The sequence below is a fragment of the Ruegeria sp. BHSA123 genome (assembly GCF_059613425.1).
Window position 1 is genome coordinate 112,200 of the sequence record NZ_JBXWSL010000007.1, and the last position, 42,685, is coordinate 154,884.

Below are 42,685 nucleotides of genomic sequence, written 5' to 3' on the forward strand. Positions count from 1 at the left end.
TCCGGCCCTATAACATGGCCACCAGAGCGGCCCCGTTCGACAGTTTGCAGATAGCCGATATTGGGGATCTGGCGATCAACACCTTCTCGCTGGCAGACAGCCTCAGGATCATCAAGGAAAGCTATGACGCCATATTGGCGAAAGGCGTGATCCCGGTGGCCATGGGGGGCGATCATTCGATCACCCTGCCGATCCTGCGAGCCATCAAGGCAAAACACGGACCCGTGGCGCTGGTGCATGTGGACGCCCATGCCGATGTGAATGACAAGATGTTCGGTGAGCGTGAAACCCACGGTACCGTCTTCCGCCGCGCCTATGAAGAGGGGTTGATTGTTCCCGACAAGACGTTCCAGATCGGCATTCGGGGCTCGGGCTATGCCGCCTCGGACTTCACCGAAGCCAAGGACTGGGGCTTCCGCCAGTTCCCGGCCTGGGAGCTGTGGCAGCAGAACCTGACCCAAATCGGATCGCAGGTTCGCAAGATCATCGGGGACCACCCGGTTTACATCTCGTATGACATCGACAGCCTTGATCCCGCGTTTGCTCCGGGCACCGGCACGCCGGAAATCGCAGGTCTGACGACACCGCAAGCGCTGCAACTGATCCATGCCCTGCATGGGGTAAACGTGGTGGGATGTGATCTGGTTGAGGTTTCACCCCCTTATGATCCATCGGGCAACACTGCACTGACAGCGGCCAACCTGATCTACGAGATGTTGTGTATCCTGCCGGGTGTGACGTCGCGGTAAGACGCGGTGGAATGTCTTGCCGCCGGTTTTGTTCCGCTTAGGGTTCACCAAAAAGGATAGAGCGGGATGAAAAAGGTGGCTTTGGGGGCAGTGATTGCGCTTGTGGTTGGGGCGGGCGGCTATGTCCGCCTGGCACCGTCCGACCCTACGCGGTGGCACGTCGCTTTTGTTGCAACCGAAAATCAGGATTTGCCCGGTGGTGTGGTGCGCGTTGTCGAAACCGGCTCCGACGGGTTGCAGCGTCTTGACGAGATTGCCCAAGCCACGTCGCGCACCACGGTTTTGGCAGGTTCGGTCAGTGAGGGTATGATCACCTATATCACCCGCACGAAATGGATCGGCTTTCCCGACTACACCACGGTTCAGCAGGATGGTGACACCCTGCGCATTCATGGGCGCCTGCGATTTGGCCGCAAGGATTTCGGGGTTAACAGGGCGCGAGTCGATGGGTGGTTGGCGCAGTTCTAGTCGTTGCTCAAACGGTCAGGACGCGCCGTCCAGATCCAAGGGGTCGACAGGCTCACTCTGTAAATTGGACGACAAACACCCCTCCTGAACCTCACGCCACATGGGAACGTTCAGGGACATCTGGCATTGCGCCGTGAACATGCGTCCGTCGACCTGAAGGCAGATCATCTCACCCAGTTCGATGCGAGACCCGGATGTGTCAGTGCAATAGCAATCCCGCGTCTTGCCATCAGGGCCGATGTAATCCGCGAATGCAGGCGTCGTTGTCAGCAGCAGAGTAATTAAAACCCGTTTCATGGCCCCAAGCTTAGCATGACGTTGCCCTTGACCAAAGCCCCCGGATGAGAGACACCGCCGGGATGATCCCCGAAGAACGTCTTGAACAGATCACCCAGCGTTTCCAGTACCTCGAGGCAGCCATGGCCGATGGCGCGTCGGGTGGTGACATAGCGGCGCTGGCCAAAGAATATTCCGACCTCAAGCCTGTCGTCGATCAGATCATGGCCTGGCGACAGCTGGTGGGAGATCTGGCCGAGGCGCAGGCGATGCTGACTGACCCGGACATGAAAGAGCTTGCCGAGGAGGAGATCCCCGAGTTGCAGGCCCGCATCCCCAAGGCGGAAAACGCGCTCCAACTGGCATTGTTGCCAAAGGACGCGGCGGATGCCCGTCCGGCGATGCTGGAAATCCGCCCCGGCACCGGCGGGGACGAGGCCGCTTTGTTCGCAAGCGACCTGTTGCGCATGTATCAGCGTTACGCCGAGGCGCGTGGCTGGAAATTCGAGATTATCGAAGAACAGGCCTCGGATCTGGGCGGCATCAAGGAAGTGGTCGCCCATATCAAAGGCGACAATGTCTTTGCGCGCCTGAAATACGAATCCGGCGTCCATCGGGTGCAACGCGTGCCCGAAACCGAAAGCGGCGGGCGCATTCACACTTCGGCGGCGACTGTGGCGGTTCTGCCCGAGGCCGAGGATGTAGACATCCAGATCGACGCCAATGATATCCGAATCGATACGATGCGAAGCTCGGGCGCGGGCGGACAGCACGTGAACACGACCGACTCGGCAGTGCGGATCACGCATCTTCCGACGGGATTGGTGGTGACGAGTTCCGAGAAGTCCCAGCATCGCAACCGCGAGATCGCCATGCAGGTTCTGAAGACGCGCTTATATGATCTGGAACGGCAGCGGATTGACAGCGAACGCTCGGCAGATCGCGCCAGTCAGGTGGGCTCGGGGGATCGCTCGGAACGCATTCGTACTTATAACTTCCCGCAGGGGCGCATGACCGACCATCGGATCAACCTGACGCTATATAAGCTGGATCAGGTGATGCAGGGCGATCTGGACGAGGTGATTGATGCGCTGACGGCAGACGATCAGGCCCGGCTGATGGCCGAGATGGCACAATGACGGGTCTGCAAACAGCGGCACAGGCCATGGTAGCAGCGACAGCGCGCCTGCGTGCGGCCGGTGTGGACGATCCGGCGCGCGACGCGCGTCTGTTGCTGGCCCACGCTGCACGGATTGAAGCCAGCCGGGTGACACTGATTGCCCCGGAAGAATTGCAGCCCGAAATCGCCGAGCGTTATGACCAGCTGATCTCCTTGCGTGCCGTTCGGGTTCCGGTGTCGCATCTGTTAGGTGAGCGGGAGTTTTATGGCCGCAGGTTTCGCGTCAGCCGGGATGTCCTTGATCCGCGCCCGGAAACAGAAACCCTTATCGAAGCGGCGTTGAGCGAACCATTTGATCATGTCCTCGACCTGGGGCTGGGCTCGGGGTGTATCCTGATAACCCTTCTGGCCGAACGCAGCAGTTCCACGGGCGTGGGTGTCGATCTGAGCGAAGCCGCCTGCCTGCAAGCCAGTGCCAATGCGGTTCAGCATCAGGTAGAGGCGCGGATTGAGATTCTTCGATCAAACTGGTTTGAAGACATTAATGGTCAATTCGACCTGATTGTTTCCAACCCTCCATATATCTCAGTGTCTGAGATGGAAGAGCTGTCGCCCGAAGTGCGCGAGCATGAGCCGCGCATGGCTCTGACGGATGAGGGGGATGGGTTGGGAGCGTATCGTCGGATCGCGGCTGCGACCCCGGATTTTCTGTTGCCGGGCGGGCGAATTCTTGTCGAAATCGGTCAGACGCAGGCGGCAAAAGTATCAGCCCTGTTCGACGCTGCCGGGTTGGTGGATGTTCGGATCATCCCTGATCTGGACGGTCGCGACCGCGTTGTTGGCGCAAGAATGCCGGATTGAGTGGCGGGTTTGCGGCAAAAAACGCCAACCCGAACAAAAAAGCTTGTGAAAACCCGAGATTCCTCTTGTCTGCGCCGTCAGGACATGTTTACTCAGGATTAGTCGGCGAGGTTGACGCTGTTGCAGCGCACCCCTGACGCCAAGCCCAAAAAGTCGACTTCCCGTCACGGCAAACGCCTTAGAGCAGTGCAAAACACGGGTTGAGCGACAGCGCATTGATAAGGCTGACGTAAAGTAAGATGAGATCTTCCAAACCCCGTTCGCGGGCCAAGAATAACCGCAATCGTCCTTCTGGCGGCAACGTCGTAAACCGGGTTTTTGACAGCTCGGGTCCCGAAGGCAAGGTTCGTGGCACGCCGCAGCAGATTATTGACAAGTACAACCAGTTGGCACGTGACGCTCAGCTGTCGAATGACCGCGTGGCAGCAGAAAACTTCCAGCAACACGCAGAACATTATCTGCGGATGCTGAGCGAAGCGCAGCGCGAAATGGATGCGCGCCGTGAAGAGCAGGAGCGCCAGAACCGCGAACGCCAGGCTGAGCGCGATCGTGAACGTGCCGAACGTCAGGAACGCGAAGCGACCCGTCAGGCTGATCCGGCCGAAGCACCGCAGCCTGATTTGATGGACTTGTCTCAGCAAGTTTCAGAGCCCGATAGCGGCTTGGTAGAAACACCGGAAAACAAAGAAACCCCGGTAGCTGAGGCACCGGAAGAGGCACCGCTCAAAGAAAAACCCGCGCGTAAACCGCGCACGCGGAAGCCCAAAGCTGCACCCGAGGCAAAAGAGGAAGCACCCGCCAACACCGGGGATGCTCCAGAGGCGGCTGAGTAAAGCTGACGGCCAATGAACCAAGCCCCGAGGTCAAACTCGGGGCTTTTTTGTTTGATCAGGTTTTCTTAACTTCGCGCGCCAAAGCGCAGAACGCTTCAAGCGGGATTTGTTCGGCACGGTCCGTGGGCTTGATACCAGCAGCCAGCAAACGGTCTTCGATATCCGGGGCAATGCCTTTGAGTGAGGCGCGCAGCATCTTGCGACGTTGGTTGAAGGCGGCGGCCACGATACGTGACAGGGTGGCGGCATCGGCAGGAAAGCGTGGTTCGGGCAGGGCGGTCAGGTGGACCACGGCGCTTGAAACCTTGGGCGGCGGGGTGAAGGCCCCGGGGGGAAGCGACATGGCGATACGAGCCTCTGCCCGCCATTGAGCGAGGATGGCAAGGCGTCCATAGGCCTTGCTGCCGGGTTGGGCGACGATACGCTCGGCCACTTCGCGTTGGAACATCAGCGTCAGGCTCTGCCAGAATGGGGGCCATTCGGGCGGTGTCAGCCAACGCACCAGCAGCTCGGTGCCGACATTGTAGGGCAGGTTGGCTGCGACGCGGATTGGCGGTGACAGGTATTCAAGCGGGTTTATTTCCAGGGCGTCGCCGTTGATCACCTCAAGCCGCCCCGGATACGCAGCCGCGATGTCGTTCAGGGCGGCAATGCACCGGGTGTCTTTTTCAACGGCCACGACCTTGCGCGCGCCTTCGGACAGCAGGCCCCGCGTCAACCCACCGGGACCGGGGCCGATTTCAAGCACATCGCATTCTGACAAATCGCCAGCCTGTCGGGCGATCTTAGCGGTCAGGTTCAGATCCAGCAGAAAGTTCTGCCCCAGCGATTTGCGCGCTGAAAGCTGGTGGGTTGCGATGACCTCGCGCAGAGGGGGAAGCGTGTCTATAGCGCTCATGATCGGAATACCTTGGCGCCTGTGAAAGGGGCTGCGCCCGAGATTTTTGTGCCTCCGGCGGGGATATTTTCAGCCAGGTGAAGGATCAAGAGCTTTTTACCATGCGCCGGGCAAGTTTCAGGGCTTCGATCAGGCTGGAGGGGGTGGCGATGCCTTTCCCCGCGATGTCCAGTGCTGTTCCGTGGTCGGGTGAGGTGCGGATGAAAGGCAAGCCAAGGGTGACATTCACGCCCCGGTCGAAATCCAGCGTCTTGATCGGGATCAGAGCCTGATCATGATACATGGCGATGGCGGCGTCATAGCGGGTGCGGGCAGCGGCGTGAAACAGAGTATCCGCAGGATGGGGGCCGGTGATGGTTGCGCCCTCTGGGTTCAGATCAGCCAGCATCGGAGCAATCCAGTCGAGTTCCTCTGTGCCCATCTTGCCGCCTTCACCTGCATGTGGGTTCAGACCTGCAACTGCGATGCGGGGATGTGTGAGCCCGAACTGATCACGCAAACCGCGTACAGTGATTTCAATCGTCTCGCGCAGAAGATCAGGGGTAAGTGCCGCGGGAACCTGTGACAATGGAATGTGAATTGTCGCGGGAACGACGCGCAACCTCTCGCTGGCCAGCATCATGACAACCCGACGGGTTCCGGAAAGGGCTGCCAGAAACTCGGTATGGCCAGGAAAGGTGAAGCCTGCGCCGTCGATCAGGGCTTTCTTGTTGATCGGTGCAGTGCAAAGCGCTGCGGCCTCACCGGTCTGTACCAGTTCGGCGCCGGTTTCGATGGCATCAACCACCGACGGCGCGTTGGCCGGGTTTGGCTGGCCGAATACGTTAGGGGCGGGAAAGTCCATCTGAAGAACGGGCAGGGCCCGATCACAGATTTCAGCGACCTGACTGGGATGTTCGATTTTGGCAACCGGAGTGCCTGCGGGCAGGTGGCTGGCGTCCCCGATATAGAAAAACGGGCAGGCATCGCGCAGTTCAGCCCACGCCTTGGCCGCGATTTCCGGGCCGATACCGGCCGGTTCGCCGCAGCTGAGCGCGACGGTGCGTGTCATTCCTGAGTAATGACAGCGTCAGCCCGCAGCTGTTCCACCAGACTGGCCGCAAAGGCCTGAAGACGTTGCTGCGCCAGCGCATTGGCGACATCGCCCCGAGAGGTGTCTTCGCCCAGATCCCGCGTGCGGTTGCACAGCATCAGGAACACAAGCGTCTGACCATTGTTGCGAGTCAGATTCGCCGATGCTTCGTTCCGGTCCAGCTTGGCCAATTCTACGGCAATATCACCGGGCACCTCGGAAGGCGCGGCTTCGACCCGGTCCAGAACTTCGGCGGGCTGATCCTTGGCAATGCCATAGAGATCATCACAAGTGTCGATTTCTTCTTTCAGCTTCGCGGCCCGCGAAAGGGTTTCGGCGCTGCGCCCGCCTGGCAGGTAATAGGCGGCATAATCCAACTTTGAAATGCGCGGAGCGCCGGTTGCGACTTCGCGCAAGCCACGCATCTGAAACAGGGCAACAGCGTTCGGCAAGGTGATCGGGTCGGTAATCTCACCGGTCTGAAGCCCCAGGATGACAGGTTGAAGCGCCGGGGGCAGGTTCGAGATATTCAACCAGTCCAGACGTCCACCCTGACCCCGTGTTGCGGCTGCGGAATACTGAGCCGCGGCGGCAGAAAAAGCGTCTTGCCCTTCCAGCCGCGAGATTTCTTCGGCCAACAGCTCGGTCTGGGCAACCGTTTGCGGGTTTACCGGGATGATGATTTCGGACAGCAGGACCTGCAATCCGCCACCGCCCGTCTGGCCCAGAGCGCGATCGATCTCATCCTCGGTCGGGCGGGCCTGCGACAGATAGCGCGAACTGATATAGTCGCGCCATGCCAGTTGATCGGCGACATAATCCCGGACCGTTTCCGGGTCGACGCCCGCGTCGCCGAGAAGTTTTAGGAATTGTTCGGATGACAATTGTCCGCGCGAGGCGAATTCGTCGATGCCCAGTTGAACGGCCTCGGGCGTCGCTTGCACGCCGGCGTCACGCATGACCTGCCTGCGCAGTTTTTCATCAATCAAGGCATCCCTGACGTCAGCTTCGCTACCACCGGGCAGGCCCAGAACATTCAGGAATTGCAAGCGCTGTTCAAGCTCATACCAGGTGACAATGTCCTGATTGACGCGGATCGCGGGTGAGAACAGGCTTTGCGCGCCGCCCTGAAGAGGCGCGATTGCAAAAACTGCGGCAACTAGTGCCGGTGTGACCGGCTTAAGCCAACCGGAACCGAGAAACCTGGAGAAACCTAATATCAACTGCATGTTCTCTTGTATGTCTTGCCACCGCCTTCAAGGGCGTACCCTGTCAGAGAAAGGGTAAAGCCGAATTCTGTCGAAGGCTCAATAGTGGATGTTGAAGTAAAGCGCCGACTTACGGACATGTTAACCTGAACACATTCGTTCTGGTAGGTCACGCCCAGACCCAGCCGGATCGGTTCCGACTCGGCCAGATCGTAGCGCGCCAGGGCATTTGTCAGCCAGTTCTGATCGACCTGGTAACGCCCGAGCAGCAGAATTTCCGAGATTTCTTCGGTGATGTTTTCCGCCGGGTCCGGTTCCTGCCAGATATAGCTGCCAGACAGGCCGGCATATTTGGATGCCCATGCGCCGCGCAGCTCGGCTTTGACAAAGCTGAAATCACCGTCGATCAAACCGCGCCCGGCAAGTGACCAGCCATTGGCCGTGCTGATCTGCCCGGCCACCAGCAAATCCGACGATGTGCCCTGCAACCCCGATGTCAGCGTGAAATTCGGATCGGCGTCAGCACGAAACACCTGACCCACGGTCGCCTGGGCCTGCCAGCCACCCGCGCTATACCGAGCCCAGTTCAGGCCAACCACGCCGGTGGCGCTGTTCTCGCGCTGATCTTCAGCCGGGAAACGCGACAGGGACAGAAGGTTGCCCTGATCGAATTCCTGAAAGGTACTTTCATCATTCGGTACATCGGTGTCCGACACATGTGTCCATCCAAACTGTGCGATCGGTTCGAGGAACTGAACTGCCCCCGACTCCTCGCGCCGTGTTATTGGATAACGGAGTGTCAAAGCCGCACGCGGTGTAGATCGGGTCACGTTGTCTGGATAGTTGCTGTCGTGGCGGACGTTGAAAGTGTCAACCGACGCCCCTAGCGTCGTATCGACCCGCAGCCCCGACGCGAACGTCCAGCTGCGCAACCATTCGGCGTCGAAGGTGGCCCGTGCAATATCCCGGCCAACAACATCTGTGTTGCTGGTTCGTTCGTGCGCGTGGCCGATGAAAGCCAGCCGAACCTCGCCACCCAGTGTGTTGGGAAAATAGCGTTTTTCATAGTTGAGATCGAAGACGCGGGACGGGATCTCGTCCTGATTTTCGCTGTCCCGCAGTGTTTTGTAATAGATCAGGCTGGTTTTGAACGCGCTGTCGCGCTTGATCCTCTCCAGCGCGATTTCACTGCGCAAACGGTCCAGATCCGGCAAGCCATAGTCGGCCAGGTAGGCATCGTCGGATGTGGTTTCCAGATTGAAGGTCAGACGAAAATCGTTCTTCAGATTGAACCAGCCGGTGGCAAAAAGGTAGCCGCGATCCTGATCGGGTTGCACATCATCCCGTGTATAAGCGCCTTCCACCTGAATGCGTCCGTTCACGAAAGCCTGACGATAGCGGTATCCCAGCGTTGTCGTCTTGGCTGAGACGTAAGGAGTAAGTGTCAGGTCCTTGTGATCGCCAAGTTTAAAGAAATAAGGGACCTGAACTCCAGTGCCCAATTGCGACGTGCTGCGGATCGAAGGAACCAGAAATCCGGTTGCCCTCTCTAGCGTTGGGTCGGGCAAGCGCAGATAGGGAAAGTAGAATACCGGATAATCCAGCACCCGAAGCTGAGCGCCTTCGAAATATAGTTGCCGTTCCAGTTGATCATGCGTGACTTTGCGCGCCCTGATCTGCCACAGAGGCGGCCTGCCGTCGGTGCAGACATGACAAGATGTGGCCGAAACCTTGCTGAATTGCGTATAGCGACCTGCGGTCCGTTTCGCCTGAACCGAGGCGATTTGTACCTGCTGTTCGAACACCATGCGTGCGCCGATCAGCAGTCCGTTCTGAATTCCGCTGTCCAGTTGCCCTGAATCCGCCAGTAGCGTGGTCTGGCCACCCTGATCGATACGAATGGGGCCTTCCAGTATCAGCTCGCCGGTCTCGCGGTCATAAGTGATGCGATGAGCGGACAATTTGGTGTCGCCCTGAAAGGCTTCGACATTGCCTTCTGCCACAAGTTTACGTTCAGGCGTGATGAAAACCTTGTCGGCCACCAGCAAGGCGGGCTCTTGCTGCGCTTGTGTGCCCTGTGGCTGTGGTTGACCTTGAGAGGTCTGTGCTGCAAGTCCCGCCGGGACGGACAAAGCGAGCGCACTGGTAAGCAACACGTGAATAATATGCCGCATCAGCCGTCCTCCGCATGCAGAAGCAGACCAAGAGACAACAGAATTGCGGCAAAGGGCGGTGCCCAGGCAGCGATATAGATGGGCAATTGTCCGTTTTCCCCGAGGATTTGCGCAAAATTGCGCACGAAATAGATGGCAAATCCAAGCAGGACGGCTGTCAGGACGGCGATCCCTGTGCCGCCGAACCGAACGTGGCGCATGGTGAACGCGGCCCCGATCAGAACCATCGAGATCAGAAACAAAGGCCGGGCAAGCTGAACTTGCAGCCAGACCTCATATTGTTTGGTCGAAAATCCCGCCTCGCGCAGGTCGCTGATCAACTGGGGCAGGTCATAAACCGAAACCGAATCCTGTTGTCCCAAAGTGTCCATGATCCGCTGTCGGGTCAGCGAGGTCGGCAGCTCCAGACGCTCGTGTACAACTGAATTGGATTCGGGGTTTTGCCCATCCTGCAAGGCCCAGGTTTTTGCCTGATACAGAACCCAGTTCCTATCTTCCAACTCGGCCCGGTTTGCAACGATCTGCTGGGTCGGTTTGCCATCCCGCCCAAAGGTGATGACGGTTACACCGTCCAGCCGCAGCTTGTCTTGGTTCGACGTTGACCGGGCGTGGATAACGGCCTGTCCGTTTTCGGCGGACTGGCGCAGCCACAGGCCCTCGCTGCTGATCGAAAGGGCCGAACTGCCGTTGTTTCGGTATGAATCCGACAGGCGGCGGAACTCTTCGGATGTGGCCGCTGCGATGGGGTTCAACAATGCAACGGCCAGCGCGCCGATGATCAGCGACAACAAGACAGGTGCGACCAAAGCGCGGATGCCCGAGCGGCCAGTTGCACGGGTCACCACAAGTTCTGATGTGCGTGCCAGCCCGACGAACAAGGCGATGGTGGACAGGATAACCAGCAGAGGCAGCATTTCGCTGATGGCGGCTGGTGTATTCAGGAGCGTAAGGTGCAGCAACTGGGCAAATGACAGGTCGAAATCGTCAAAGCGGCGAATCTGTTCGATCAGATCGATGAGAATCATCAAGGTCAGGAAAATACCTCCGATGACCATGAAGCTTTGCAGGAACCGGCGAGCGAAATAACGGTCCAGGATCATAGGCACGACCCCGCAGTGCCTGTAGTGCGAGGCTTCGGGCCGATATCGCGCCTGCGCAATGCTGTGCGCGATGGCGTATGCCTGCCCTCTCGTACCACGTCTTTCTCCCCCGAGCCTGCCGGTCATTTTTTCGGGACCTTAATGCAATTGAAAGGCGGGGAAAACTGCTATCTGGTCAACGCGTGCCCTGCGGGCTAGGTCTTGGGGAACAGAATTCGAGGAGTGTACAATGAGCAGTCTGATACCGATCCGTTTTCAGGAGTTTGACCTGGAGGCTATGGCGCAGGCCGGAGGGCGCGTCGCCATCATCATTCCGGATGACGGTAAGATGGGCCCGGCAGCCCGCAAGGCGAACCGTCTGACAAAGGGCGGGTTGGCGCGGCTTGTTGAAAGCGAGAGTTTCAGAAAGTCCAAGACAGGTGATGTCATCTCGATGGCATGGCCCGCCGGAATGGCGGCTGAGGCGCTGGATGTTCTGGTTCTGCCACGTCGCCCCGAGGCCGCCGAAGCCCGCAAGGCAGGTGCGGCGCTGGCTAAGCTGGCAGGCGGCAAGGACATGCTGGTGATGGTGGGCAATCAGGCGCGGGCCGAGGATCTGGCACTGGGGATTGTTCTGCGCAGCTATGAATTCGAAGCGCATAAAACCAAGGAAAGCCAGAAGGCCGGTACAGTGACAATCAGCCACGCAAAGCCTGCAGAGATCGAGGCAGATTTTGCACCTCTCTATGCAATTGCTGATGGCGTTCGGATGACGCGCGATCTGACCAATGAACCGGCAAATGTTTTGACCACTACCGAATTCGCGGACCGTCTGGTTGAGATGCAGGAGCTGGGTCTTGAGGTCGAAGTGCTGGACGAAGACAAGCTGGCCGAGTTGGGAATGCGCACATTGCTAAGCGTCGGGCAGGGCTCGGACAGCCCTTCGAAAGTGGTGGTGATGCAGTGGAATGGCGGGGCCAAGGACGACGCGCCCCTGGCTTTGGTCGGAAAAGGCGTAGTGTTCGACACGGGTGGTATCTCGCTCAAACCAGCTGCTGGCATGGAAGAGATGACCATGGACATGGGCGGAGCCGGAGTTGTTGCGGGCACCATGCGCGCGCTGGCCAAGCGCAAGGCAAAAGCCAATGTCGTGGGGCTGGTTGGTCTGGTCGAGAATATGCCCTCGGGTAACGCCACCCGTCCGGGTGATGTGGTCAGGTCTATGAAAGGTGATACGGTCGAGATTATCAACACCGACGCCGAGGGCCGCCTGGTTCTGTGTGACGTGATGTGGTACGCGCAGGAACGGTTCAAGCCGGTCGGCATGATCGATCTGGCAACTTTGACCGGTGCGATCATTATCGGGTTGGGCCATGAGAATGCTGGTGTCTTTTCGAACAATGACACATTCTGCGATGCCTTCCTGAAATCAGCCAAGGCCGAGGATGAAGGCGCCTGGCGGATGCCATTGGGCGATGCCTATGACAAGTTGCTGAAATCGCGCATTGCCGACATGAAAAACGTGGGCGGTCGTCCCGCGGGTTCAGTCACCGCCGCGCAATTCCTGCAGCGTTTCGTGAAAGAGGAAACGCCGTGGATTCACCTGGATATTGCGGGCGTCGCCTCGGTGGCCGACGAGACATCTTACGCGCCCAAAGGCGCCACCGGCTGGGGTGTGCGCGCACTGAGCCGGTTTGTGCAGGACAATTTCGAGTAGGCATATGGGCGCTGTCTATTTCTACCACCTGACCCGCCAGCCGCTGGAGCACACCTTGCCTGCGCTGCTTGACAAGGCGCGGCAAGCCGGGTGGCGGATAGCCGTGCGGGGTACTGACACTGCACGGATGGACTGGCTGGATGAAAAACTGTGGCTGGGACCCGAGGACAGGTTCCTGCCCCATGGACGCGCAGGCGGTCCGTATGACGCGGACCAGCCGATCCTGCTGACCACCAGCGCCGTGGCGGGAAATGGCGCGACCTGTATCATGGCTGTGGATGGCGCGGTGGTCGAGGCGGAAGAAGTCGCCGCGCTGGAACGGGTTTGTATCCTGTTCGATGGCAATGACGACATGGCTGTACAACACGCGCGCGGGCAGTGGAAAGCGCTGACGGATGCCGGATGTTCCGCACAATACTGGTCGGAGGAGTCCGGGCGGTGGGAAAAAAAGGCCGAAGCCTGACCGGCCCGCAATTTTCAGGAGATACGACGATGCAGAAGAAGCCTTTGGGCCGTACCGGAATTATGGTGAGTGATCTGTGCCTTGGCACGATGACATTTGGCTCTCAAACATCTGAAAGGGATGCGCACCGGCAGATGGATATGGCGCTGGACGCGGGGATCAACTTTGTCGACGCGGCCGAAATGTACCCGGTGAACCCTGTCGCGAAGGAAACGATCGGGCGCACCGAAGAGATTTTGGGAAACTGGAATGCCGCCAATCCTACCCGCCGGGGTGATTATGTTCTGGCGACCAAGCATTCCGGCGCGGGGCTGTCCTTTGTCCGTGATGGTGCGCCGATCACCGCCCGCACCATACCCGAAGCGATTGAGGGGTCTTTGCGACGATTGCAGACCGGGTACATCGACCTCTATCAGTTCCACTGGCCCAATCGGGGCAGCTATATGTTTCGGCAGAATTGGGATTATGCGCCGTCTGGCGAAAACACAGACGAAGTGCTGAGCAACATGCAGGAATGCCTTGAGGCACTGCAGGCTCAGGTGGACAAGGGCAATATCCGTGCCTTTGGCCTGTCGAATGAAAGCGCTTGGGGAACCGCGCAATGGCTGCTGCTGGCCGAACAGATGGGGGCGCCGCGTGTGGCATCTGTGCAGAACGAATATTCATTGCTATGCCGCCATTTCGACACCGACCTGGGTGAGTTGAGTGTGCATGAAAATGTTGGGCTGATGGCGTTTTCCCCTTTGGCAGCAGGATTTTTAACCGGAAAGTACCAAAACGACTGCGTGCCCGACGGATCGCGTATGTCATTTGTGCCAGAGATGGGCGGCCGGAAATCCGGTCGTGTTTTCGAGGCGGTTGCAGCTTATCTGGACATCGCCGCGCGGCATGGTCTGGATCCGGTGCATATGGCGCTGGCGTGGTGCCGGACGCGCCCTTTCATGATGTCGGCTATCTTCGGGGCCACGACCGTCGCGCAGCTGGATCATATTCTGGCGGGCGTGGATCTTGAGTTACCCAAGGACGTGTTGGCCGAGATCGGCAGGGCGCATCGGGCGCACCCGATGCCGTTTTAGGGGCTCTGCCCCCGTCGCCTTTGGCGACGCCCCCGGGATATTTTTGGCCAGATGAAGGGGGATCCGGTCAGTGATGGGTGGGATGCGCGCGTTCGTGTCTCAGGTCGCGGGCCGATTGACCGTGGGCGGTGCGGAAAGCGCGGGCAAAGCTGGATTGTGAGGCGAAGCCGGTGGCGAGTGCCACATCCATCAATGGCATGTCGGTGTCGGTGACCAGACGGCGGGCCTCGGCCAGGCGCAGTTGCAGATAGTGGTCCTGCGGCGTGGTGTTCAGGCGGAGGCGGAACTGTTGTTGCAGCGTCCGTGGGCTGGTGCCCAGGCGGTCTGCGATAAAGGCCAGCGGCAGGGGATCATCCAGTGACGCCTGCATCATCGAGTTGGCCTTGGCCGTCAGCGCTGTGTGGCGATGTGGCGCGCCTGTGCGGCTTTGCGGTTTTCCGGGGTCCGGAGCGCCATCGTAAAGGAACAGGCCTGCAACGCGCGCGGCGAAACTTGCGCCGTGACGGGCGGCGATGATGTGCAGCATCATTTCTACAGCCGGAATTGCGCCACCCGAAGTCAGGCGGTTGCCGGAAACGGTGAAGCGATCAGTGCGCACATCAACTTCGGGAAACCGGGTGGCAAAATTTTCGAGGTCTTCCCAATGGGTTGTTGCCAGATGGCCATCCAGTAGCCCGGCCTCGGCCAGGAGCCACGGGCCGCCATCAATGCCTGCCATCGTTGCGCCTGTGCCCGCGATGCGCCGCAGACCAGCCAGCAGGCTGGGGGTGGCGTGGCGGGCCAGTTGGAAACCGGCGACCACGATCATCAGGTCGCAGGATTGCAACCGGGCCAGTGGGATACCGGGCACTTGCAACGCACTGGTAAGCACCGCGGGTTCTGGCGTCGCGGTCACATAGTCCCAGTCAAAGGCCGGGCGGTCCGCCAGACGGTTCGCGGCCCGCATCGGGTCCACCGCAGAGGCAAAGCTGAGCGTGTTGCATTCGTCCAGTACAAGCACCGCAGTTTTTAGGGCGCGGTGTTCCGGTTGCAGTATGTTTTTTGCGGATTTCATCAAGTTTGATTCGCATATTGCCAAGTGGGTTTCCCAAAGCTGCGCCAGAGTCGGGTCAGAACGCAAATCGGAATCCGGGGAAAAGCCTGGGGAAAACCCAAGGCAGAACCGGGTATAACTTGGGGAAAACACCATGCCTCTGGAAATGAACCGCGAAGTCTTCATTACCTGTGCCGTAACCGGCTCGGGCGGAACGCAGGACCGCAGTCCGCATGTGCCGCGGTCACCGCGGCAGATCGCCGACAGCGCGATTGCCGCCGCCAAGGCCGGGGCGGCAGTGGTTCACTGCCACGTGCGTGACCCTGAGACCGGCGTGCCAAGCCGCCGGCTGGATCTGTATCGCGAGGTAACGGACCGCATCCGCGACGCTGATGTGGACGTCGTATTGAATCTGACGGCCGGGATGGGCGGCGATATCGTGTTCGGCGGTGTTGAAAACCCGTTTCCAGTGGCCGCGGGCACGGACATGGTCGGAGCATCGGAACGCGTGGCGCATATTGCAGAATGTTTGCCCGAAATTTGCACCCTGGACTGCGGCACAATGAACTTTGCCGAGGCAGATTATGTTATGACGAATACGCCCGGGGCATTGCGCGCCATGGGCAAGATGATGACCGATCTGGGTGTCAAGCCCGAGATCGAAGCCTTTGACACTGGCCACCTGTGGTTTGCAAAGCAACTGGTGAAGGAAGGGATTCTGGCACCCAACGCTCTGGTCCAGCTGTGCATGGGGGTACCGTGGGGCGCGCCGGATGATCTGAATACCTTTATGGCGATGGTGAACAACGTGCCGGATGACTGGACCTTCAGCGCGTTTTCGCTGGGACGGAACGAGATGCCGTTTGTCGCGGCTTCGGTTCTGGCGGGCGGCAATGTGCGCGTTGGGCTTGAGGACAACCTGTGGCTGGATAAGGGCGTAATGGCCGAGAACTGGCAACTGGTGGAACGTGCAGGATCCATCATCGAGAATATGGGCGCGCGCGTGATCGGCCCCGACGAAGTCCGTGCGAAGCTGGGGCTGACCAAGCAGGCACCTGTTGCAAAATAATGGACACGCAGGTTTTTGGGGGCCAGCCCCCAAGCCCCCGGAGTATTTCTAAAAAGATGAAACATGAGCAGCCAGTAGGTGGGGAATCATGAAAACGGCGGCAATTATTGGGGGCGGAGTTATCGGCGGCGGATGGGCTGCGCGGTTCCTGCTCAATGGCTGGGATGTGCGGGTGTTTGACCCTGATCCCGAGGCGGAACGCAAGATTGGCGAGGTGTTGGACAACGCAAGACGGTCCTTGCCGGGGCTGAGTGACGTTCCGTTGCCAGCCGAGGGTGCGCTGAGCTTTCACAGCGACATGGCCGAAGCGGTTAAGGGTGCGCGTTGGATACAGGAGAGCGTGCCGGAGCGTCTGGATCTGAAACTGAAGGTTTACAAAGGCTTGCAGGAGGCTTGCGATCCGGGCGCGATCATTGGATCCTCGACAAGCGGGTTCAAGCCGTCCGAACTTCAGGACGGAGCGCTGCGCCCCGAGCAGATCGTGGTGACGCACCCCTTCAACCCGGTTTACCTGCTACCTTTGATCGAGCTTGTACCAACGGACAAGAACCCGCCCGAGATGATCAAACAGGCCCAGGACCTGTTGAAATCGCTTGGGTTCTTCCCGTTGCATGTCCGAAAAGAGATCGATGCGCATATCGCCGACCGGTTCCTGGAAGCTGTCTGGCGCGAGGCGCTTTGGCTGGTCAAGGATGGCATCGCGACAACCGAAGAAATTGACGAGGCCATCCGTATGGGTTTCGGCATCCGCTGGGCGCAGATGGGTCTGTTCGAAACCTACCGCGTGGCCGGGGGCGAGGCGGGGATGCGGCATTTCATGGCGCAGTTCGGGCCTGCCTTGAAATGGCCTTGGACCAAGTTGATGGATGTTCCCGAGTTCACTGACGAACTGGTCGATTTGATCGCCAATCAATCTGACGCACAATCCGGGATGCATTCGATCCGAGAGCTGGAGCGCATTCGCGATAACAACCTTGTCGGTATGATGCGGGCCCTCAAGGCGCAGAATTACGGCGCGGGTGCGGTGCTGAACCAACATGATGCACGGTTGAAACCCGGAGCGCTGCCGACGCTGGATCAAGCGGACCTGAGCCAGCCTATCCTGACCCTGTCGCGGGCTGTTCCTCTGGACTGGACGGATTACAACGGCCACATGAACGAAGCGAAATATCTGGAAGCCTTTGCCGCCGCCACCGATCGGTTCATGGAAATCATTGGATGCGATGCGGATTACATCGCCTCGGGTGGCAGCTATTTCACGGCGGAGAACCATATCCGTTATGTGGATGAAGCTCATGCTGGTGCCAAAATCGACGTGCGCACGCAGATGCTGTTGGGGCAGGGGAAGAAGCTGCACGTGTTCCACAGCATGTACGAGGGCGACAAGCTGCTGGCCACGGGCGAAAGTTTTCTGCTGCATGTCAGTCTGGAAACCCGTCGCCCCAGCCCGCCATCTGCTGAAATTGAGGTAGCTATGACGCGGGTTGCCGAGGCTCAGGCCGGGTTGCCTTACCCCGAAGGCGCAGGCGCGGCGATCAGGAAGCCTTCATGACGCGCCGGGTTCTGGTGACGGCTGGCGCGTCAGGCGTCGGCCGGGCCATGGCCGAGGCGTTTGACGCTGTTGGCTATGACGTCCGGGTCACGGATATCGATCAGGCGGCGTTGGATTCTTTGCCCGAACATTGGACCAGGCACCGAGCGGATGTTGCGGACGAGGCTGACATGCGCGCGGTATTTAACGCCATCAGGTCGACGGGCGGGTTGGATGTGCTCTGCGCCAATGCCGGTATTGCCGGCCCGACAAATGCTATTGAGGAAATTGATCTGGACGCGTGGCGTGCTTGTGTCGCGGTCAATCTGGACGGTGCTTTTCTGGCGGCAAAATATGCAGCGCCGCTGATGAAATCGGCGCGGGCGGGCAGTATAATTCTGACCTCGTCGACAGCCGGGCAGTATGGCTACCCGTTCCGTGCGCCCTATGCGTCGGCAAAATGGGCCGTCATTGGGTTGATGAAGACGCTGGCCATGGAGTTGGGGCCCTATGGCATTCGTGCCAATGCCATTTGTCCGGGCGCAGTTGAAGGCCCTCGGATGGAAGGCGTCCTGACCCGTGAAGCCGCAGCCAAGGGCATGACCCGTGACGAGGTCTATCTGGGCTATGCCTCTGGCACCTCAATGGGGCGCTTCGTCGAAGCGCAGGATGTCGCCAATATGGCAGTATTCCTTGCCTCGGATGCGGCACGTCTGGTTTCAGGTCAGGTGATCGCGGTGGATGGTCACACGGTCAACCCGGACCCGAAACTGTAACTCAGCCTTGGTTTGGACCACGGATCTGGCGGATGGTCCGACGGACCGCTTGCCAGTCCTGGGCCTCTTGCCGATTCCCGGCAGCTTCGCAGTCGCGCATTTTTTTCGCGGCTTCGGCCTCGGCTTGGTCTCCATGGGCGGCAAAAAGTGCACGTGCGTATTGAGCGGTTTGAATTGCGTCCATTCCTGTGCTCCTCCGTCTGTGTTCGGAATGCCTTATGGTTCGCGCCATAGTAAAATAGCACAGGTTGAGCGCTGCTGCATCACCCGTCGCGGGAAACCGCCGTTCTGAGGCAACGCAGGTGGTTTGGAAAATCCCGGGCGACCACTTCGGCCTCACGTACCAGCGTGTCGAAATGGCGTGAGAATGTCTCGATCCGATCCCGGTCGCGGAAGGCCATATAGTGACTTCCCGCGTAGAATACACAGAGTAGCGGGCCGAAAATCGTTACCGGTGCCGAATAAAGCCGTTTTGCGTCAAACAGATAGATGCGCATCCGCGGATAGAGCTGTTCGCACAGCGCCAACAGGTGATCGATCTGTTCCAGCCGAACCTCTGGGCTGAGATCTTGATAATACCCGGTGCCGTTTGCAAAGCTTTCGATTTCGAATAACGGCATGGCGATCTCATAGTCCGACTGGGCGCTGCGCATCCAAGTCAGACGATCCGCCGACGCGCCGATGGCTTGATCAGCGGTCCGGCCCAGATGCGGGGCGTATTCCCATTCCAGTATCGCACGCGTCTTGAGCATGTCGGGCAAGGTGGCCGGGACATAGCGGATTTTGTACCCGGCGGCCTCCTGATGCCACTCGAAGATACGTTCATCGACAAGGGCGCGGGGGGCCTCGGTAAAGGTCAGCGAGCTTGCCAGAAGCTCAGCCGCGCTTTCCGGCCTGTCGGAAAGGCTCAGCAACCAGTCGGCCGATACACCAAGCGCCGCTGCGCATCCGCCAACAACATGTGCGTTGGGCAACCGAGCACCATTATCTGTCAGCAATTGGGAAACGGTCGAGCGGTCAACGCCAATATAGCGCGCAAGGGCACTTTGGCTGACATGGCGCTCTTCCATCGCGCGGGCTAGGCGGAGACGAAACTGGGAGGCGCGATCGCGCTTGTCGATATTTCCCTGCATGTCATGATTTTTATCACTGTTGTTGAATTTTGTTAATCATATTCAGAATTTCCAATACTGGGGTCCGGATGTAACGCTTTTGAGTAAGAAAAAGGAACGGGGTTCGGAATGGAAACGCGGCGAAGATCAGTCGTGAAAGCAATCGTTTGGAATGCGATGGGGTTGGCGATCATGACAATGGTGGGCTTGTTGGCAACAGGCTCGGCCGCTGTAGGAGGGGCGCTGGCGTTGGTGAACACGGCCATCGGCCTGACGATGTACGTGATTTACGAAAGAATCTGGGCGAACATTTCGTGGGGACGAAATGGCTGATCCCACTGCACCCAAATCACCCGAATGGGGCACGTTATTCCTGATTGTCTTGTGTTATGCGGCATGGCTTGCCGGTTTGTTTTGGTTGGCGCTTGCATCCTTGTGGTTGGCAGTCCCGGCTCTGGGTGTCGTTGCGGCTCTGCATTCGTCACTGACGCATGAAGCCCTGCATGGGCACCCCTTTCGTGCCAAATGGCTGAACGAGACGTTGATGGCACTGCCGTTGACATTGGCCATTCCGTATAGCCGCTTTCGGGACCTGCATCTGGCGCATCATCAGGATGCCACCCTGACGGACCCTTATGACGACCCGGAATCGAATTATCTGGACCCGCATATCTGGTCGGGATTGCCGCGGCTGGCGCAGATGATCTTGAGCTTGAACAACACGCTGTTGGGGCGGATGGTGTTGGGTCCTGCTCTTGGTCAGGTTCTGTTTATGCGGGACGAATGGCGTGGATTTATGCGCGGGGACAAGGCGATCCTGCTAGGATGGGCTTTGCATTTGCCCGGTGCGGCGGCGGTGCTGTGGGTGGTTGCGCAATCGGCCATGCCGGCCTGGGCCTATCTGATCGCAGCCTATCTGGGGTTGTCGCTTTTGAAGATCCGCACGTTTCTTGAACATCGTGCACATGAAAAATCCCGCGCCCGCACGGTAATCATCGAAGATCGCGGACCTTTGGCTTTTCTTTTTCTGAACAATAACCTGCACGTCGTTCATCATATGAATCCGGCCGCTCCTTGGTATCGCCTACCTGCATTGTACCGGGACGGAAAGGACAGGTACTTGGCTTGCAATGAGGCTTATGTTTACCGGTCCTATACACAGATCTTCCGGCAGTATTTCGTTCGCGCAAAAGACCCTGTGCCACATCCTCTCTGGCCAAAGCCTTGATTTATCGACACAACGGGTGGCATGAGTCTCTGGATTCCTGTCACCATAGCCGCCGCCAGTTTTCAGACTGTGCGTTTCATGCTGCAAAAGTCCCTGGCCAGCGTGAAGCTGTCTGCTGCAGGTGCAACTTTTGCGCGGTTTGCCTATTCTATGCCATTGGCCGTTATCGGGCTATGTGTTGCGTTGCAGTTAACTGGGGCGAGTATGCCCCAGCTCAGCAGTTTGTTCTGGCTTTACGCGGTTATCGGCGGGACAGCGCAAATCCTTGCTACCATCTGCGTGGTGGCGCTGTTCAAACAACGCAATTTTGCCGTTGGAATTACCTTCAAGAAAACCGAAGTGATCCAGACCGCGATTGTTGGCTTTTTGGTCTTGGGGGACAGTGTATCGCGCGGCGCATTGATCGCGATCCTGTTGGGGTTGATGGCTGTGCTTTTGTTGTCAAAAACACCCGGAGGGGACGGACCCTGGTGGCGCCATCTGACCAATCGGGCTTCGCAATTGGGGCTTGGATCAGGTGTTTTGTTTGCGTTTTCCGCCGTCAGCTATCGTGGGGCTTCACTGCAACTGGGCGATATCGATGCGTGGTTCCGGGCGCTGGTAACACTGGCAGTGGTGGTGACATTCCAGTTTACCAGCATGGGGATATGGCTGCTGTGGCGCGACCGCGCAGAACTGCACGCAGTCTGGCAGACGCGGAATACCGGAGTGTTCGTCGGCCTGACCAGCCTCGGTGGCTCGTTTTGCTGGTTCTGGGCCTTCACCTTGCAGAATGCGGCTTACGTCAAAGCTCTGGGGCAGGTAGAGCTGATCTTTAGCCTCATGGCTTCGATCCTATTCTTCCGAGAAACGATCACCCGGCGCGAGATCGCCGGGATGATGTTGCTTGGGTTCTCGATTTTAGCGCTTGTGCTGGCAATCTAGCTGGCGCGACGCTCGTCAAAGCTAAGCGCGATGAAGCTGGGCAGGTGATCTCCCATGCCCACGACGGTCTGGCCGGTGCCTTCCTTGCGCCCACGACTGTGCCCCTTCGGCTCGCGATATTTTTTACCTTCTTTCATGCTTTCGGGGGCCTTAGCCTTTTTCTCGGGCTTCGGCTGTTCGGGCTTGGGCTCTTCCTGAACCGGGTTGTCTATGCGCGGGATGTCTTTCTGGATCAGCTTTTCGATCGCAACCAGTGCTTTTTCGTCGCGTCCCGAGCAGATTGTGATGGCCTTGCCTTCGCGCCCGGCGCGACCGGTGCGGCCAATGCGGTGCACATAATCCTCGGGGTGGCTGGGGACGTCGAAGTTGAACACATGGCTGACAGCCGGAACATCCAGACCGCGTGCCGCCACGTCTGAGGCGACCAGCAGGCGCAAGGACCCGTCACGGAATCCATCCAATGTTTTCATCCGCTGCGACTGGTCCAGATCGCCATGGATGGCGGCGGCGTCGTAACCGTATTTCTTCAGCGACTTGGCGCAGATGTCGACATCTGTCTTGCGGTTGCAGAAGATGATCGCGTTGGTGCATTTGTCACCTTCGGCATCGATCAGCGCGCGCAGAAGGCCGCGCTTGTTGCTGGCCTCGCGGTCACGGCGCCCACCTTTGAACATGACGACGCTCTGTTCAATGGTTTCGGATGCGGTGGCCTGCCGGGCCACTTCGATCCGGGCAGGGGCCGACAGGAACGTATCGGTGATCCGCTCGATCTCGGATGCCATTGTCGCCGAGAAGAACAGGGTCTGCCGGGTGAATGGTGTCAGTGAGAAGATGCGCTCGATATCGGGGATGAACCCCATATCCAGCATCCGGTCCGCCTCATCCACCACCATGATCTGAACACCGGTCAGCAACAGTTTGCCGCGCTCGAAATGATCCAGAAGACGGCCCGGCGTGGCGATCAGAACGTCGACGCCCCGGTCGATCAGGGCATCCTGTTCCTTGAAGCTGACGCCGCCGATCAACAGTGCTTTGGTCAGTTTCAGGTGCTTGGTGTAGGTGTCGAAGTTCTCCGCTACCTGCGCTGCCAGCTCACGCGTGGGGCATAAGACCAACGAACGTGGCATGCGTGCACGTGCGCGACCGCGGGCCAACAGTGTGATCATCGGCAGAACAAAGCTGGCGGTTTTGCCAGTACCAGTCTGGGCAATGCCCAAAACATCGCGCCCTTCCAATGCGGGTGGAATCGCACCTGCCTGGATCGGAGTTGGGGTTTCGTATCCGGCTTCCTCAATGGCTTTGAGGACCTTCGGGTTCAGGTTCAGTTCGTTAAATTTTGTCATGTAAGTCCGGTTTAATGCGGACACTTGACCTGGCCCGCGCGTATAAGATGTGCCGGGCCCGGATGGCCATGCCCGTGATGCGGCATATCGGCTTGGACGCGGACATAACAAATACGTGGGTCGGGGTCAAATGAAGACCGCAGAATCTTGGTTTGATTGAAACAGGTTCGAGTTTTGCGCAACAATTCAGCAGCTTCCGGGAAAGTGTTTCGCCAGTTTCCCGTCCAGATTCAATGCGCGGTGGCGGATCAGCCCATTCTGCTCCAGCCGGGCGCGGACTTCTGGGTCAGCGCCGCTCATCTCGTTGAAGAACGCGCGCAGCCCATCCTCGCCGTGTTCGCTTTCAATCCAGCTGAGCAATTCATTCTTGTTCAGCCCGCCCATCTCGCGAGGGGCATTCGGAGCCATACCAGCCTGATACGAGCCGCGATCCATGCGGAACGGATAGTGTGCGATCCAGTGATCCCAGTCCGGCGCGTGGCGGTGGCATAGATCGACCTGTGCAAGCTCGTAATTGCACGGCCGCAATTTCCCGTTCTGAAACAGGTTGTGGATACGAAAACTCAGACGTTTCAATCCCGTGCGCACAAACAACTTGCCCTGTACATGGCTGAGGAACCCGCCAAGGACGAAAGCCCCATAGTTGGGATAAAGCATCTCAATCAACTCTGTACGGGCCGGGCTTTGTGGCACATGAGCCTTGTACAGGTCTTCACCGCCTGCCAGCGCCTCGATTGGGCGGACACGGGCGGCGTGAACCTTGGCCGGGATATCGCGCAACACATCCGAGATTGGGGTCGGCGACCACAGAAACTCGTCAACATCGATATGGACCAGCCAATCCAGGTGCGTGTCGCGATAGGTGTATGTCGCGTTGACCGATTGGCGAACTTGGTGCTTTTCCGGTCGCGTGCGTTTTAGCTTTTGCCAATAGGCGTCATCGCAAACCTTTACGCAAACACCGGGATGTGCCTTCAGCGCCTCGAACGTGCGCTGGTTCGGCTCATCCAGATAGATATAGATGGTCTCGGCGCCCAGATCGAGGTGATGGGCCACGAACCGAAGGACATCTTCGGTCGGGCCCCTGACCATCGACACGACACCCCATGTGGTCATGTGCGCTGCGCGCGCACTTCGCGCATGCGTTTCAGGCGCCGAAAGATACCGCCGGGATCTCTGTTGAGCTCGGTCATCAAGTGATCGACCAGCGGCGCGATGGTGGTATCGCTTAGGGCCTTGGTCCAGACCGGAGCAATCAGATTGACATCCAGTCCGCCACTTCCAAGGGAAAACCCTTTCATCTGAAAGGGCAGCGGGACACTTCTCAAATTCTGGTGTTGAAACGGTGTTTCCGGGGTCAGCCCCGAAAAGCGCCTTTCGAACTCATATAGCTTCATCATGCCGAACAACATGCGCAAAGCGTGACCAACCTCGCGCTGAGTTGCAGTTTGACCGTGGTCCGCAAAGGTCTGAACCGACGAGACCAGCCATCGCAAATCAAGCGTGGACAGAAGGTGGTCCGACTGTTCGTCCCAAAGGCGACAAAACAGAAGCGGGGCGTGACGCGGGAAGGACCGCTTTCGCAAGTTCGAGATCAGCTGGGCATTCAGGAAGGCAAGTTCCGAGTTTCCGACAAATTCCCGCGCAATCTGAGCACGCTTGCGATCCCAACTTGTACTGGGCTTCGGCGGGGGCACAGTCGCACTTTCGGGCAATGTTCGACCGGCCAGTTCAATAAGGTCAATGTCAAGGTCAGGCAAAGAGGTGGTGCCGAACTGAAACGGGCTGCGCCGGTTTTCATACCTGTCCAGCATGTCTGGAAGACCGCCGGGGAAAGTCAGTTCATCCTTGTTCATGCGCGCAGAATTGCACAGGCTGACTCGGCTGTGCAATCAGTCAGTTGGATCACACCATCATCTCTTTGGTGGCGGTCAGATTCAGGGCGGGATAGTCCCGAACCACCCGGTCGATGTCCCATTGCAGCCGGGTCAGATAGACAATGTCGCCGTCATGGTCGTGCGCGATGTGCTGCTTGTTTGCATTCACAAACTTTTCGACCTCGGCCTTGTCACCGCTGACCCAGCGGGCCGAGGTGAACTGAGACGCCTCGAAACGCACAGGCAAGCCGTATTCCATCTCGATCCGGCTGGCGAGCACCTCGAATTGCAGCGCGCCGACGACACCCACGATAAAGCCTGACCCAATTGAAGGTTTGAACACCTTTGCCGCGCCTTCTTCGGCAAACTGCATCAGGGCCTTTTCCAGATGCTTGGCCTTCATCGGGTCACCCGCACGGACGCCTTGCAGCAGTTCCGGTGCGAAAGAGGGGATGCCGGTGACGCGCAGCGCCTCACCCTCGGTCAGCGTGTCACCGATGCGCAGCTGGCCGTGGTTGGGAATGCCGATGATATCCCCGGCCCAGGCCTCTTCAGCCAGTTCCCGGTCAGATGCCAGAAACAGCACCGGGTTTGAAATCGCCATCGGTTTCTTCGACCGCACATGGGTCAGTTTCATGCCGCGTTTGAAATGGCCTGATGCCATGCGGACAAATGCCACCCGGTCGCGATGCTTGGGGTCCATATTGGCCTGCACCTTGAAAACAAAGCCCGCGACCTTCTTTTCATTCGGAGAAATCTGGCGGGGTTCGGCTGATTGCACCTGCGGCTGTGGTCCATAAGCGCCGATGCCTTCCATCAGTTCCTTGACGCCGAACGAGTTGATGGCCGAGCCGAACCAGATCGGGGTCATATGCCCTTCAAGCACCGCCTGCGGGTTCAGCGCGGGCAGCAACTCGCGCGCCATCTCAACCTCTTCCAGCAGCTTTTCCAGCAGATGCGCAGGAACATGTTCCGACAGTTTCGGGTCATCAAGCCCGTTAATTTCAATGCTCTCAGCCACCTTGTTACGGTCAGCGCGGTCCATCAGCTCCAGCCGGTCACGCAGCATGTCGTAACAGCCGATAAAATCGCGACCCACGCCAATCGGCCACGCGGCGGGGGAGACGTCGATGGCCAGCATCTCTTGAATTTCGTCGATGATCTCGAACGTATCGCGGCTTTCTCGGTCCATCTTGTTACAAAATGTCAGGATCGGCAGATCGCGCAGGCGGCAGACCTCGAACAGCTTTTGCGTCTGGCTTTCGACACCCTTCGCGCCGTCGATCACCATCACGGCCGCATCCACGGCCGTCAGCGTGCGGTAGGTATCTTCCGAGAAATCGCTGTGGCCGGGCGTGTCCACCAGATTGAACCGGAAATTCCCGTAATCGAAGGACATTGCCGAGGCCGAGACCGAGATGCCGCGATCCTTCTCCATCTGCATGAAGTCCGAGCGTGTCCGCCGTGCCTCGCCCTTGGCGCGCACCTGACCAGCCATCTGAATGGCTCCCCCGTAAAGCAGGAACTTTTCCGTCAGCGTCGTCTTGCCCGCATCCGGGTGCGAGATGATGGCGAATGTCCGGCGACGGGCAATCTCGGGCGGCAGGGTAGGTTGGTTCGAGGTATCAAGCATGACCGCGCGTATAGGCGGGGAATCCTGCCAAAGCAAGACAAAGGGGCTGGTTCGAATCATAGGCTTGTGGCAATAAGAACATATAGTGAACAAATTGTGGAGAAGACCAATGGATTTGAAAGAGATTGCCAACGAGTTGGTGGCCGGCTGCCGCGAGGACCGCGCCAAGGAAAATCTTGAGAAATTGTATGCGTCAGACGCAGTTTCTGTTGAAGCGGTCGATTACTCAGGCATGGGGCGCGAAATACAGGGGCGTGATGCGATCCGAGGCAAGCATGAATGGTGGGAAGGCGCCCACGAGGTTTCGGGCGCTTCGGTCAGCGATCCGTTTGTACACGGCGAAGACCGTTTTGCGGTGATTTTTGAAGTGCAGGGCAAGGTAAAGGAAACCGGCGAATCCTTCGATATGCGTGAAGTGGGTGTCTATCACGTCGCAGATGGCAAGATCGTGCGGGAAGAGTTCTTCTACTGATCCCAAGCCATTTCTGGTCTTCCCTGTCTGGCCGATGCTAGACATGCGGCAATGACTGACAGGGAGGATCCGATGGATCTTGGTATAAAAGGAAAGCGCGCGCTGGTCTGTGCCAGTAGCAAAGGGCTGGGTTTGGGCTGTGCCGAGGCTTTGGCTGAGGCTGGCGTAAATCTTGTGATGAATGCGCGTGGTTCGGACGCTTTGGAGAGCGAGGCGGCACGCCTCAGGTCAGAGCATGGCGTCGAGGTACAAACAGTCGCTTGTGACGTGACGACTGCGGAAGGGCAGGCGAAGGTGATCGAAGCGGCGCAGGGCGTTGATATTCTTGTGACAAATGCCGGTGGACCGCTGCCGGGGTTATGGGCGGATTGGGAGCGTGATGATTTCATCAAGGCGCTGGATGCCAATATGTTGACCCCCATTGCGTTCATGAAAGCGCTGCTTCCCGGAATGATGGACAAAGGTTGGGGGCGGGTGGTGAACGTCACCTCACAATCCGTGCGCGCGCCAATTGCGGTGCTGGGGCTTTCGAATGCAGCCCGCACGGGTTTGACCGGATATGTCGCAGGAACTTCACGCCAGGTTGCACCGCATGGTGTGACCATCAACAACCTGCTGCCCGGCATTCACGCAACGGATCGTGCGGATGCGCTGGACAGCGGCGTGGCTTCCCAGCAAGGCATCTCGATCGAAGACGCACGCGCAAACCGTTCGGCAACCATTCCCGCGCGACGCTATGGAACGCGGCAGGAATTCGGGTCTGCCTGCGCGTTCCTGTGCTCTCAACATGCGGGGTTCATCGTTGGTCAGAACATTCTACTGGATGGTGGCGCAACCAATTTGACGATGTGACCATGGCACAAGGGTTTTCGTTGAAAGATCAGATGTTCAACGCTGAGAAAGTAAATTATCTCAGCGGTTTGTTTTCCAATTCTCATGCAGAATTTGATGCCCCGGCATTCCGATCTGCGGTCATGTCGCGATTGCTGGAGTTAGAGCTGAAGGATCGGATCATCTGGATCGCCACATGCCTGCAACAGGCGGTACCCGGTGATTTGCCTGCTGTTGCCCCGACGATCCTGCGTGCCTTGCCTGCACCTTTGGACCCAACGAAGAATGATGACGACTTTGGCGATTTCATCTTTGCGCCGGTCGGTGAGTGGGTGGCGACCATAGGACTTGAGCATACCGATCTGGCATTGGACATGATGGAGGAACTGACACAGAGGTTTTCCATGGAATGGGCAATCCGACCGTTCCTAAACCACGACCCGGACCGGGTATTGCGGCGGATGCAGGACTGGTGCTCTCATGACAGTTACCATGTGCGCAGGTTGGTCAGCGAAGGCACGCGCCCCCGATTGCCATGGGGGCAGGCGGTTGCATTGGGTTTGCAGGACCCGCTGCCGTTGCTGGACAATTTGCACATGGATGCGACGCGATATGTCACCCGGTCCGTATCCAATCACCTGAATGACATCACCAAGAAAGACCCGGATCTGGTATTGGATCGTCTGAAGGCGTGGCGCAACCAGGGTCATCAGACTCAGGACGAACTGGACTGGATGACGTCACACACCCTGCGCGGGCTTGTGAAAGCGGGGCATCCCGAAGCAATGAAGATGTTAGGCTATGACCCGGACGCGGACATCGAGGTCGCGGTCAACCTTAAATCGGAAGCTCGGATTGGTGACGCTCTGGCCTTTTCCGTCGCTTTGAAAGGGGTCGGAGAGCTGCCAGTTCTGGTTGACTATATCATTCATTTTCAAAGACCTGGCGGGAAAATCTCAGCCAAGGTGCACAAGTTGAAGCAGGCGGCTTTGAAGAACGGGAAACTGACGCTGGAAAAACGCCACAAGTTGAAGGGTGATGCCACAACGTTCAAGTTGGTTCCCGGCGCACACCTGCTGGAGGTTCAGGTAAATGGCAAAATTCGCGCAGGCGTGGACTTCGACCTGCTTGGGTAAAACCGCGCGGGACCGCTCACGCTTTCGTCAAAAACGCCTTCCCCGGATTGCGAACCCCCGGCGGCTGCATTAGCTCGGACATGACCATTTGCGAGGGAAAAGCGCGATGAAACATGAATCGGTGCAGAACTATTATGGTGAAGTCCTGCAAAGCAGTGCTGACTTGCAGACCAATGCGTGCTGCACGCCTGACGACATGCCCGACCATGTCAAAAAGATCCTTTCAAAGATTCATGACGACGTTCTGACTCGCTACTATGGCTGCGGTCTGATTGCCCCACTTGATCTTGAAGGCATGTCGATCCTTGATCTGGGGTGTGGGGCCGGGCGGGATGTATATGCCTTGTCCGCCATGGTCGGTGAGACGGGCCGGGTCGTGGGTGTCGACATGACGCCCGAACAACTGGACGTCGCCCGCGCGCATCAGGATTATCACGCCGAGGCGTTTGGATATGCCCGCAGCAATGTGGAATTCCATCATGGCTATATCGAAAAACTGGATGAGCTTGATCTGGAACCCGGATCGTTCGATATCATCGTCTCGAACTGTGTCATCAACCTGGCCACGGATAAGAATGCGGTTCTGCGCGACGCACACAGGTTGTTGAAAGAGGGCGGCGAGATGTATTTCTCGGATGTCTATGCCGACCGCCGTATTCCGCAGGCGATGGCCGAAGACGAAGTTCTTTATGGCGAGTGCCTGTCCGGCGCGCTTTATTGGAATGATTTCCTGTCAATGGTTCGAACGGCCGGTTTCGGCGACCCGCGCCGCGTGACACATCGTCCGCTGACGATCGAAAATCCCGTACTGGAAGAGCGTGTTGCGCCGTTGAAGTTCCTGTCCGCGACATACCGTCTGTTCAAACTACCTGCATTGGAACCGGCTTGTGAAGATTATGGGCAAGCCGTGATCTATAAGGGAACCGTGCCAAACGCACCGCATGAATTTGGTCTGGATGACCACCACGTTATAGAAGCCGGCAAGGTGTTTCCGGTTTGCGGCAATACCTGGATGATGCTGAAAGATACGCGATTTGCCCGTCATTTTGACTTTATCGGCGATTTTTCGACCCATTATGGTATTTTCGAAGGCTGTGGTGGCGAAAGCCCGTTTGAAGCCATGGGTGCATCTGTCGCTTCTGGCGGGTGTTGCTGATCCCTTGCACCTGAGGGGCGGGGTTGCTATCCCCGCTCAAGCCCGATGGATTTGATCGGGAAAGGTAACGGGGTCCATCGGTGACAGGTAACGCAATTCCACCGCGTCTGGAAATTCGCAACATTATCCGTCGGTTTGAAGGCCGGGTTGTTGTGGATGATGTTTCACTGACCGTTCAGGCAGGCAAGGTGACCTGTCTGCTGGGGCCGTCGGGCTGCGGGAAATCCACCACGTTGCGCATGATCGCCGGGGTCGAAATGCAGGACTCGGGTGAGATTTATGTTGATGGCAAGCTGATCTGCGACACCGTCTTCCGGGTGCCTCCGGAACGGCGCGAGATCGGTCTGATGTTTCAAGACTTTGCGCTGTTCCCGCATCTGAGTGTGGCTAAAAATGTGGCCTTTGGTCTGAAGGGCAGCAAGGACGAAAAACGCGCCCGGGTCGAGGAGTTGTTGCAGAAGGTCGACCTGATGCGATTCATCGATGGTTTTCCGCATCAACTATCGGGTGGCGAGCAACAACGCGTGGCGTTGGCGCGTGCCCTGGCGCCGCGCCCGCGCATCATGCTGATGGACGAGCCCTTTTCGGGCCTCGATAACCGTTTACGTGATGGTATCCGTGACGAAACGCTGGCCATTCTCAAGGAAGAAGATGCCGCTGTACTGCTGGTCACGCACGAGCCGGAAGAAGCGATGCGCATGGCCGACGAGATCGCCCTGATGCGGCGTGGCAAGATCGTGCAACAGGGCGCGCCCTATAACGTCTATACGCGTCCCGCGGATAAGGCGGCGGTGGCATTTTTCAGTGATGTCAACGTTTTGCGGGCGCAAGTGAATGGCGCATTGGCGGATACGCCCTTTGGTCAGTTCCTGGCACCGGGCATTCCGAATAGTACGGATGTCGAGATCGTCTTTCGCCCTCAGCACATCAAGCTGGACTTTGACCGCAACGGCAGGGGGCCATTGCCGACACCAACAGACGGTGTTGCGGCCCGTGGTGTCGTCGAACGCGCGCGATTTCTGGGAAATGAAAGCCTGGTAGAGTTTCGCATGGACTATGATGGCTCGATCCTCAGGGCTACGGTTCCAAACGTGTTTGTGCCCAGTCCGGGCCGGGTGATGTGGCTGACCATCCGCCGCGACAAGTGCTTCGTTTTCCCCGAAACAAGGCGCTGATCCATCGATTTCCACCCGAGTGGTGCGCGAAAACCTCAGATTGCGGGGCCGCGTCGCTTGCCGCAACGCAGGCCCGGGTCTATCAAGAGCCAAACGCGGGGGTAAATCGGGCACATGCGAATTCTTCTGACCAATGACGACGGGATCAATGCCCCGGGCTTGATCACGCTTGAGGCGATTGCAGCTGAACTGGCCGGACCGGATGGAGAGGTCTGGGTGGTCGCACCCGCGTTTGAACAGTCCGGGGTCGGACATTGCATCAGCTATACCCACCCGATGATGGTCGCCAAGCTGGGCGAGCGGCGCTTTGCAGCCGAAGGTTCACCTGCGGATTGTGTTTTGGCAGGGCTTCACGACGTTATGTTGGATACCCCTCCCGATCTGGTTCTATCGGGCGTGAACAGGGGCAATAACTCGGCTGAAAACACGTTGTATTCCGGTACGATCGGCGGCGCGATGGAAGCGGCATTGCAGGGCGTCCCAGCGATTGCCCTGTCGCAATATTTTGGCCCCCGCAACCTGGGCCTCGACGACCCGTTTGAGGCAGCCGCCCGGTATGGTGCAGATCTGGTGCGCCGGATTCTGGACGCAACTCCGGCAGAACAAGATGATTACCGGCTGTTCTACAACGTGAATTTCCCACCGGTTCCGGCAGACGATGTTCTGGGCACGCGGATTGCGGCGCAGGGGTTTCGGCGCGACACGCGTTTTTCGGTCGAACCGCACAGTTCGCCTTCGGGGCGACGGTTCCTGTGGATCAAGGGTGGCTATCAACACAATCCGACCGCACCCGGAACGGATGCGGCCGTCAATCTGGAAGGCTATATCTCGGTCACGCCGATGCGCGCTGACCTGACTGCGCATGACATGCTGGAGGCATTGAAGGCGGTCGAATGAGCGGACTGGACCCTGAAACCGTAATGCAATTCCTGTTTGCCCTGCGCAAACGGGGGGTCACGGATGCGCGCGTGCTGGCTGCGATGGAGCAGGTGGACCGCGGTCGCTTTGTCACCGGCCTGTTCGCAGGGCGCGCTTACGAGGACATGCCGTTGCCGATTTCCTGCGGTCAGACGATCAGTCAACCGTCGGTCGTAGGTCTGATGACGCAGGCCCTGAACGTTGGACCACGGGACACGGTGCTCGAGATTGGGACAGGTTCAGGTTATCAAGCGGCGATCCTGTCCAAACTGGCCCGCCGGGTCTATACAGTGGAACGCCACAGGCGGTTGGTGAGCGAAACAAGCAAGCTGTTTGCCGATCTGGGCCTGACGAATATCACTTCTATGTTGTCTGACGGGTCATTTGGCCTGCCGGAACAAGCCCCTTTTGACCGGATCATTGTCACAGCCGCAGCCGAGGATCCTCCGGGCCCGCTCTTGGCGCAGCTGAAAATCGGGGGTATTATGGTTCTACCCGTGGGCCAGTCGGACGCGGTGCAGCAGTTGATCAAAGTGACGCGCACCGAAAATGGTCTGGATTATGACGAATTAACGTCGGTCCGTTTCGTTCCCCTTCTGGAGGGGCTTGGAAAGGATGAGGCGTAATAGGCTTAAAGAATTGGTCGCCGGAACTCCGGGCAACAGGGGCAGGCGTTGAGGACAGAATTATGAAAGCAGTATCCAAATCAGCAATGCGCCGCTGTGCGACCGGGGTGGCCGCTCTGGCCATTTTGGCCGGGTGCGAGGGACCTCTGGATTATGACCTTCGTGGGCAGATCGGTGGATTTTCGACCACCAATGCAGCGCAATCCGCGACGGCATCCCGCCCGACACCGGACAGCCGGGGCGTCATTACCTATCCGAATTACCAGGTGGTCGTGGCGCGCCGCGGCGATACGGTGCGGGACGTGGCCGCGCGGGTTGGCCTGCCCGAGGGCGAGCTTTCGCGCTTCAACGGCCTTCAGACAACGGACACGCTGAGAGAGGGTGAGGTTCTTGCCCTGCCACGCACTGTCGGTGCTGGAAGCAGCGTGGACATCGCGTCGGTCGCCGGGTCTGCAATTGACCAAGTGCCGGCGTCGGGTTCGGTTCAGACCACAACCCTGGAGCCCGCGAAACCGGCATCAACGCCTGCGCCGATTTCAACTGGGCCGGAGCCGGTCAGGCACAAGGTCAAGCGGGGTGAGACGGCCTATACAATCTCGCGCCTCTACCAGGTGCCGGTTGAATCTCTGGCGGAATGGAACGGGTTGGGATCAGATTTTACCGTGCGTGAAGGTCAATACTTGTTGATTCCGGTCAAGAACCAGCCCGTGCCCCGGCAAAATGCGGCTAGTGCCGCGCCCGTTCCCGCCACGGAGGTGACGGAACCGGGACAGGGATCACCGACGCCGACGCCACCCAGCGCCACGCAGCCCTTGCCGGACGAGAAAGTTGAGCCGTTGGCCGAGGCCCCCGACGTGACCGCCGAAGCGCCAACCAATACGCGCACATCCGCGCTGTCCCTGCCGGTTGGCGGCACTATCATTCGCGGTTATGACAAGGGCAAGAATGAGGGCATCGACATCGCTGCCGCTCCGGGTACGTCGGTCACAGCTGCCGAAGCCGGTACGGTCGCGGCGATCACCGCGGACGCGGATCAGGTGCCGATCATTGTGGTCAAGCACAACAACGATCTTCTGACTGTCTACGCAAATGTCGACAAGATCACTGTCAAGAAAGGCGATAAGGTACGCCGTGGCCAGAAGCTGGCGCAACTGCGGGGCGGCGACGATGCCTATGTGCATTTCGAAGTCCGCAAAGGGTTCGAGTCCGTGGACCCGGAACCCTATCTGAAGTGAGGCTGGATGGCCCGTACCGGGCCTGCCTTCGGCGAGAGTATTTCTGAAAAGATGAAGCCTGTCAGGCGTACGGGTCATAGTCGCTCAGGCGTTTTCCGGGTTCGTCGGCGAAGATTTCCGGAAGGGGTGAAACTGCTTCGATCAGGTCGATGCGAAAGACACGAAATCCATTGCGCAGCTCGCACCAGGCGGTAAGGGTCCAGACCCGCCCCCAGTATTCCATTTGGAGCGGGCGGATGGTGCGTTCGGTCAAAACGCCGTCAATGCGGCGATAGGACAGGTGAAGTTTCTGACGTGATTTGATGGCTGCACGGATCGGGGCCATATGGGCAAGGCCCCTTGCGGCATCGGCAAATGGGTAGACCGCGAATTTCCAGCTATCCGCCTCGGCCACGACCTGCGTTGGTAAAACAGCGTCGATCTTGTCGGCAAGCGATTGTGCGGCAGCCTTCAGGTCAGTATCCGCGGCCTCGGCCACGATGGCCATGCCAAGATTCAGCGCCTCAAGCTCGGCTGTAGTCAGGTTCAACGGGGGCAGGGTGATCTGCTCGCGCACCATGTAGCCGACACCGCGCTCGCCCTCGACCGGAACGCCCGAGGCAACAAGCGTATCCATGTCGCGATAGATGGTGCGAACCGACACCTCAAGCCGGTCCGCAATGTCCTGCGCGCGGTGCAGTTTTCCGTCGCGCAGGATCTGGATGATATCGAACAGGCGGTCAGTGCGGCGCATGACACGCCGTTCTGACTGCGTTTAGGCAGTCATGTTCCATAGTACTTTCTCGTGTCGCATCTGGATGCTATCCGGATTGATGACCGCCATCATGCCTGCTGCACATTCCTGTTGAGGAAACTGTGCGGCTGCGTCCTGTGCCGCCTTCAAATCGGTCCAGACAACATAATCGGTCCAGCGACCATCTTCGCCCTGGCTAAGCTGCCGATGGGCAAATCCCGGCGCGCTGCGCACAAAGGCCTCAGAGGCCTGACTGAGTTTCACGAACTCTTCCGGCGTGGTGCCATTGGCCAGGGTGAAGGTGACGATTTCAGCAACGTGGGTCATTTAATTCTCCATTGACCTTGTTTCGATGCCAAATCCCTAACGGATAGCAACTGACATAAACCTGTCAGTTGAGAATTGCGACCCCTTAGATTTCACGCGATTGATACAATTTTCGCCGGCAAATCGGAGCAGATCCCTTTTGAGACCAGCGATCGAGGCGTAAAGACTGAGTCAGATCATGTTCCCGGCGCGCAAACGTGCCGACGAAAAAGGAGAAAAGACATGCTCAACAATATCGGCCTTCCTGGCCTGCTGCTTATCGCCGTTGTGGTTCTGGTTCTGTTCGGGCGCGGCAAGATCAGTTCGCTAATGGGCGAAGTTGGCAAAGGCATCACCGCGTTCAAGAAGGGCGTAAAGGACGGTTCGGAAGAGCTGGAAAAGGACGCTTCTGAGCTGGCCAAGGACGTCACACCTGAAACCGAGAAAGACAAGGCGTAAGCGCGGATGTTTGATCTGGGCTGGACCGAGCTTCTGGTCATCGGCATCGTTGCCCTGATCGTTGTGGGGCCAAAGGACCTGCCGGTGCTGTTCCGCAATGTCGGACGTTTTGTCGGCAAGGCGCGCGGAATGGCGCGCGAGTTCAGCAGCGCCATGAACGAGGCCGCCGATCAGGCTGGGGTGAACGAGATCAAGAAAGGTCTCAACGCTGCCGTGAACCCTGTGGGATCGGCCATGGACGGTGTCAAGCAAGCCGCGCAGGAGATGGCGAAAAGCATCGATCCCACAAAGTTCGACCCTGAAAGCGAAACGGGTAAACTGGCGGCCGAGCGGGCCGAGCAGGCCAAAAAGGTTCAGGCGTCAGCCGCCCGTGCCACCGCCGAGCGCAAAGCCAAGGATGCAGCCGATGCGCTGGCCAAGGCAGAAGAGGCCGAAGCCGCGCTGAATACTGAAAGCAAGACATGAGCAAAACCGACGAGATTGACGATTCTTCGGCCCCGTTGATCGAACATCTGGCCGAACTGCGCACACGGCTGATCCACAGCGTTGTGGCGTTTCTGATCGGTATGATCATCTGTTTTTCGGTGGCGACGCCGATCTTCAATTTCCTGACCAATCCCCTGTGTGACGTTCTGGCCGAGCGCGGGCAGGATTGTGGCCTGATCTTCATCTCGCCACAGGAAGGGTTTTTTGTTGCAATCAAGGTTTCCCTCTTGGGTGGGTTCATTCTGGCATTTCCCTATATCGGGATGCAGATGTGGCGCTTTGTGGCACCGGGCCTCTACAAGTCCGAGAAAAACGCGTTCCTGCCATTCATGCTTGCTTCGCCCTTTATGTTCCTTCTGGGCGCAAGCTTTGCCTTCTACGTTGTCACGCCTCTGGCCTATGACTTTTTCCTCGGGTTCCAGCAATTCGGGGCTGAGGGTGAAGCCGTGGCCGATGGGGTCAGCGCGGCACCGCTGAGTGTGGTGTTTCAAGGCTCAGCCCAGGAATATCTGAACCTGACGATCAAATTCATCGTTGCCTTTGGATTATGTTTCCAGTTGCCGGTTCTCCTGACCCTTATGGGGAAGGCAGGACTGGTCAGTGCCGAGGGGCTGGGCGCTGTTCGGAAATATGCGGTGGTCGGCATTCTGGTTCTGGCCGCAGTCGTCACACCACCGGATGTCATTACGCAGATCATTCTGTTTGTGGTGGTGTACGGTCTGTACGAGATTTCGATCTTCCTGGTCGCGCGAGTTGAAAAGAAACGCGAGGACCAGTTGCGCGCTGACGGTTACTACGATGATGAAGCGGAAGCGGATGATGACCTGATGCAGGAGTTCGAAGACGACAAGTAAGTCTGCCGACGAAACCAAAAGGGCGCGCCATCCAATGGCGCGCCTTTTTCATTGGAAACTCTTGTTGTGCCAATTGGAACGTGCTTTGAACCCCTCAAGACAAAACCGGAGGCCCACATGGACGACCAAGCCCTGAACCGTATCGCCGAGGCGTTGGAACGCATGGCACCGGCTCCTTTGGTGGCGCCTGATTTTGCTGTTGCTCAAGCATTTGTGTGGCATGTCGAACCGGAACGACTGGAACCTGTTACGCATGTCAACCGGGTCGATCTGGATCTTCTAGTCGGCATCAATCGCTCTCGCGACACGTTGATGGACAATACGCGCCGGTTTGCAGCAGGGTACAAGGCAAATAACGCGCTGCTCTGGGGCGCGCGGGGGATGGGCAAGTCGAGCCTTGTAAAGGCCGTGCACGGCTCACTGAGCGCTGATTACGCCGACCTTAAACTGGTCGAATTGCAGCGCGAGGATATGGGAACGGTGGCGCGGTTGCTGAACCATCTGCGCGCAGCGCCCTACAGGTTCATATTGTTTTGCGATGACCTGTCGTTCAGCCACGATGACCAGCATTATAAATCTCTCAAGGCTGTTCTGGATGGTGGTATTGAAGGCAGGCCAGAGAATGTGGTCTTCTATGCCACTTCAAACCGTCGCCATCTGATGCCGCGGGATATGATCGAAAACGAACGCTCCAGCGCCATCAATCCTTCCGAGGCGGTCGAAGAAAAAGTCTCGCTGTCGGATCGCTTCGGCCTGTGGCTTGGGTTCCATCCCTGTGATCAGGACGAGTATCTTGCGATGATCGACCGCTATTGCGCCGCCTATGGCGTTTCAGTTGATGCACAGACCCTGCGCGCCGAGGCAATTGAGTGGCAAGCCACGCGCGGTTCGCGCTCTGGCCGTGTCGCTTGGCAATTCTTCGTCGATCTGGCCGGGCGCAACGACGTGCATATCGTCTGATCCCGGCTTCACCTGGCTGCAAATATCCCCGCCAGAGGCATGGCCCGTCAGGGCCATTTCCTAAAGAAGTGCCAGAATCCGTGCAGCTTCATCCTTGGTGCTGTTCAGAACGCTCCGGTCTTCCCCGGGATGAAACCGCGCGCGGACGGCCGTAGGCATCGGCGCGGGTTCGACAACCGAAACCCGCGGACCGGTGCGTTCGGTCTCGACGGCCCAGCTGCGGGCCAGAGCCATCTGCGCGGCCTTGGTGGCACCGTAGATGCCATAAAACTTCTCGCCAGCCTTCGGATCGTCAAAAAACACCGCATGGCCATTCTCGCCCAGAAGGGGTGAGACATAGGGAATCAGAACCGAGGTCGCGTTTGCATTTGTGTTGATCGCCTTGGCCCATTCCTTGGGGTCAACAAAATGCACCGGCGTCAGTGCTGATGTGTGGATGGCTGTGTGCATCCACAGGTCGACCTTACCCCAACGGTCATGGATGCCACGACACAGGGTCGCCATGGCGTTTGGATCGGTGATGTCCATGGGGGCCAGAGTGGCTGACCCGCCCTTCGCCTTGATACGGTCGTCCAGCTCTTCCAGCCCGCCGGTGGTCCGGGCGACGGCGACGATATGGTATTCAGGTGCCAACGCTTCGGCCAGCGCAGCGCCCAACCCGCGAGAGGCCCCGGTGATAAGGGCGATTTTTGTCTGATCGGTCATGGCTGCGGTTTGAACCCCTGCGCGAGGGGCGTCAAGTCGCGATTAGCTGCCGGGAATGGCGATCCGCTTGGTCTGGCCGCTTTGTCGCAGCATGATTCCCTGTTCATCAATTGCAACTACCATGCCCGAGGCGACACGGCTTCCGGGTTCAACCTCTTTCACGCGGCCCGATGACAGGCGTACCAAGGCGTGCAGATCGGTTTTGGGCCCGAACACTCCCAGGACAGAAACGGAGTTCTTGTTTAACGCGCCCTGCTGCGTGGCCGCGCTTTTGACATTGGTGTTTGACATGGTCCGTGGCCCGGCGTGAGTTCCGAACCCCTTATTTGTGTGAGTGGTTGCCGCCCGATAACAAAACGATCAGGTAAGCAAAAGACCCTCACAGACACAACGCTTCACGACGTAGCGACCCTTTTGTTAGCCCTTGTGATCGTGCAAGATTCACCGCCGGGTTGTGGCAGATTTCCACTCATCGGCGGAACAGTTTAGATGCGAGCCATACTTAACAGGGCTGTCCTATCTGTATGTCGAACGGTTTGATTCGTTGTTTGAACAGAATCCAGGCGTGCCATAAATTGGTGGGGTCTTTCAGCCTGAGGCGAGTTTGGCCGCATTCCAGGACCCGCCCTGAACCTGCATATCCGCGCGTTTCTGGCTGACACGGCTGCTGTTTTCCAGACTGTCCAGGTAATCCGCGCTGACGCTGCCGGTAATGTAATTGCCGTCAAAGCAGGAGCAATCAAATCCTTGGATGTCCGGGTTGCCTTCCTGGGCGGCCCAGATCAGGTCCTCCAAATGCTGATAGAACAGCGCATCGGCGCCCAGCTCTTCACGGATCTCTTCGATCTCTTTGCCATTTGCGATCAGCTCGGCCTTGGTCGGCATGTCGATGCCATACACATTGGGGTATTTGACAGGCGGCGAGGCGCTGGCCACATAAACCTTCTTTGCCCCAGCGTCGCGGCACATCTGAACGATCTTTTTGATGGTGTTGCCCCGCACGATGGAATCGTCGATCAACAGAACGCTGTGACCTTCGAATTCCAGCGGAACGGCATTCAGCTTGCGGCGCACGGATTTCTGTCGCTCGGCCTGACCCGGCATGATGAAGGTACGCCCGACATAGCGGTTCTTCACCAACCCCTCGCGATAGGGGATGCCGGTGATTTTAGCCGCTTCCAGTGCCACGGGGCGGGCGCTGTCGGGTACGGGAATGATCCGGTCGATTTCCAGGCCCGAGTCCTGAATTTGTTTCGCCAGCGTCTGTCCCATGCGCATCTGGGTTTTATAAACCGAGACTCCGTCCAGCAGTGAATCCGGACGTGCCAGATACACATACTCGAAGATACAGGGCGTCAGCTTGCCTTCGACCGCCTGAAACTCGTGCATGTTGCCTTTCAGGTCGATCAGGATGGCCTCGCCCGGGCGCAGATCGCGCAGCTTCTCAAAACTGTTGATGCCAAAGGCCACGTCTTCCGAAGCAAAGGCATAATCGTCCCCCTGACCGTCGACATTGCGCTTTGCGACCGACAGGGGCCGAATGCCATATGGGTCGCGGAACGCCAGCATGCCAACACCAGCCACCAGACAGATTACCGAGTAGGCACCTTGAACCCGCTCCATCGTCATCTTCACACCGGCAAAGATGTTTCGGATCGGATCCGAATTGCCGTTCACCTTGATGGCGTCAGCCACTTTGTCGGCCAGCACGTTCAGCAGGATTTCCGAATCCGATGTGGTGCGCAGGTGGCGACTATATTTCCCGGTCACTTTCTCGCGCTGTTCCGCTGTGTTGGTGATGTTGCCGTTGTGAACAAGATAGATACCGTAGGGTGCGTTCACGAAGAAAGGTTGCGCTTCGGCCGCGCTGAGTGATCCGGCCGTGGGATAACGAACATGACCCATGCCGATATGACCCAGAAGGGTTTCGGCATCCTGGGCGTTGAACACGTCCTTGACCAAACCATTGGCTTTCTTTTCCCGGAAGAATTCGCCGTTGTAGGTCACGATCCCGGAGGCATCCTGACCCCGGTGCTGCAACATCAGCAACCCGTCATAGATCTCAGCAAAGACATCATGTGTCCGGCTTGCGATTCCTAAAATCCCACACATTCAAGGGGCTCCAACTTCTATGACGATTTCATTCGAGGATTGACCGCAGTTCGGCACCGGACTTTCTGCATCTTCAGCGCGGAAATGTTCGCTACGCAGGAACAAGACGCCGTTAGGGCGACCATCACTGCGATCAGCGCGCATTCATACAGAAAGTACAAGATCGGTGGCTCCGATTCCGTGGCGGGTTGGCCCCCACATAATGCCTATTGGCGTGGCTGTCATCAAAGGATCACATTAGCCAAATGCCGCAGGCCAAGTTTGCGCATGTCGACTTAGAAAAACGAAGATGGTGACATGCGCAAACATATGTGCTGTCATGCATTTGATTGCATACATAACTGCTAAATCTCAGCACCTCGGGGGGACCTGAATGTGGCAACATAAACCTCCTCACAAGAACCAGGAACGGATCAGGCAGCGGTGCCATCGGTGCAGGGGATTGGGGCGCGCGTCGTGCCAGATCTGTAACGGAGCAGGCGAGGTCGCCAAAAGCAGAGATATCTTTGGAAAACCGGTTTTCAGTCGATGTGACGGATGCTTTGGCTTGAAAACAATCCGCTGCACCGTGTGCGGTGGAGAGGGGTTTGTCTGATCTGCAACAAAAAAGCCCGGCAGCGCCGGGCTTTCATGAATTGGTGAACTGCCTATCAGCCGTTGGAAGGCGCAGTTGTTGCCGGTTCAGCGTTTCCTGCCGTGCAACTGGCGACCAGCTGTTCATACTGAGTCGTAACCCAGCCCAAAGCCGCCTCGGGGTTTTGTTCCTCAATCTGGCCGCTGAACTGTTCAAACACCTTGGCCGACCGGCTTTCATCAACAATTGTGTAAGACTGGCCGGTCATGACGGTGTCGTAAACGAAGAATGCAATCGCAACCAGAAGGATGCCACGAGCGATGCCGAAGAACAGCCCCAAAGCCTGATCCAGGCCGCCAAGGGCCGAACGCTGAACCAGCGATGAAAACAGCGGTGTGAAGATACTGACCACGATCAGCGCCACCGCAAAGACCGCTGCAAACCCGGTGATCACAGACAATTCACAACTGTCACGCAAGAAATCTCCGACGACCGGGATTTCCTTGACCAGAGGTACAGCCTGCGGGGCGAAGATGAACGCCAGAACGGCCGCCGCAACCCAACCCGCGATGGCCAGAACTTCGCGCATGAAACCACGCGAGTAGGCCAGCAAGCCTGACAGCACGATGATCAGGGCAACTACCCCGTCGATTATTGTAAAACCTTCCATGGCCCTCGCCTGTTCTTTTTCTGCCCCTCAAGGCGCGACTTTAACCTGCTCCGAAGGTTTCGCCAACAAACCCCACCAAATCAGAGGGTCGGGTGAGTGTCAGACCTGCCACAGTACCGGTTTTGCCACCTGCCGGAGCTATTGCCGCTGTGAAACCAAGTTTTTGTGCTTCTTTCAACCTGTTTTCTGTCTGCGGAGCCGGTCTAAGTGCCCCTGACAGCGAGATTTCCCCGAAAACGACGGTGTCTGCGGGCAGGGCTGTGTCTTCGCGTGCGCTCAGCAATGCAGCAGCCACGGCCAGATCGGCGGCGGGTTCACTGACTTTCAACCCACCGGCCACGTTCAGATAGACGTCGAGACCCGCAAAAGGAATGCCGCAACGCGCTTCAAGAACGGCAAGGATCATCGCCAACCGCCCGCTGTCCCATCCCACCACTGTCCGGCGCGGCTGTGAATGGGGGGACGGGGCGACAAGGGCCTGCAATTCGACCAGAACGGGCCGTGTGCCCTCAATCCCGGCAAAGACGGCAGAGCCTGGGCTGGGCGTACCGCGTTCCGACAGGAACAAGGCCGAGGGGTTGGTGACCTGCGCGAGCCCTTTGCCCGTCATCTCGAACACGCCAATTTCGTCGGCGGGACCAAAGCGGTTCTTGACCGCCCGCAAAATACGAAACTGATGGCCGCGCTCGCCCTCGAAATACAGAACCGTATCGACCATGTGTTCGACAACACGGGGGCCCGCAATCTGGCCATCCTT

At 58.2% G+C, this 42,685-nt stretch carries 46 protein-coding genes (1 of these 46 running past the window's edge); 26 read left to right on the top strand and 20 right to left on the bottom strand.

The annotated features are described in order from the left end of the window. Positions 1-749 carry the 3' portion of an agmatinase gene (gene speB / locus AC2FNC_RS05985; RefSeq protein ID WP_480624485.1) on the top strand. It extends 199 nt beyond the left edge of the window, so 749 of the gene's 948 nt are visible here — the last part of the coding sequence; the start codon falls outside the window, past its left edge; its stop codon occupies positions 747-749. A 66-nt stretch (positions 750-815) separates the two neighbouring features. Next, positions 816-1,217, top strand: a complete 402-nt coding sequence (locus AC2FNC_RS05990) for a DUF1499 domain-containing protein (protein ID WP_480517331.1) — start codon at positions 816-818, stop codon at positions 1,215-1,217. Between the two features lie 15 nt (positions 1,218-1,232). Here the strand turns inward: AC2FNC_RS05990 and AC2FNC_RS05995 are convergent, their stop codons facing one another. Beyond that, the gene (locus AC2FNC_RS05995) at positions 1,233-1,514 is read right to left on the bottom strand and encodes a hypothetical protein (protein ID WP_480517329.1); all 282 of its coding nucleotides are present in this window, start codon (positions 1,512-1,514) and stop codon (positions 1,233-1,235) included. Positions 1,515-1,576: 62 nt separating this feature from the next. On the opposite strand from AC2FNC_RS05995, the gene prfA reads away from it, so the two are divergent. From prfA to AC2FNC_RS06010, 3 genes are all read left to right on the top strand, one after another. Continuing rightward, positions 1,577-2,632, top strand: a complete 1,056-nt coding sequence (prfA, locus tag AC2FNC_RS06000) for a peptide chain release factor 1 (RefSeq protein ID WP_480476765.1) — start codon at positions 1,577-1,579, stop codon at positions 2,630-2,632. Beyond that, positions 2,629-3,474, top strand: coding sequence for a peptide chain release factor N(5)-glutamine methyltransferase (prmC, locus tag AC2FNC_RS06005; protein ID WP_496714809.1), 846 nt, complete (start codon positions 2,629-2,631; stop codon positions 3,472-3,474). Before prfA ends, prmC begins: the two co-directional genes overlap by 4 nt. Before the next feature lie 239 nt (positions 3,475-3,713). Then, entirely contained in the window at positions 3,714-4,307 is a 594-nt protein-coding gene (locus tag AC2FNC_RS06010) for a DUF4167 domain-containing protein (RefSeq protein ID WP_480473192.1), read from the top strand. A gap of 55 nt (positions 4,308-4,362) precedes the next feature. Here the strand turns inward: AC2FNC_RS06010 and rsmA are convergent, their stop codons facing one another. The 5 genes from rsmA to lptG form a co-directional block, all read right to left on the bottom strand. Further along, a complete protein-coding gene (gene rsmA, locus AC2FNC_RS06015) occupies positions 4,363-5,205 on the bottom strand; it encodes a 16S rRNA (adenine(1518)-N(6)/adenine(1519)-N(6))-dimethyltransferase RsmA (protein ID WP_480473190.1) in 843 nt (280 codons plus the stop codon). Positions 5,206-5,290: 85 nt separating this feature from the next. Beyond that, entirely contained in the window at positions 5,291-6,256 is a 966-nt protein-coding gene (gene pdxA / locus AC2FNC_RS06020; RefSeq protein WP_480624482.1) for a 4-hydroxythreonine-4-phosphate dehydrogenase PdxA, read from the bottom strand. Further along, positions 6,253-7,506, bottom strand: coding sequence for a peptidylprolyl isomerase (locus AC2FNC_RS06025; RefSeq protein ID WP_480553718.1), 1,254 nt, complete (start codon positions 7,504-7,506; stop codon positions 6,253-6,255). The genes pdxA and AC2FNC_RS06025 overlap by 4 nt, the downstream gene beginning before the upstream one ends. Continuing rightward, entirely contained in the window at positions 7,497-9,659 is a 2,163-nt protein-coding gene (locus AC2FNC_RS06030; protein ID WP_496714810.1) for an LPS-assembly protein LptD, read from the bottom strand. The genes AC2FNC_RS06025 and AC2FNC_RS06030 overlap by 10 nt, the downstream gene beginning before the upstream one ends. Next, complete coding sequence (gene lptG / locus AC2FNC_RS06035) at positions 9,659-10,759, bottom strand: LPS export ABC transporter permease LptG (protein ID WP_480621905.1); 1,101 nt, start codon at positions 10,757-10,759, stop codon at positions 9,659-9,661. The genes AC2FNC_RS06030 and lptG overlap by 1 nt, the downstream gene beginning before the upstream one ends. 229 nt (positions 10,760-10,988) lie before the next feature. On the opposite strand from lptG, the gene AC2FNC_RS06040 reads away from it, so the two are divergent. Genes AC2FNC_RS06040 through AC2FNC_RS06050 form a run of 3 tightly spaced genes read left to right on the top strand, consistent with a single transcriptional unit; the run spans position 10,989 to position 13,994 of the window. Continuing rightward, a complete protein-coding gene (locus AC2FNC_RS06040; RefSeq protein WP_496714811.1) occupies positions 10,989-12,455 on the top strand; it encodes a leucyl aminopeptidase in 1,467 nt (488 codons plus the stop codon). A 4-nt stretch (positions 12,456-12,459) separates the two neighbouring features. Beyond that, on the top strand, positions 12,460-12,918 hold the full coding sequence (locus AC2FNC_RS06045) for a DNA polymerase III subunit chi (RefSeq protein ID WP_480621903.1): 459 nt from the start codon (positions 12,460-12,462) through the stop codon (positions 12,916-12,918). A 29-nt stretch (positions 12,919-12,947) separates the two neighbouring features. Beyond that, a complete protein-coding gene (locus AC2FNC_RS06050) occupies positions 12,948-13,994 on the top strand; it encodes an aldo/keto reductase (RefSeq protein WP_496714812.1) in 1,047 nt (348 codons plus the stop codon). Between the two features lie 67 nt (positions 13,995-14,061). Here the strand turns inward: AC2FNC_RS06050 and AC2FNC_RS06055 are convergent, their stop codons facing one another. Next, on the bottom strand, positions 14,062-15,048 hold the full coding sequence (locus AC2FNC_RS06055) for a GlxA family transcriptional regulator (protein ID WP_480517314.1): 987 nt from the start codon (positions 15,046-15,048) through the stop codon (positions 14,062-14,064). A gap of 133 nt (positions 15,049-15,181) precedes the next feature. Here AC2FNC_RS06055 and bcoG point away from each other — a divergent pair, with 133 nt between their 5' ends. From bcoG to AC2FNC_RS06070, 3 genes are all read left to right on the top strand, one after another. Continuing rightward, positions 15,182-16,096 (top strand): 3-dehydrocarnitine:acetyl-CoA trimethylamine transferase BcoG, encoded by a 915-nt coding sequence (gene bcoG / locus AC2FNC_RS06060; RefSeq protein WP_480517312.1) that lies wholly within the window; start codon positions 15,182-15,184, stop codon positions 16,094-16,096. An 85-nt stretch (positions 16,097-16,181) separates the two neighbouring features. Further along, positions 16,182-17,648 (top strand): carnitine 3-dehydrogenase, encoded by a 1,467-nt coding sequence (locus tag AC2FNC_RS06065; RefSeq protein WP_480553888.1) that lies wholly within the window; start codon positions 16,182-16,184, stop codon positions 17,646-17,648. After that, positions 17,645-18,403: an SDR family oxidoreductase gene (locus tag AC2FNC_RS06070; RefSeq protein WP_496714813.1), complete on the top strand. Its 759-nt coding sequence runs from the start codon at positions 17,645-17,647 to the stop codon at positions 18,401-18,403. The genes AC2FNC_RS06065 and AC2FNC_RS06070 overlap by 4 nt, the downstream gene beginning before the upstream one ends. 1 nt (position 18,404) lies before the next feature. Here AC2FNC_RS06070 and AC2FNC_RS06075 read toward each other — a convergent pair whose 3' ends face one another. Continuing rightward, entirely contained in the window at positions 18,405-18,587 is a 183-nt protein-coding gene (locus tag AC2FNC_RS06075) for a hypothetical protein (protein ID WP_480493037.1), read from the bottom strand. 79 nt (positions 18,588-18,666) lie between these two features. Further along, positions 18,667-19,536, bottom strand: a complete 870-nt coding sequence (locus AC2FNC_RS06080) for a helix-turn-helix domain-containing protein (RefSeq protein WP_496714814.1) — start codon at positions 19,534-19,536, stop codon at positions 18,667-18,669. 108 nt (positions 19,537-19,644) lie between these two features. Between AC2FNC_RS06080 and AC2FNC_RS06085 the strand changes: the two genes are divergently transcribed. Genes AC2FNC_RS06085 through AC2FNC_RS06095 form a run of 3 tightly spaced genes read left to right on the top strand, consistent with a single transcriptional unit; the run spans position 19,645 to position 21,667 of the window. Next, positions 19,645-19,848: a DUF2061 domain-containing protein gene (locus AC2FNC_RS06085; RefSeq protein WP_267366130.1), complete on the top strand. Its 204-nt coding sequence runs from the start codon at positions 19,645-19,647 to the stop codon at positions 19,846-19,848. Continuing rightward, entirely contained in the window at positions 19,841-20,743 is a 903-nt protein-coding gene (locus AC2FNC_RS06090; RefSeq protein ID WP_480553713.1) for a fatty acid desaturase, read from the top strand. The genes AC2FNC_RS06085 and AC2FNC_RS06090 overlap by 8 nt, the downstream gene beginning before the upstream one ends. Before the next feature lie 21 nt (positions 20,744-20,764). Then, the gene (locus tag AC2FNC_RS06095) at positions 20,765-21,667 is read left to right on the top strand and encodes an EamA family transporter (RefSeq protein ID WP_480553712.1); all 903 of its coding nucleotides are present in this window, start codon (positions 20,765-20,767) and stop codon (positions 21,665-21,667) included. Here AC2FNC_RS06095 and AC2FNC_RS06100 read toward each other — a convergent pair. From AC2FNC_RS06100 to AC2FNC_RS06115, 4 genes are all read right to left on the bottom strand, one after another. Beyond that, positions 21,664-23,010 carry a DEAD/DEAH box helicase gene (locus tag AC2FNC_RS06100; protein WP_480553711.1) on the bottom strand — a complete coding sequence of 449 codons (1,347 nt, stop codon included), beginning with the start codon at positions 23,008-23,010 and terminating at the stop codon, positions 21,664-21,666. The genes AC2FNC_RS06095 and AC2FNC_RS06100 overlap by 4 nt on opposite strands. A gap of 186 nt (positions 23,011-23,196) precedes the next feature. After that, positions 23,197-24,126: a glycosyltransferase family 2 protein gene (locus AC2FNC_RS06105; protein WP_496714815.1), complete on the bottom strand. Its 930-nt coding sequence runs from the start codon at positions 24,124-24,126 to the stop codon at positions 23,197-23,199. After that, a complete protein-coding gene (locus AC2FNC_RS06110) occupies positions 24,123-24,866 on the bottom strand; it encodes a hypothetical protein (protein ID WP_480603398.1) in 744 nt (247 codons plus the stop codon). Before AC2FNC_RS06110 ends, AC2FNC_RS06105 begins: the two co-directional genes overlap by 4 nt. A 49-nt stretch (positions 24,867-24,915) precedes the next feature. Then, the gene (locus AC2FNC_RS06115; RefSeq protein ID WP_496714816.1) at positions 24,916-26,520 is read right to left on the bottom strand and encodes a peptide chain release factor 3; all 1,605 of its coding nucleotides are present in this window, start codon (positions 26,518-26,520) and stop codon (positions 24,916-24,918) included. 109 nt (positions 26,521-26,629) lie between these two features. Between AC2FNC_RS06115 and AC2FNC_RS06120 the strand changes: the two genes are divergently transcribed. The 8 genes from AC2FNC_RS06120 to AC2FNC_RS06155 all read left to right on the top strand — a co-directional run bounded on the left by AC2FNC_RS06120 (position 26,630) and on the right by AC2FNC_RS06155 (position 34,069). After that, on the top strand, positions 26,630-26,992 hold the full coding sequence (locus AC2FNC_RS06120; protein WP_480517297.1) for a SnoaL-like domain-containing protein: 363 nt from the start codon (positions 26,630-26,632) through the stop codon (positions 26,990-26,992). Between the two features lie 72 nt (positions 26,993-27,064). Further along, positions 27,065-27,844 carry an SDR family oxidoreductase gene (locus AC2FNC_RS06125; protein ID WP_480517295.1) on the top strand — a complete coding sequence of 260 codons (780 nt, stop codon included), beginning with the start codon at positions 27,065-27,067 and terminating at the stop codon, positions 27,842-27,844. 2 nt (positions 27,845-27,846) lie between these two features. Continuing rightward, entirely contained in the window at positions 27,847-28,959 is a 1,113-nt protein-coding gene (locus tag AC2FNC_RS06130; protein WP_496714817.1) for a YhaZ family DNA alkylation repair protein, read from the top strand. Between the two features lie 106 nt (positions 28,960-29,065). Next, on the top strand, positions 29,066-30,115 hold the full coding sequence (locus AC2FNC_RS06135; RefSeq protein WP_496714818.1) for a methyltransferase domain-containing protein: 1,050 nt from the start codon (positions 29,066-29,068) through the stop codon (positions 30,113-30,115). A gap of 107 nt (positions 30,116-30,222) precedes the next feature. Then, positions 30,223-31,290, top strand: a complete 1,068-nt coding sequence (locus AC2FNC_RS06140; RefSeq protein ID WP_496714825.1) for an ABC transporter ATP-binding protein — start codon at positions 30,223-30,225, stop codon at positions 31,288-31,290. A gap of 114 nt (positions 31,291-31,404) precedes the next feature. Further along, positions 31,405-32,187 carry a 5'/3'-nucleotidase SurE gene (gene surE, locus AC2FNC_RS06145; RefSeq protein WP_480473150.1) on the top strand — a complete coding sequence of 261 codons (783 nt, stop codon included), beginning with the start codon at positions 31,405-31,407 and terminating at the stop codon, positions 32,185-32,187. Continuing rightward, a complete protein-coding gene (locus AC2FNC_RS06150; protein WP_480517287.1) occupies positions 32,184-32,834 on the top strand; it encodes a protein-L-isoaspartate(D-aspartate) O-methyltransferase in 651 nt (216 codons plus the stop codon). The genes surE and AC2FNC_RS06150 overlap by 4 nt, the downstream gene beginning before the upstream one ends. A 62-nt stretch (positions 32,835-32,896) precedes the next feature. Continuing rightward, positions 32,897-34,069, top strand: a complete 1,173-nt coding sequence (locus tag AC2FNC_RS06155) for a peptidoglycan DD-metalloendopeptidase family protein (protein ID WP_496714819.1) — start codon at positions 32,897-32,899, stop codon at positions 34,067-34,069. 61 nt (positions 34,070-34,130) lie between these two features. Here AC2FNC_RS06155 and AC2FNC_RS06160 read toward each other — a convergent pair whose 3' ends face one another. Further along, on the bottom strand, positions 34,131-34,802 hold the full coding sequence (locus AC2FNC_RS06160) for a helix-turn-helix transcriptional regulator (RefSeq protein ID WP_496714820.1): 672 nt from the start codon (positions 34,800-34,802) through the stop codon (positions 34,131-34,133). Positions 34,803-34,823: 21 nt separating this feature from the next. After that, positions 34,824-35,129, bottom strand: a complete 306-nt coding sequence (locus AC2FNC_RS06165; RefSeq protein WP_209503726.1) for a hypothetical protein — start codon at positions 35,127-35,129, stop codon at positions 34,824-34,826. Positions 35,130-35,351: 222 nt separating this feature from the next. Between AC2FNC_RS06165 and AC2FNC_RS06170 the strand changes: the two genes are divergently transcribed. The 4 genes from AC2FNC_RS06170 (at position 35,352) to AC2FNC_RS06185 (ending at position 37,867) form a co-directional block, all read left to right on the top strand. Beyond that, positions 35,352-35,567 (top strand): twin-arginine translocase TatA/TatE family subunit, encoded by a 216-nt coding sequence (locus tag AC2FNC_RS06170; RefSeq protein ID WP_209503727.1) that lies wholly within the window; start codon positions 35,352-35,354, stop codon positions 35,565-35,567. A gap of 6 nt (positions 35,568-35,573) precedes the next feature. Beyond that, positions 35,574-36,032, top strand: a complete 459-nt coding sequence (gene tatB / locus AC2FNC_RS06175; protein WP_480553705.1) for a Sec-independent protein translocase protein TatB — start codon at positions 35,574-35,576, stop codon at positions 36,030-36,032. After that, positions 36,029-36,907, top strand: a complete 879-nt coding sequence (gene tatC, locus AC2FNC_RS06180; protein WP_480473140.1) for a twin-arginine translocase subunit TatC — start codon at positions 36,029-36,031, stop codon at positions 36,905-36,907. Before tatB ends, tatC begins: the two co-directional genes overlap by 4 nt. A 117-nt stretch (positions 36,908-37,024) precedes the next feature. Next, on the top strand, positions 37,025-37,867 hold the full coding sequence (locus tag AC2FNC_RS06185) for an ATP-binding protein (protein ID WP_496714821.1): 843 nt from the start codon (positions 37,025-37,027) through the stop codon (positions 37,865-37,867). Positions 37,868-37,927: 60 nt separating this feature from the next. Here AC2FNC_RS06185 and AC2FNC_RS06190 read toward each other — a convergent pair whose 3' ends face one another. From AC2FNC_RS06190 to AC2FNC_RS06210, 5 genes are all read right to left on the bottom strand, one after another. Then, the gene (locus tag AC2FNC_RS06190) at positions 37,928-38,572 is read right to left on the bottom strand and encodes an SDR family NAD(P)-dependent oxidoreductase (RefSeq protein WP_480517279.1); all 645 of its coding nucleotides are present in this window, start codon (positions 38,570-38,572) and stop codon (positions 37,928-37,930) included. 42 nt (positions 38,573-38,614) lie between these two features. Next, positions 38,615-38,863, bottom strand: coding sequence for a hypothetical protein (locus AC2FNC_RS06195; RefSeq protein ID WP_480473134.1), 249 nt, complete (start codon positions 38,861-38,863; stop codon positions 38,615-38,617). Positions 38,864-39,160: 297 nt separating this feature from the next. Continuing rightward, a complete protein-coding gene (gene purF / locus AC2FNC_RS06200) occupies positions 39,161-40,684 on the bottom strand; it encodes an amidophosphoribosyltransferase (RefSeq protein ID WP_480603412.1) in 1,524 nt (507 codons plus the stop codon). A 650-nt stretch (positions 40,685-41,334) separates the two neighbouring features. Then, positions 41,335-41,928 carry a CvpA family protein gene (locus tag AC2FNC_RS06205; RefSeq protein ID WP_267364181.1) on the bottom strand — a complete coding sequence of 198 codons (594 nt, stop codon included), beginning with the start codon at positions 41,926-41,928 and terminating at the stop codon, positions 41,335-41,337. 40 nt (positions 41,929-41,968) lie between these two features. Continuing rightward, positions 41,969-42,685 (bottom strand): magnesium chelatase domain-containing protein (locus AC2FNC_RS06210; RefSeq protein ID WP_496714822.1); only part of this gene is annotated, 717 nt, incomplete at its 5' end.

What these genes read in the sequence shown, in the direction of transcription:
- AC2FNC_RS05990 (WP_480517331.1), top strand. Translation starts at nt 816, where the DNA reads ATGAAAAAGGTGGCTTTGGGGGCAGTGATTGCGCTTGTGGTTGGGGCG.
- AC2FNC_RS05995 (WP_480517329.1), bottom strand. Translation starts at nt 1,514, where the DNA reads ATGAAACGGGTTTTAATTACTCTGCTGCTGACAACGACGCCTGCATTC.
- prfA (WP_480476765.1), top strand. Translation starts at nt 1,577, where the DNA reads ATGATCCCCGAAGAACGTCTTGAACAGATCACCCAGCGTTTCCAGTAC.
- prmC (WP_496714809.1), top strand. Translation starts at nt 2,629, where the DNA reads ATGACGGGTCTGCAAACAGCGGCACAGGCCATGGTAGCAGCGACAGCG.
- AC2FNC_RS06010 (WP_480473192.1), top strand. Translation starts at nt 3,714, where the DNA reads ATGAGATCTTCCAAACCCCGTTCGCGGGCCAAGAATAACCGCAATCGT.
- rsmA (WP_480473190.1), bottom strand. Translation starts at nt 5,205, where the DNA reads ATGAGCGCTATAGACACGCTTCCCCCTCTGCGCGAGGTCATCGCAACC.
- pdxA (WP_480624482.1), bottom strand. Translation starts at nt 6,256, where the DNA reads ATGACACGCACCGTCGCGCTCAGCTGCGGCGAACCGGCCGGTATCGGC.
- AC2FNC_RS06025 (WP_480553718.1), bottom strand. Translation starts at nt 7,506, where the DNA reads ATGCAGTTGATATTAGGTTTCTCCAGGTTTCTCGGTTCCGGTTGGCTT.
- AC2FNC_RS06030 (WP_496714810.1), bottom strand. Translation starts at nt 9,659, where the DNA reads ATGCGGCATATTATTCACGTGTTGCTTACCAGTGCGCTCGCTTTGTCC.
- lptG (WP_480621905.1), bottom strand. Translation starts at nt 10,759, where the DNA reads ATGATCCTGGACCGTTATTTCGCTCGCCGGTTCCTGCAAAGCTTCATG.
- AC2FNC_RS06040 (WP_496714811.1), top strand. Translation starts at nt 10,989, where the DNA reads ATGAGCAGTCTGATACCGATCCGTTTTCAGGAGTTTGACCTGGAGGCT.
- AC2FNC_RS06045 (WP_480621903.1), top strand. Translation starts at nt 12,460, where the DNA reads ATGGGCGCTGTCTATTTCTACCACCTGACCCGCCAGCCGCTGGAGCAC.
- AC2FNC_RS06050 (WP_496714812.1), top strand. Translation starts at nt 12,948, where the DNA reads ATGCAGAAGAAGCCTTTGGGCCGTACCGGAATTATGGTGAGTGATCTG.
- AC2FNC_RS06055 (WP_480517314.1), bottom strand. Translation starts at nt 15,048, where the DNA reads ATGAAATCCGCAAAAAACATACTGCAACCGGAACACCGCGCCCTAAAA.
- bcoG (WP_480517312.1), top strand. Translation starts at nt 15,182, where the DNA reads ATGCCTCTGGAAATGAACCGCGAAGTCTTCATTACCTGTGCCGTAACC.
- AC2FNC_RS06070 (WP_496714813.1), top strand. Translation starts at nt 17,645, where the DNA reads ATGACGCGCCGGGTTCTGGTGACGGCTGGCGCGTCAGGCGTCGGCCGG.
- AC2FNC_RS06075 (WP_480493037.1), bottom strand. Translation starts at nt 18,587, where the DNA reads ATGGACGCAATTCAAACCGCTCAATACGCACGTGCACTTTTTGCCGCC.
- AC2FNC_RS06080 (WP_496714814.1), bottom strand. Translation starts at nt 19,536, where the DNA reads ATGCAGGGAAATATCGACAAGCGCGATCGCGCCTCCCAGTTTCGTCTC.
- AC2FNC_RS06085 (WP_267366130.1), top strand. Translation starts at nt 19,645, where the DNA reads ATGGAAACGCGGCGAAGATCAGTCGTGAAAGCAATCGTTTGGAATGCG.
- AC2FNC_RS06090 (WP_480553713.1), top strand. Translation starts at nt 19,841, where the DNA reads ATGGCTGATCCCACTGCACCCAAATCACCCGAATGGGGCACGTTATTC.
- AC2FNC_RS06095 (WP_480553712.1), top strand. Translation starts at nt 20,765, where the DNA reads ATGAGTCTCTGGATTCCTGTCACCATAGCCGCCGCCAGTTTTCAGACT.
- AC2FNC_RS06100 (WP_480553711.1), bottom strand. Translation starts at nt 23,010, where the DNA reads ATGACAAAATTTAACGAACTGAACCTGAACCCGAAGGTCCTCAAAGCC.
- AC2FNC_RS06105 (WP_496714815.1), bottom strand. Translation starts at nt 24,126, where the DNA reads ATGACCACATGGGGTGTCGTGTCGATGGTCAGGGGCCCGACCGAAGAT.
- AC2FNC_RS06110 (WP_480603398.1), bottom strand. Translation starts at nt 24,866, where the DNA reads ATGAACAAGGATGAACTGACTTTCCCCGGCGGTCTTCCAGACATGCTG.
- AC2FNC_RS06115 (WP_496714816.1), bottom strand. Translation starts at nt 26,520, where the DNA reads ATGCTTGATACCTCGAACCAACCTACCCTGCCGCCCGAGATTGCCCGT.
- AC2FNC_RS06120 (WP_480517297.1), top strand. Translation starts at nt 26,630, where the DNA reads ATGGATTTGAAAGAGATTGCCAACGAGTTGGTGGCCGGCTGCCGCGAG.
- AC2FNC_RS06125 (WP_480517295.1), top strand. Translation starts at nt 27,065, where the DNA reads ATGGATCTTGGTATAAAAGGAAAGCGCGCGCTGGTCTGTGCCAGTAGC.
- AC2FNC_RS06130 (WP_496714817.1), top strand. Translation starts at nt 27,847, where the DNA reads ATGGCACAAGGGTTTTCGTTGAAAGATCAGATGTTCAACGCTGAGAAA.
- AC2FNC_RS06135 (WP_496714818.1), top strand. Translation starts at nt 29,066, where the DNA reads ATGAAACATGAATCGGTGCAGAACTATTATGGTGAAGTCCTGCAAAGC.
- surE (WP_480473150.1), top strand. Translation starts at nt 31,405, where the DNA reads ATGCGAATTCTTCTGACCAATGACGACGGGATCAATGCCCCGGGCTTG.
- AC2FNC_RS06150 (WP_480517287.1), top strand. Translation starts at nt 32,184, where the DNA reads ATGAGCGGACTGGACCCTGAAACCGTAATGCAATTCCTGTTTGCCCTG.
- AC2FNC_RS06155 (WP_496714819.1), top strand. Translation starts at nt 32,897, where the DNA reads ATGAAAGCAGTATCCAAATCAGCAATGCGCCGCTGTGCGACCGGGGTG.
- AC2FNC_RS06160 (WP_496714820.1), bottom strand. Translation starts at nt 34,802, where the DNA reads ATGCGCCGCACTGACCGCCTGTTCGATATCATCCAGATCCTGCGCGAC.
- AC2FNC_RS06165 (WP_209503726.1), bottom strand. Translation starts at nt 35,129, where the DNA reads ATGACCCACGTTGCTGAAATCGTCACCTTCACCCTGGCCAATGGCACC.
- AC2FNC_RS06170 (WP_209503727.1), top strand. Translation starts at nt 35,352, where the DNA reads ATGCTCAACAATATCGGCCTTCCTGGCCTGCTGCTTATCGCCGTTGTG.
- tatB (WP_480553705.1), top strand. Translation starts at nt 35,574, where the DNA reads ATGTTTGATCTGGGCTGGACCGAGCTTCTGGTCATCGGCATCGTTGCC.
- tatC (WP_480473140.1), top strand. Translation starts at nt 36,029, where the DNA reads ATGAGCAAAACCGACGAGATTGACGATTCTTCGGCCCCGTTGATCGAA.
- AC2FNC_RS06185 (WP_496714821.1), top strand. Translation starts at nt 37,025, where the DNA reads ATGGACGACCAAGCCCTGAACCGTATCGCCGAGGCGTTGGAACGCATG.
- AC2FNC_RS06190 (WP_480517279.1), bottom strand. Translation starts at nt 38,572, where the DNA reads ATGACCGATCAGACAAAAATCGCCCTTATCACCGGGGCCTCTCGCGGG.
- AC2FNC_RS06195 (WP_480473134.1), bottom strand. Translation starts at nt 38,863, where the DNA reads ATGTCAAACACCAATGTCAAAAGCGCGGCCACGCAGCAGGGCGCGTTA.
- purF (WP_480603412.1), bottom strand. Translation starts at nt 40,684, where the DNA reads ATGTGTGGGATTTTAGGAATCGCAAGCCGGACACATGATGTCTTTGCT.
- AC2FNC_RS06205 (WP_267364181.1), bottom strand. Translation starts at nt 41,928, where the DNA reads ATGGAAGGTTTTACAATAATCGACGGGGTAGTTGCCCTGATCATCGTG.